At 56.2% G+C, this 41,010-nt stretch carries 35 protein-coding genes and 3 pseudogenes (1 of these 38 only partly in view); 19 read left to right on the top strand and 19 right to left on the bottom strand.

What is annotated here, in order from left to right:
* Positions 1-388 precede the first annotated feature (388 nt).
* Both INF73_RS22225 and INF73_RS06175 read left to right on the top strand, forming a co-directional pair.
* Positions 389-571: pseudogene (locus INF73_RS22225) on the top strand (hypothetical protein); the annotation flags it as partial.
* Positions 499-909, top strand: a complete 411-nt coding sequence (locus INF73_RS06175; RefSeq protein ID WP_305038827.1) for a hypothetical protein — start codon at positions 499-501, stop codon at positions 907-909. The pseudogene INF73_RS22225 and the gene INF73_RS06175, both read left to right, overlap by 73 nt.
* Positions 910-1,002: 93 nt before the next feature.
* Here the strand turns inward: INF73_RS06175 and glyS are convergent, their stop codons facing one another.
* The 3 genes from glyS to INF73_RS06160 all read right to left on the bottom strand — a co-directional run bounded on the left by glyS (position 1,003) and on the right by INF73_RS06160 (position 4,459).
* Positions 1,003-3,072 (bottom strand): glycine--tRNA ligase subunit beta, encoded by a 2,070-nt coding sequence (gene glyS, locus INF73_RS06170; RefSeq protein ID WP_028015075.1) that lies wholly within the window; start codon positions 3,070-3,072, stop codon positions 1,003-1,005.
* Between the two features lie 9 nt (positions 3,073-3,081).
* Complete coding sequence (glyQ, locus tag INF73_RS06165) at positions 3,082-3,993, bottom strand: glycine--tRNA ligase subunit alpha (protein ID WP_003860141.1); 912 nt, start codon at positions 3,991-3,993, stop codon at positions 3,082-3,084.
* A gap of 160 nt (positions 3,994-4,153) precedes the next feature.
* Positions 4,154-4,459, bottom strand: a complete 306-nt coding sequence (locus tag INF73_RS06160; protein ID WP_028015074.1) for a YsaB family lipoprotein — start codon at positions 4,457-4,459, stop codon at positions 4,154-4,156.
* Between the two features lie 182 nt (positions 4,460-4,641).
* Between INF73_RS06160 and INF73_RS06155 the strand changes: the two genes are divergently transcribed.
* Positions 4,642-5,637 carry an acyltransferase gene (locus tag INF73_RS06155; protein WP_126300638.1) on the top strand — a complete coding sequence of 332 codons (996 nt, stop codon included), beginning with the start codon at positions 4,642-4,644 and terminating at the stop codon, positions 5,635-5,637.
* Here the strand turns inward: INF73_RS06155 and INF73_RS06150 are convergent.
* From INF73_RS06150 to xylA, 4 genes are all read right to left on the bottom strand, one after another.
* A complete protein-coding gene (locus INF73_RS06150; RefSeq protein ID WP_028015072.1) occupies positions 5,630-6,550 on the bottom strand; it encodes a GlxA family transcriptional regulator in 921 nt (306 codons plus the stop codon). The genes INF73_RS06155 and INF73_RS06150 overlap by 8 nt on opposite strands.
* Entirely contained in the window at positions 6,550-7,089 is a 540-nt protein-coding gene (locus INF73_RS06145; RefSeq protein WP_028015071.1) for an isochorismatase family protein, read from the bottom strand. Before INF73_RS06145 ends, INF73_RS06150 begins: the two co-directional genes overlap by 1 nt.
* A gap of 103 nt (positions 7,090-7,192) precedes the next feature.
* Positions 7,193-8,647 (bottom strand): xylulokinase, encoded by a 1,455-nt coding sequence (gene xylB, locus INF73_RS06140; RefSeq protein ID WP_028015070.1) that lies wholly within the window; start codon positions 8,645-8,647, stop codon positions 7,193-7,195.
* Positions 8,648-8,708: 61 nt separating this feature from the next.
* Complete coding sequence (gene xylA / locus INF73_RS06135) at positions 8,709-10,031, bottom strand: xylose isomerase (protein WP_101865891.1); 1,323 nt, start codon at positions 10,029-10,031, stop codon at positions 8,709-8,711.
* Positions 10,032-10,402: 371 nt separating this feature from the next.
* Here xylA and xylF point away from each other — a divergent pair, with 371 nt between their 5' ends.
* From xylF to xylR, 4 genes are all read left to right on the top strand, one after another.
* The gene (gene xylF / locus INF73_RS06130) at positions 10,403-11,395 is read left to right on the top strand and encodes a D-xylose ABC transporter substrate-binding protein (RefSeq protein WP_028015068.1); all 993 of its coding nucleotides are present in this window, start codon (positions 10,403-10,405) and stop codon (positions 11,393-11,395) included.
* Positions 11,396-11,467: 72 nt separating this feature from the next.
* Positions 11,468-13,009: a xylose ABC transporter ATP-binding protein gene (locus tag INF73_RS06125; RefSeq protein WP_028015067.1), complete on the top strand. Its 1,542-nt coding sequence runs from the start codon at positions 11,468-11,470 to the stop codon at positions 13,007-13,009.
* The gene (gene xylH / locus INF73_RS06120; protein ID WP_028015066.1) at positions 12,987-14,168 is read left to right on the top strand and encodes a xylose ABC transporter permease XylH; all 1,182 of its coding nucleotides are present in this window, start codon (positions 12,987-12,989) and stop codon (positions 14,166-14,168) included. Before INF73_RS06125 ends, xylH begins: the two co-directional genes overlap by 23 nt.
* A gap of 33 nt (positions 14,169-14,201) precedes the next feature.
* Positions 14,202-15,380: a D-xylose utilization transcriptional activator XylR gene (xylR, locus tag INF73_RS06115; RefSeq protein ID WP_028015065.1), complete on the top strand. Its 1,179-nt coding sequence runs from the start codon at positions 14,202-14,204 to the stop codon at positions 15,378-15,380.
* Positions 15,381-15,419: 39 nt separating this feature from the next.
* Here the strand turns inward: xylR and INF73_RS06110 are convergent, their stop codons facing one another.
* Positions 15,420-16,244, bottom strand: coding sequence for a protein bax (locus tag INF73_RS06110; protein ID WP_032644950.1), 825 nt, complete (start codon positions 16,242-16,244; stop codon positions 15,420-15,422).
* A 314-nt stretch (positions 16,245-16,558) separates the two neighbouring features.
* Between INF73_RS06110 and INF73_RS06105 the strand changes: the two genes are divergently transcribed.
* Both INF73_RS06105 and avtA read left to right on the top strand, forming a co-directional pair.
* Positions 16,559-18,589 (top strand): alpha-amylase, encoded by a 2,031-nt coding sequence (locus INF73_RS06105; protein WP_193541779.1) that lies wholly within the window; start codon positions 16,559-16,561, stop codon positions 18,587-18,589.
* Positions 18,590-18,790: 201 nt separating this feature from the next.
* The gene (avtA, locus tag INF73_RS06100) at positions 18,791-20,047 is read left to right on the top strand and encodes a valine--pyruvate transaminase (RefSeq protein ID WP_126327133.1); all 1,257 of its coding nucleotides are present in this window, start codon (positions 18,791-18,793) and stop codon (positions 20,045-20,047) included.
* A 4-nt stretch (positions 20,048-20,051) separates the two neighbouring features.
* On the opposite strand, the pseudogene INF73_RS06095 reads toward avtA, so the two are convergent.
* Positions 20,052-20,192, bottom strand: a pseudogene (locus INF73_RS06095) (IclR family transcriptional regulator C-terminal domain-containing protein); the annotation flags it as partial.
* Between INF73_RS06095 and INF73_RS06090 the strand changes: the two are divergent.
* A pseudogene (locus tag INF73_RS06090) lies at positions 20,172-20,596 on the top strand (class II aldolase/adducin family protein); the annotation flags it as partial. The pseudogenes INF73_RS06095 and INF73_RS06090 overlap by 21 nt on opposite strands.
* Here INF73_RS06090 and INF73_RS06085 read toward each other — a convergent pair.
* Entirely contained in the window at positions 20,597-21,415 is an 819-nt protein-coding gene (locus INF73_RS06085) for an AraC family transcriptional regulator (protein ID WP_193541777.1), read from the bottom strand.
* A gap of 225 nt (positions 21,416-21,640) precedes the next feature.
* Between INF73_RS06085 and INF73_RS06080 the strand changes: the two genes are divergently transcribed.
* Both INF73_RS06080 and INF73_RS06075 read left to right on the top strand, forming a co-directional pair.
* Complete coding sequence (locus tag INF73_RS06080; RefSeq protein WP_193541775.1) at positions 21,641-23,041, top strand: MFS transporter; 1,401 nt, start codon at positions 21,641-21,643, stop codon at positions 23,039-23,041.
* Between the two features lie 10 nt (positions 23,042-23,051).
* Positions 23,052-25,001: a glycoside hydrolase family 127 protein gene (locus INF73_RS06075; protein WP_193541773.1), complete on the top strand. Its 1,950-nt coding sequence runs from the start codon at positions 23,052-23,054 to the stop codon at positions 24,999-25,001.
* A gap of 43 nt (positions 25,002-25,044) precedes the next feature.
* Here INF73_RS06075 and INF73_RS06070 read toward each other — a convergent pair whose 3' ends face one another.
* From INF73_RS06070 to INF73_RS06060, 3 genes are all read right to left on the bottom strand, one after another.
* Entirely contained in the window at positions 25,045-25,449 is a 405-nt protein-coding gene (locus INF73_RS06070) for a type II toxin-antitoxin system HicB family antitoxin (RefSeq protein WP_045260040.1), read from the bottom strand.
* Positions 25,450-25,463: 14 nt separating this feature from the next.
* On the bottom strand, positions 25,464-25,649 hold the full coding sequence (locus INF73_RS06065) for a type II toxin-antitoxin system HicA family toxin (protein ID WP_041911637.1): 186 nt from the start codon (positions 25,647-25,649) through the stop codon (positions 25,464-25,466).
* Positions 25,650-25,858: 209 nt separating this feature from the next.
* Positions 25,859-26,599, bottom strand: a complete 741-nt coding sequence (locus INF73_RS06060; protein WP_028015056.1) for a MipA/OmpV family protein — start codon at positions 26,597-26,599, stop codon at positions 25,859-25,861.
* 117 nt (positions 26,600-26,716) lie between these two features.
* Here INF73_RS06060 and INF73_RS06055 point away from each other — a divergent pair, with 117 nt between their 5' ends.
* Entirely contained in the window at positions 26,717-27,682 is a 966-nt protein-coding gene (locus INF73_RS06055) for a LysR family transcriptional regulator (protein WP_065366019.1), read from the top strand.
* Here the strand turns inward: INF73_RS06055 and aldB are convergent.
* On the bottom strand, positions 27,679-29,217 hold the full coding sequence (gene aldB / locus INF73_RS06050) for an aldehyde dehydrogenase AldB (RefSeq protein ID WP_059357124.1): 1,539 nt from the start codon (positions 29,215-29,217) through the stop codon (positions 27,679-27,681). The genes INF73_RS06055 and aldB overlap by 4 nt on opposite strands.
* 165 nt (positions 29,218-29,382) lie before the next feature.
* On the opposite strand from aldB, the gene INF73_RS06045 reads away from it, so the two are divergent.
* The gene (locus tag INF73_RS06045) at positions 29,383-30,267 is read left to right on the top strand and encodes an ROK family protein (RefSeq protein ID WP_049001301.1); all 885 of its coding nucleotides are present in this window, start codon (positions 29,383-29,385) and stop codon (positions 30,265-30,267) included.
* A 3-nt stretch (positions 30,268-30,270) separates the two neighbouring features.
* Here the strand turns inward: INF73_RS06045 and selB are convergent, their stop codons facing one another.
* From selB to INF73_RS06020, 5 genes are all read right to left on the bottom strand, one after another.
* The gene (gene selB / locus INF73_RS06040) at positions 30,271-32,109 is read right to left on the bottom strand and encodes a selenocysteine-specific translation elongation factor (RefSeq protein WP_193541771.1); all 1,839 of its coding nucleotides are present in this window, start codon (positions 32,107-32,109) and stop codon (positions 30,271-30,273) included.
* Entirely contained in the window at positions 32,106-33,491 is a 1,386-nt protein-coding gene (selA, locus tag INF73_RS06035) for an L-seryl-tRNA(Sec) selenium transferase (protein ID WP_193541769.1), read from the bottom strand. The genes selB and selA overlap by 4 nt, the downstream gene beginning before the upstream one ends.
* A gap of 103 nt (positions 33,492-33,594) precedes the next feature.
* Positions 33,595-34,203 (bottom strand): glutathione S-transferase, encoded by a 609-nt coding sequence (locus tag INF73_RS06030; RefSeq protein ID WP_193541767.1) that lies wholly within the window; start codon positions 34,201-34,203, stop codon positions 33,595-33,597.
* A 90-nt stretch (positions 34,204-34,293) separates the two neighbouring features.
* Entirely contained in the window at positions 34,294-35,430 is a 1,137-nt protein-coding gene (locus INF73_RS06025) for an HlyD family secretion protein (RefSeq protein ID WP_028015049.1), read from the bottom strand.
* Positions 35,431-35,432: 2 nt separating this feature from the next.
* The gene (locus tag INF73_RS06020; protein WP_028015048.1) at positions 35,433-35,789 is read right to left on the bottom strand and encodes a DUF3302 domain-containing protein; all 357 of its coding nucleotides are present in this window, start codon (positions 35,787-35,789) and stop codon (positions 35,433-35,435) included.
* Between the two features lie 634 nt (positions 35,790-36,423).
* Here INF73_RS06020 and INF73_RS06015 point away from each other — a divergent pair.
* From INF73_RS06015 to lldP, 5 genes are all read left to right on the top strand, one after another.
* A complete protein-coding gene (locus INF73_RS06015; protein ID WP_028015047.1) occupies positions 36,424-38,331 on the top strand; it encodes a PTS mannitol transporter subunit IICBA in 1,908 nt (635 codons plus the stop codon).
* A 102-nt stretch (positions 38,332-38,433) separates the two neighbouring features.
* Complete coding sequence (gene mtlD, locus INF73_RS06010) at positions 38,434-39,582, top strand: mannitol-1-phosphate 5-dehydrogenase (protein WP_193541765.1); 1,149 nt, start codon at positions 38,434-38,436, stop codon at positions 39,580-39,582.
* Positions 39,579-40,169, top strand: coding sequence for a mannitol operon repressor MtlR (gene mtlR / locus INF73_RS06005; protein WP_028015045.1), 591 nt, complete (start codon positions 39,579-39,581; stop codon positions 40,167-40,169). The genes mtlD and mtlR overlap by 4 nt, the downstream gene beginning before the upstream one ends.
* Positions 40,170-40,226: 57 nt before the next feature.
* Positions 40,227-40,589: a YibL family ribosome-associated protein gene (locus INF73_RS06000; RefSeq protein WP_015572767.1), complete on the top strand. Its 363-nt coding sequence runs from the start codon at positions 40,227-40,229 to the stop codon at positions 40,587-40,589.
* A gap of 271 nt (positions 40,590-40,860) precedes the next feature.
* Positions 40,861-41,010, top strand: the 5' end (the start) of a protein-coding gene (gene lldP / locus INF73_RS05995) for an L-lactate permease (RefSeq protein ID WP_193541763.1). 1,506 nt of this gene lie beyond the right edge of the window; only the first 150 of its 1,656 coding nucleotides appear in the window; the start codon lies at positions 40,861-40,863; its stop codon lies off the right edge, out of view.

Here is a 41,010-nt window from a genome sequence, read left to right as displayed (position 1 = left end):
GCGGAGGTAACATCCCTGTAAAGCCCGCCCTCTCGGCGCATCCATGCGCCTCGCCCCGGCCTGCAGGAAACGCCTCAGCGATTTACAGCCGGACCATAGCGTCGCTGTAAGACCTCTGCCCGCAATATGTTTTTCATTGCGGTAATTTTGCGAGTCTCTTTCCAGAAATGGTAATATCCTCAGTGGCATAGCTCAAATCTATTGCCGCCTGTTTTGATGAGCAGTAAGTTCTCTTTGCACCTGCAAAATCAGGTGCCGGGTTTAGCATCCTGGCTTATCTTATCGGCGGCACATTATGTGCAGCATGCTTTGCTACATCTCAATGGTGGGCTGAGCAGGGGCATCGAAAGATGCGCCGGTATCCGATAAGGCCGGTAATGCTAACTCTGTTCAGTCCACCACCAGCGAAGTTAGCATTTCCGGTGGTGGAAGCTTTATCACTTATCGGAGGCTGCCAATATGGCTACTACCCCAACCCAAGCTCATTCTTTATTCACCCTGCCCTTCAACCACGCCACCGACTTCACCGAACTGGCGGATAACTGCGAACGTTTTACCGACGCACTGGTAGATTGCGAAGAACCCGCCCCAAAAATGGCGCTTTACGGCAGACTTTATGCCTGTCTGAATCTTCTGCAACCCACGCTTCTGGAACCTGTTCCGGACGCTTTAAAAGCCAGCCTGACCGTGAAGGAACTCCCGTCACGCGTTCCGGCTTTCGGACCCGAATGCGATCAGCTGGGGCGCTACTGTCAGGAGCTTACGCAGATGCTGATGAACGGCTCACTGTCGCGACAATCTGAAATCGTGATGGAAGATTTGCTGTGCGAGCTGGTCAGCTACTTTGCTGATACGCTGAAGGCACCGCGCTGGCTGCAGACAGACGAAGGCACAATCGCGATCGGCTAAACCTGCCGGATGGCGCTGCGCTTATCCGGTCTACAAAAGACCCATAAAAAAACCCGCCGAAGCGGGTTTTTAGCATTTATTACAACGGGCACATTACTGCAGCAGCGAAATATCCGCCACGCGCAGGAACAGCTCGCGCAGTTTTTCGAGCATGGAGAGACGGTTAATACGCAGTTCTTTATCTTCTACGTTCACCATCACTTTCTCGAAGAAGGCGTCGATCACGTCACGCAGCTCCGCCAGCTCCACCAGCGCTTCCTGGTAACGACCTTCCGCGAAGTACGGTTCGAGCTTGTCGCGCAGCACCACAACCTGCATCGCCAGGGCGATCTCTTCCGGCTCTTTCAGCGTCGCGGCGTTTACGCGCTCGTTCAGCGTCTCGTCGGATTTCGCCAGGATGTTGGATACACGCTTGTTGGCCGCCGCCAGGGCAGATGCCGCTTCCAGCGTACGGAAGTGGGAAACCGCCTTCATACGCGCATCGAAATCAGCCGGACGGGTTGGACGACGCGCCAGCACCGCCTGAATGGTGTCGACGGTGTAACCTTCGTCCTGATACCACGCGCGGAAACGGCCGAGCATAAAGTCGATCACGTCATCCACAACGTTCGCGTTGGTCAGCTTGTCGCCGTACAGACGCACCGCTTCTTCGGTCAGGGTCTGCAGATCAAGGTTCAGGTTCTTCTCAACGATGATGCGCAGCACGCCCAGCGCGGCACGACGCAGCGCAAACGGGTCTTTATCGCCTTTCGGATGCTGGCCGATGCCGAAGATACCCGCCAGGGTGTCCATCTTATCGGCAATCGCTACAGCGCAGGCAACCGGGTTGGACGGCAGATCGTCGCCCGCAAAGCGCGGCTGATACTGCTCGTTCAGAGCTACGGCCACGTCTTCCGCTTCGCCATCGTGACGCGCGTAGTGCATGCCCATTACGCCCTGGGTGTCGGTGAATTCGAACACCATGTTGGTCATCAGGTCGCATTTGGAGAGCAGGCCCGCGCGGGTCGCGTGGTTAACGTCGGCACCGATTTCACGGGCGATCCAGCCGGACAGCTCCGCGATACGGTCGGTTTTGTCGCGCAGCGTACCCAGCTGCTGCTGGAACAGCACGGTCTGCAGGCGCGGCAGGTTATCTTCCAGACGCTTTTTACGGTCGGTATTGAAGAAGAACTCGGCATCCGCCAGACGCGGGCGCACCACTTTCTCGTTACCGGAGATAATCTGGCTCGGATCTTTCGATTCGATGTTCGCCACGAAGATGAAGTTTGGCAGCAGCTTGCCGTCGTTGGCGTAAACCGGGAAGTACTTCTGGTCACCCTTCATGGTGTAAACTAGCGCTTCTGCCGGAACGGCCAGGAATTTCTCTTCGAATTTCGCGGTCAGCACAACCGGCCATTCCACCAGAGAAGTGACCTCTTCCAGCAGGCTGTCGCTCAGGTCGGCATTACCGCCAATCTTACGCGCCGCTTCTTCCGCGTCCGCTTTAATTTTGGCTTTACGCTGTTCGTAGTCGGCAATCACTTTACCGCGCTCCAGCAGGATCTGCGGGTACTGGTCGGCATTGTCGATTGTGAACTCTGGCTCGCCCATAAAGCGGTGGCCGCGGATCACGCGATCGGACGCCACGCCCAGAATGGTCGCCGGGATAACGGTGTCGCCCAGCAGCAGGGTCACGGTGTGTACCGGACGCACGAAGTGTACGTCAGACGCGCCCCAGCGCATCAGCTTAGGAATCGGCAGCTTCGCCAGAGAAGTGGCGATCATGTTTGGCAGCAGCGCTTCCGCGCTTTCGCCTTTCACGTGGGCACGATACAGCAGCCATTCGCCTTTATCGGTGGTCAGACGTTCAGCCTGATCGACGGTGATGCCGCAGCCGCGCGCCCAGCCTTCGGCAGCCTTGCTTGGCTTGCCTTCCGCGTCAAACGCCTGGGCAATCGCCGGGCCACGTTTTTCGACTTCGCGATCCGGCTGAGACGCCGCCAGATTTGCCACTTTCAGCGCCAGACGACGCGGTGCAGCAAACCACTCAATTTTACCGTGCGCCAGGCCAGCGTTATCCAGCTCGGCGGTCACGTTCGCAGCAAAAGATTCAGCCAGGCTGCGCAGGGCTTTTGGTGGCAGCTCTTCAGTGCCGATTTCCACCAGGAAAGTTTTCTCAGACATGGCCGCCTCTTATTTGTTTCGGTTGCACATCGGGAAGCCAAGGGCTTCACGGGACGCGTAGTAAGCTTCTGCAACGGCTTTGGTCAGGGTGCGAATACGCAGAATGTAGCGCTGACGTTCAGTCACGGAGATCGCTTTGCGGGCGTCCAGCAGGTTGAAGCTGTGGGCGGCCTTCAGAATACGCTCGTAGGCAGGCAGCGGCAGCGGAGTTTCCAGCGCCAGCAGCTGCTGTGCCTCTTTCTCGTACTGCTCGAAGCAGGTGAACAGGAAGTCCACGTCCGCGTATTCGAAGTTATAGGTGGATTGCTCCACTTCGTTCTGATGGAACACGTCGCCGTAGGTGGTTTTACCCAGCGGGCCGTCGCTCCAGACCAGGTCGTAAACGCTGTCTACGCCCTGAATGTACATGGCCAGACGTTCCAGACCGTAGGTGATTTCACCGGTGATTGGCTTACATTCCAGACCGCCAACCTGCTGGAAGTAGGTGAACTGAGTCACTTCCATGCCGTTCAGCCACACTTCCCAACCGAGACCCCAGGCACCCAGCGTTGGGTTTTCCCAGTTGTCTTCCACGAAACGGATGTCGTGGATGGTTGGATCCATACCCAGCTCTTTCAGCGACCCGAGATACAGTTCCTGAATGTTGTCGGGTGATGGCTTAATCACCACCTGGAACTGATAGTAATGCTGCAGACGGTTCGGGTTTTCACCGTAACGACCATCGGTCGGACGACGGGAAGGCTGCACATACGCGGTCGCCATTGGCTCTGGGCCCAACGCGCGCAGGCTGGTCATCGGGTGTGAAGTGCCGGCGCCGACTTCCATGTCCAAAGGTTGAACAATGGTACAGCCCTGACGAGCCCAGTAATCCTGTAAGGTCAGGATCAGGCCCTGGAAGGTCTTGGTATCAAACTTTTGCATAGTATTTCGTGCTGGATACGTGTGGTTTTAAATGGAAGGGACCAGTATACCCGCTGGCTGCAAGATATACAGTACGAAACGGGGTTGTTTAGGGAAAATTGGGAAATAAGCCTTCCGGCCAGAACGCTGGTGGCGTCTGGTTGTTGATTATGCGAGCAGGCTAGCGCATGGAGAGATGTAAAAACTGACCGTCCGCATCAAACGAGCAGACAAAGCCCTCTTTACGCGCAGTATACCCTCTAAGCTCATAGCTGCCCTGAAAGCGCTCGAATCCGATGACGTTAATTTTCTGAACGTCCGAGTTATAGCGCCGAGCGGCCCGCTCTTTACAGAGCGCTTCCATATTCAGCGAACGCTCCGGGCTTATTTTTCCCTGCTGCGCTTTTTGCACGGGGACTTCCTGTGGCGCACTGCATCCTGCCAGCATCAACAGCAGAAAGAGTGATGCCACACGCTTCATCATCATTTTTATTACCGTCCTGGTCAGCGGCTGTTATTTTTAGTATCAACACTTTTATAGATTAAGGTCTGCCATTCTGCGAATCTCGCGGTCTCCCGGCAAGCCTGCGCATAAAACTCAGAATTTTCCAAACGAAGACTTTTGGACAATGGGAGTCCCACTCACTTTACAGGGAATACGAGGAACTGATGCCGTCAAAAATTAACTGGATTGATAACCTGCGAGGAATAGCGTGTCTGATGGTGGTCATGATCCACACGACGACCTGGTATGTCACGAATGCCCACAGCATCAGCCCCGTTAACTGGGATATTGCCAATATCCTCAACTCAGCGTCGCGCGTCAGCGTGCCGCTGTTTTTTATGATTTCCGGCTTTCTCTTTTTTGGCGAGCGTAGCGCGCAGCCGAGGCACTTCATCCGCATCGCGGCCTGTCTGGGGTTCTACAGCGCCGTTGCCCTGCTCTATATCACCCTGTTTACCTCCATTAACGCCGGGTTATCCCTCAAATATTTGCTGCAAAAACCGGTTTTCTACCACCTGTGGTTCTTCTTCGCCATCATCGTTATCTATCTGGTCTCTCCGCTCATTCAGGTGAAAAACGTCAGCGGGAAAATGCTTCTGGCCCTGATGGTGGTGATTGGCATCGTCGCCAACCCGAACACGGTCTCGCAGAAAATCGACGGTTTCGAATGGTTGCCAGTGAACCTCTATATCAACGGCGACACCTTCTACTACGTGCTTTACGGCATGCTGGGGCGCGCCATCGGGATGATGGACACGCAAAAGCGCGGTCTGAACTGGCTCTGCGGAGCGCTGTTTATCGCCGGCGTGGCGGTGATTTCACGCGGGACGCTACATGAGCTTCAGTGGCGCGGCAATTTTGCCGATACCTGGTATCTGTATTGCGGGCCGATGGTCTTTATCTGTGCCGTATCGCTGCTCACGCTCGTTAAAAACACCCTGAATGCGCGTCCCCTTCCCGTGCTGGGCTTTATCTCGCGGCACTCGCTGGGAATTTACGGTTTTCACGCGCTGGTGATCCACGCCCTGCGAACAAGGGGCGTTGAGCTCAAAAGCTGGCCGGTGCTGGATATCGTCTGGATTTTTGCCGCTACGCTGGTTATCAGCCTGCTGCTGTCGATGCTGCTGCAAAAAATCGACGCGCGCCGCTTCGTCAGCTAACGCTGCGCTGCCGGGCGCGGTGGTACTGGCGCGGGGAGGAGAAGCCTGCCGCCAGCGAGGCCTGTTCCACGCCGCGCCCCTGCATCAGCCACTGCTCCGCCACCGCCAGACGCAGCTGCTCCAGATAATCGCGGACGCTAATCCCTAAATGCGTCTGGAAAAGCCGGGTGAGATGGCGCGGGCTGACGTGCGCCAGTGCGGCGATATCAGGCAAGCTCCACGTTTTTTGCGGCTCGGCGGTGAGCGCATCCTGCGCCCGATGGATCGCCGGATGAAGATGGTTGCGATAGCGCAGCCACGGTGAAAGCTGGGGATCGTCACCGGAACGGCGGAACCAGACAACCATCTCGCGCGCCACGGCCAGCGCCTTTTCGGGACCGCACAGGCGGTTAATCATATGCAGCGCCAGATCGATGCCCGACGTGATCCCCGCGCTGGTCCAGATATTCTCGTCCTGTACAAAGATGCGGTTTTCTTTAATCGTCGCCGTGGGAGCCACAGTGCGTAAACGGCTGATAACGTCATGGTGGGTTGTGCACTGTTTGTTATTCAGCAGGCCCGATTTCGCCGCCAGCAGCGCACCAGAACAGACGCACATCACCGTGATATCCCGGCGCTGAATGACCGGCTGCAGACGCATTAGCCAGTGCTGGATCTGCTGCGCCTGCGGCGTTGAGAACTGAACGCGGGAGTCGCTCACCCCCGGCAGGACCAGCAGACTCCCCGGGGGCAGACTTTCCGGCAACGGCTGGATGCCGCCCATCGTCAGGCCTATCGACGTCGGCACGTCCGGTTGCGGCCCAATGTAATTCAGACGAAACGCGTCGCCAGCCAGCACAAAGGTCTCCGCCGGGCCTGACATATCCAGTGCCAGTACCCCGGGTAACATCACGAACCAGACGTCGATGCGCATTACAGTGACTCCAGCGTCTCCGCTACCGTTTTAATTTCGGCAAAACGCCCGGCCAGTACCGTCTCGGTACGATGGCGAATTTCCGCTGCGCTCAGGGTAATGCCCTTGTACATCATGGGAAACGTCAACGTTGCCTCGCTCACAAACGTCACAGCATAACCCAGATCGGATGCTACCCGAGCGGTGGTTTCGCAGCATTGTTCCGTGCGAATGCCGCAGATAATCAGCTGGTTGATATCACGCTCGCGCAGCCAGCGGTCAAGCCCGGTATCCGTGAAGGCATTATGGACGTGTTTTTGGAAAACCACATCCGGCTGATGACGCAAAAAGGCCATCGGTTTGACATAGCCACTTTGCAGCGTGAAGGGGCCGTCTTCATCCACATGAAAAATATCAACGACTGGAATACCGCGCGCCTGGCAGCCTTCAATCAGCCCCAGCATCGCCTGCTGAAAGGCAGGAATGTCGCCCTCCTGCCAGTAAGGGCGATGATGGAAGGACTGCTGAGTATCAATATTGATGAGTGCAATGCGTGACATGATAAATCTCCTCGCCAGTGGGTGTGTCACCATACTGGCAAGGAAAGAGAGGCACGCACAGGCCAAAAAAGGACATCCTCGTGCCTCTGTCGGACAAGCGAGTTTATGACATCAGCGGCAGCAGCTGCTGATAGATTTTGCGGAACACCTCGCGCCTTTCTGCATAACGGGCATGTCCTGCCGCGTCAGGCACATGCGCCTGTTCAAGCGTAAGCTGCGGCAGCAGCTGCGAAAGCGGCTTTTCCGGGTTCATAGCGATCTGCGCCAGACGCGCGGCGCCGAGCGCGGGGCCAACATCCCCTCCCGTGCGGAAATCCAGCTGCAACCCGCTGATATCCGCCAGCATCTGTCGCCAGTAAGGGCTTCGCGCGCCGCCGCCAATCAGGGTGACGCTCGCCGGTTTCAGGCCGCAGTCGTGCACTACATCCATTCCGTCGGCCAGCGCATACCCCACACCTTCCAGAACCGCACGCGCCAGCTCTGCCGGGCCGTGCTGATGGGTTAGGCCAAAGAATACCCCTTTCGCTTCCGGGTTGTTGTGCGGCGTACGCTCGCCAGAAAGATAGGGTAAAAACCAGACGGTACTCGCCGCGTCATCCGCCTGCTGCGCCGCCGCAATGAGTGCCGGAACGTCCGCCATGCCGGTAAGCTTCGCCGCCCAGTCCAGGCAGGATGCCGCGCTCAGCATCACCGACATCAAATGCCATTTTCCCGGAAGCGCATGACAGAAACTGTGCACAGCGCTTTCGGGATTGCTGCGATAGCCGTCGCTGACGGCAAAATAGACCCCAGAGGTTCCCAGCGACAGCATCGTCTGCCCCGCCTCAACCATCCCGACACCCACGGCACCCGCCGCGTTATCACCGCCCCCGGCCACCACCGGTACGGCAGGCATATTCCAGCGTTCCGCAACGTCTGGCAGCAGCGTACCCGTCACCTCACAGCCTTCGAACAGCGCGGGCATATGTTCCCGGGTCAGATGGCAGGCATCCAGCATCGCCTCGCTCCAGTCGCGCTTCGCCACGTCGAGCCACATGGTGCCCGCGGCATCGGACATGTCGCTGGCGAAATCGCCCGTCATACGAAAGCGCAGATAGTCTTTCGGCAGCAGGACTTTCGCCACCTGACGGAAAATCTCCGGCTCGTGGCGCTGTACCCACAAAAGTTTTGGTGCGGTGAAGCCCGGCATCATCAGGTTGCCCGTAATCTCGCGGGACGTGGGCACACGCGCTTCAAGGATTGCGCACTCTTCCGCACAGCGGCCATCGTTCCAGAGAATAGCCGGGCGCAGAACGCGATGCTGGCTATCCAGCAACGTTGCACCATGCATTTGTCCGGCAATGCCCAGCGCTTTCACGTCGCGCAGGCTGTGCTGCTCGCCTAAGGCTTTTATCGCGCGATCCGTCGCCTGCCACCACTGCTCCGGGTCCTGCTCCGACCACAGCGGATGCGGGCGTGAAACCTGCAGCTTTTCAGTCTGCGTTGCTAACACGTCGCCCTGCTCGCTTAACAGGATGGCTTTCACACCCGATGTGCCAAGATCGATCCCGATATACATTGTGGTGACTCCTTTGACAGAAATGCCCGGTGGCGCTTCCGCTTACCGGGCCTGGATGCTGTTATTTATCGAACAGGTAGTGATTAACCAGGTTTTCCAGCAGTTCCTGATGCCCGCTCTGGTGCTGCGGCGCCAGCTGCTGTTGTTCAGCGTACTTCGCGATCTCCGCAAGCGATAACTGACCCTTCAAAATTTGCTGGCCCAGCTCACTGTTCCAGCCGCTGTAGCGCTTCGCCACGCGCTTATCCAGCTCGCCGTCTTCAATCATACGCGCCGCCACTTTCAGCGCCAGCGCCATGGTGTCCATCGCGCCAATGTGGCCGTAGAACAGATCGTATTTGTCGGTGCTCTGGCGACGCACCTTGGCGTCAAAGTTAAGGCCGCCGGTGGTGAAACCGCCCGCTTTGACGATCTCGTACATCACCAGCGCATTCTCTTCCACGCTGTTCGGGAACTGGTCGGTATCCCAGCCCAGCTGCGGATCGCCGCGGTTCGCATCTACCGATCCGAAGATGCCCAGCGCAATCGCAGAGGCAATTTCGTGATGGAATGAGTGGCCCGCCAGGGTAGCGTGGTTAGCCTCAATATTCACTTTGATCTCTTTTTCCAGACCAAACTGCTTCAGGAAGCCATACACGGTCGCGACATCGTAGTCGTACTGATGCTTGGTTGGTTCCTGCGGTTTAGGCTCGATCAGCAGCGTGCCGCGGAAGCCGATTTTGTGCTTATGGTCGACAACCATCTGCATAAAGCGGCCAATCTGCTCGCGCTCCTGGCGCAGGTCGGTATTGAGCAGGGTTTCATAGCCTTCACGGCCGCCCCACAGGACATAGTTTTCGCCGCCCAGCTGATGCGTAGCGTTCATTGCCGTCACCACCTGCGTAGCCGCCCAGCTAAACACTTCCGGATCCGGGTTGGTGGCCGCACCCGCACCATAGCGTGGGTTGGTGAAGCAGTTTGCCGTACCCCAGAGCAGCTTCACGCCGCTTTGCTGCTGTTTTTCTGCCAGCACGTCCACCATCTGCGCAAAATTGTTCAGGTACTCTTTCAGCGACGCCCCTTCCGGCGATACGTCAACATCATGGAAGCAGTAGTACGGCACGTTCAGCTTGTGGAAGAACTCAAACGCCACGTCGGCTTTGCGTTTCGCCAGCTCGATGGCCTCACCCGGCTGTTGCCACGGACGGTCAAAGGAACCCACGCCGAACATATCGGCGCCGTTCCAGCAGAAGGTATGCCAGTAACAGGCGGCAAAGCGCAGATGATCTTCCATGCGCTTACCCAGCACCAGCTCATCCGGATTGTAGTGACGAAATGCTAAAGGATTGGTCGTTTTTGGGCCTTCGTAACGAACGCGATCGAGTTGGTCGAAATAAGCTTGCATATTGAGCTCCATAATCAGGGTATGCGGCGAGTCGTTGATTCAGGAGTAATAGTGAATAGACATTTTGGGTTGCTCAATTACGTTATTTCACACTGCTATTGAGAGAATGCACAACTGTGCGCTGGCTCGCAAAATAATGCGCAGACAAACTATTTTTCGGCGCACATTCCAGAATCAAATGTAATTAAGGCGTTACGAATTTTAAAATCCGATCGCGGTCATAAATTCAGAAATAAACCAAATATCGTAATGAGAAGATAAAAATCTGTAATTGCCAGCCCGCCTTTCCGCGTTAAAAATTTGCTGCGACCCAGCAGTGAATGTTTCTTTTATCTCAGCAACACATACCCCTACAAAAAGGCCTAATAATTATGAAGATAAAGAACCTGACCCTAACGCTCTGCACTACGCTCCTCCTTGCAAGCTTTGCAGGGCATGCCAAGGAGGTCAAAATTGGCATGGCGATTGATGACCTGCGTCTGGAGCGCTGGCAAAAAGATCGCGATATTTTTGTGAAAAAAGCGGAATCACTCGGTGCGAATGTGTTTGTTCAGTCGGCTAACGGCAATGAAGAAACGCAAATGTCGCAGATCGAGAATATGATCAACCGGGGAGTCGATGTTCTGGTCATTATCCCTTATAACGGCCAGGTATTAAGTAACGTGGTGAAAGAAGCGAAGCAGGAAGGCATAAAAGTTCTCGCTTATGACCGCATGATTAATAACGCCGATATTGATTATTATATTTCCTTCGACAATGAAAAAGTGGGCGAATTACAGGCGCAAAGCCTGATCGACAAAGTGCCTCAAGGCAATTATTTCCTGATGGGCGGTTCGCCGGTGGATAACAACGCCAAACTGTTCCGCGAAGGGCAAATGAAGGTCCTTAAGCCGTACATCGACAGCGGCAAAATTAAGGTGGTCGGCGATCAGTGGGCCGACGGATGGTTACCAGAAAATGCCCTGAAGATTATGGAAAATGCGCTGACGGCTAATAACAACAAAATTGATGCTGTCGTGGCCTCCAACGATGCCACAGCAGGCGGGGCTATTCAGGCTCTGAGTGCCCAGGGACTGGCCGGTAAAGTCGCGATTTCTGGTCAGGATGCCGACCTGGCGGGCGTAAAACGCATTATCGCAGGTACCCAGACCATGACGGTCTACAAACCGATTACCGAACTTGCCAATACGGCGGCGGAAATTGCCGTTGAGCTGGGCAACGGTAAGCAACCTAAAGCAGATGCAACGCTGAATAACGGCCTGAAAGACGTTCCGGCTCGCCTGCTCACGCCAATTGAAGTCAATAAAGAGAACATTGACGCCACCGTTATTAAAGACGGTTTCCACAAGAAGAGCGAACTGTAATCCGGCGCTGCCCCTGCTCTGCGGGGGCGCATCACGTTGTACTGTTCTTCCCTCGGGTTATGTGGAGCAGTTATGCCTTATTTACTTGAAATGAAAAGCATCACCAAGCGCTTCGGCGCGGTGAAAGCCGTCGACAACGTCAGTCTCCGGTTGAACCCTGGCGAAGTGGTTTCGCTGTGTGGCGAGAACGGTTCGGGCAAATCAACGCTGATGAAAGTCCTGTGTGGGATCTACCCGCACGGCAGTTACGAAGGCGAAATTGTCTTTGCCGGTGAAGTCATCCAGGCGACGCACATTCGCGACACCGAACGCAAAGGCATCGCCATCATCCACCAGGAGCTGGCGCTGGTGAAACATCTCACCGTGCTGGAGAACATCTTCCTCGGAGCCGAGATTTCCCGCCACGGCGTGCTGGATTACGACAACATGACGCTCCGCTGTGAAAAGCTGCTGGCGCAGGTGAGCCTCAACATTTCACCGGATACCCGCGTGGGCGACCTGGGCCTGGGGCAACAGCAGCTGGTCGAAATTGCGAAGGCGCTGAATAAACAGGTCAGGCTGCTGATCCTCGATGAGCCAACGGCGTCGCTCACCGAACAGGAAACTGCGGTTCTGCTCAATATCATCCGCGATCTGCAAAACCACGGTATCGCCTGCATCTACATTTCGCACAAGCTGAACGAGGTAAAAGCCATTTCGGACACCATCTGCGTGATCCGCGACGGGCAACACATTGGCACGCGTGAAGCTGCGGGCATGAGTGAAGATGACATCATCACCATGATGGTGGGCCGCGAGCTGACCGCGCTCTACCCGAATGAGCCCCACACTAAGGGCGATGAAGTGCTGCGCGTGGAAAACCTGACCGCGTGGCACCCCGTTAACCGCCACATTAAGCGGGTCAATAACGTTTCGTTTTCCCTTCACAGCGGCGAAATTCTTGGGATTGCTGGGCTCGTCGGTGCCGGGCGTACCGAAGCCGTGCAGTGCCTGTTTGGCGTGTGGCCAGGGCGCTGGGAGGGCACGATATATATAGACGGCCAGCCCGTGAGAATCGACAACTGCCAGCAGGCGATTGCCCGCGGCATTGCCATGGTTCCGGAAGACCGCAAAAAAGACGGCATCGTACCGGTCATGGCGGTGGGTAAAAACATCACCCTTGCGGCACTCGATCGGTTCTCCGGCGCGCTGAGCAGCCTGGATGATGCCGCCGAGCAGCAGTGCATCCTTCAGTCACTTGCCCGGCTGAAGGTCAAAACCTCCTCGCCGGAACTGGCGATTGGCCGACTGAGCGGTGGTAACCAGCAGAAGGCGATTCTGGCGCGCTGTCTGCTCCTCAATCCACGCATATTAATCCTTGATGAGCCGACGCGCGGGATCGATATCGGTGCCAAATACGAAATCTACAAACTGATTAATCAGCTTGTACAGCAAGGGATTGCCGTCATTGTCATCTCGTCTGAGTTACCCGAAGTGCTCGGCCTGAGCGACCGCGTGCTGGTCATGCACGAGGGGAAACTGAAAGCCAACCTGATTAACCAGAACCTGACGCAGGAGCAGGTGATGGAAGCCGCTTTAAGGAGCGAACGTCATGTCGAAAAGCAATCCGTCTGATATCAAAGTCGCTGTTCCGACGCCCGGCGCGTTCGCGGGGCTAAAAGCGCTGAACCTGCAGGTTTTCGTGATGATCGCGGCGATTATCGTCATCATGCTGTTCTTCACGTGGATGACGGATGGCTCGTACTTAAGCGCGCGTAACGTCTCAAACCTGCTCCGCCAGACCGCCATCACCGGCATCCTGGCCGTGGGCATGGTGTTCGTGATCATCTCTGCGGAAATCGACCTGTCGGTCGGGTCGATGATGGGTCTTCTCGGCGGCGTGGCGGCCATTTTTGACGTCTGGCTCGGCTGGCCGCTGCCGCTGACCGTGGCGGTCACGCTGGTATTGGGGCTGGTACTGGGGGCCTGGAACGGCTGGTGGGTTGCCTATCGGAAGGTGCCATCGTTTATCGTCACCCTGGCGGGAATGCTGGCCTTCCGCGGGATCCTGATCGGTATCACCAACGGCACGACCGTTTCCCCGACCAGCGCGGCGATGTCGCAAATTGGCCAGAGTTACCTCCCGGATAGCATAGGCTTTACGATCGGCGTGGTGGGACTGCTGGCGTTTGTCGCGTGGCAGTGGCGTGGACGTATGCGCCGTCAGGCGCTGGGTCTTGCGTCGCCAGCGTCAACGTCCGTGGTAGGACGTCAGGCGCTGACGGCGGTCATTGTGCTGGGCGCCATCTGGCTTCTTAACGACTATCGCGGCGTTCCGACGCCGGTACTGCTGCTGGCGCTGTTACTGCTCGGCGGCATGTTTATGGCGACGCGCACCGCGTTTGGCCGCCGTATTTATGCCATTGGCGGCAACCTTGAAGCTGCTCGCCTGTCAGGTATTAACGTCGAACGTACCAAGCTGGCGGTTTTCGCCATTAACGGCCTGATGGTCGCTATCGCCGGGTTGATCCTCAGCTCGCGTCTGGGGGCAGGCTCTCCTTCCGCCGGTAACATCGCCGAGCTGGATGCTATCGCTGCCTGCGTCATCGGTGGCACCAGCCTCGCAGGCGGTATCGGTAGCGTGGCGGGCGCGGTCATGGGGGCATTTATCATGGCGTCGCTGGATAACGGGATGAGTATGATGGACGTCCCGACGTTTTGGCAGTATATCGTCAAGGGGGCCATTCTTTTACTGGCAGTCTGGATGGACTCTGCCACCAAGCGACGAGCCTGATAACCGCATTGTGACTTAATTGGGAAGCGAGCCATGTTTGAAAAGCGTCACCGCATTACGTTGTTATTCAATGCCAACAAAGCCTACGACCGTCAGGTGGTAGAAGGCGTGGGTGAATATTTGCAGGCGTCGCAATCCGAATGGGATATTTTTATTGAAGAAGATTTCCGCACCCGTCTGGAGAACATCAAAGACTGGCTGGGTGATGGCGTTATCGCCGACTATGACGACCCCGTCATCGAACAACTGCTGACCGACGTCGACGTGCCGATCGTGGGCGTCGGCGGCTCGTATCATTCACCCGAACACTACCCGCCGGTCCACTACATCGCCACCGATAATCATGCCCTGGTCGAGGCCGCCTTTCTCCATTTAAAGGAGAAAGGCGTCCATCGCTTCGCGTTTTATGGTTTACCCGCCACCAGCGGCAAGCGCTGGGCCGTGGAGCGTGAACATGCGTTTTGCCAGCTGGTCGCACAGGAGAAGTACCGCGGCGTGGTCTATCAGGGGCTGGAAACCGCACCGGAAAACTGGCAGCACGCGCAAAACCGCCTGGCGGACTGGCTGCAAACGCTGCCACCGCAAACCGGCATTATTGCCGTGACGGACGCGCGCGCGCGGCACGTGCTGCAGGTCTGCGAACACTTACACATTCCGGTGCCCGAAAAGCTGTGCGTGATTGGCATTGATAACGAAGAGCTTACCCGCTACCTGTCCCGCGTGGCGCTCTCCTCCGTAGCACAGGGCACACGTCAGATGGGCTATCAGGCGGCAAAGCTGTTGCATCGCCTGCTGGATAAAGAGGCTCTGCCGCTTCAGCGCCTGCTGGTTCCCCCCGTCCGCGTCGTTGAGCGTCGCTCAACCGATTATCGCTCCTTGAGCGACCCGGCCGTCATTCAGGCCATGCACTATATCCGCAACCACGCCTGCAAAGGGATTAAGGTCGATCAGGTGCTGGACTCGGTGGGCATTTCCCGCTCGAATCTGGAGAAGCGGTTCAAAGAAGAGGTGGGCGAAACCATTCATGCCGTCATCCATGCGGAGAAGCTGGAGAAGGCCCGCAGCCTGCTTGTCTCTACGTCACTGTCGATCAACGAAATCTCGCAGATGTGCGGCTATCCTTCGCTGCAGTATTTCTATTCGGTGTTTCGCAAAGAGTATGACACCACGCCGAAAGAGTACCGGGATCGCCACAGCGAGGTGCTGATCTAGAAAAGAAAACGCCTTCCAGTGGAAGGCGTTTTTTTGAGATTACATATGGGCGGCGATTAAGCGCTGGTTATCCTGGTACATAGCAAACAGATAGTTGTTATAGCTCTGCCCCTTCGTCGAATAACCTTTCAGCTTGTGGATCATCGTACTGGCCGTCACTTCCTGGTCCGCTTTACGCAGCTGAGCGCGTGATTTACGGAACGATGAGTAGGCCGGGTGCGTGTTCAGATTCACCACATAGGCGTTCACGGAATCTTTCACAGATTCAAACTGCGAATAGCCTTTCACCTTGCCAGGCGCATTCGTACAACGCCCTTTCGCACATTTCATGCCGAACAGGTTGTTGTTATTACGCGCCAGCTTAGAGGTTCCCCAGCCGCTTTCGGCTGCTGCCATGGTCGCTACCATGCTGCCTGGGATAATGTCCACACGCTCAAGGAGAGCATTCCACGGTACGCGACGCGTGTTACCGTTCCAGCTCAGTTTGTAGCGCTTCGTGATGTCTTTCAGACGCGCGCGTTCAGACGGCGACCAGCGGCTATCGTACTGTTTTGAAATTAACCAGTTACGATCCGCCGTAATCGCGGCATTTTGACTTGTTATGTAAGGCATTACCGTCCGGAGAAACGCTTTTTTTCTTGGTGTTCCGGAAGGGTATTTTCGCAAATCAGGAAGTGAACTACTCTTTGCACTATTGCGAGAATACTCTTGTTTACTGCTAACCTTACTACTTGTCGTCTTTATTACGTGGGCTTTCTTACTCGTTGTATCCGTGTGCGTCTTCGCAAGCACCCCACCCGAAAATGTCGTGGTGAGTAACATGAGTATCGCGGCCCCATATCGTCGAATGGGAGTCGATATCATTAGGTCTCCTGGTCGGATGTAATCATCCCAACACCTTATTTTTTTCACAAATTTGAGAGCGGAATCTCAAATCATATCAAAAATAGACTTCAAGAGCACGTATAGAAATAGTCCAAATCCGAAACTATGTCACCTGAAACTTGCTCATAAAAACATCATTCCTGAAAAAATGTGTGCGATATCGCAGATAACTGCCTAATTTTGCGGAAGATCACTCATCCTCACGCATCCTCCTGGCAGAAAGCGACAGGGGATGAGTTTTTCCCGCCCGCCTACTGGCAAACTGGTCAAAAAATCCGCGACAGGAACCAGGAATGAAACGCACCGCAATAGCTTTTCTGATGTTACCCGCTCTGGCACATGCCGACTGGTCATCGCCGGGGTTTAACGCATTCCGCGCCGAAGGCACCGGGGTTTTCACCAGCCAGGCAAAGCTTACGAAGGGTACGCGTCCTCTGACGTTGGGTTTTGACAAGACGTGCTGGCAGCCTTCGGAGGCGATAAAACTCAATGAGATGCTGTCGCTCAAGCCCTGCGACGGGTCTCCGCCGCAGTGGCGCATTTTCCGCGACGGTGAATACCAGATGCGGATTGATACCCGATCCGGGACGCCCACGCTGCTGCTGACAATTCAGAGCACCGCAGAACAGCCGGTTGCAAGCGTTATCCGCCAGTGCCCGAAGTGGGACGGTAAGCCGCTGACGCTGGACGTCAGCCATACCTTCCCGGAAGGATCCGTCGTGCGCGACTACTACAGCAAACAGACGGCCACCGTACAAGATGGAAAAATCACCCTGCAGCCAGCCGCCAACAGTAACGGCCTGCTGCTGCTCGAGCGCGCCGAAACCGACAAACCAGCGCCGTTTAGCTGGCAAAACGCCACGGTCTATTTTGTACTGACAGACCGCTATGTGAATGGCGACCCGGGCAACGACAACAGCTACGGTCGCCACAAAGACGGCATGCAGGAAATTGGCACCTTCCACGGTGGCGATCTTAAAGGGCTCGCCAGCAGGCTCGACTATTTACAGCAACTGGGGGTGAACGCGCTCTGGATAAGTTCCCCGCTTGAGCAGATCCACGGCTGGGTAGGCGGTGGCACCAAAGGGGACTTCCCACACTATGCCTATCACGGGTACTACACCCAGGACTGGACGAAGCTCGATGCCAACATGGGCACCGAGGATGATCTGCGCCATCTTGTTGATGAAGCGCACAGGCGCGGCATTCGCATCCTGTTCGATATCGTCATGAACCACGCGGGCTACGCGACGCTTGCGGACATGCAGGAGTACCAGTTTGGCGCGCTGTATCTGCAGGGTGATGAGCTGAAAAAAACCCTGGGCGACCGCTGGACGGACTGGAAGCCGGGCGCGGGCCAAAGCTGGCATAGCTTCAACGATTACATCAACTTTAGCGACAAAGCCGCATGGGAAAAATGGTGGGGCAAGAAATGGATCCGCACCGACATTGGTGATTACGACAACCCCGGCTTTGACGATTTAACCATGTCGCTGGCGTTCCTACCTGATCTGAAAACGGAATCCACCGCCCCTTCCGGATTACCCAACTTTTATCAGCACAAGCCCGATACCCACGCGAAAGCCATCCCGGGATATACCCCGCGCGACTATCTCACCCACTGGCTCAGCCAGTGGGTGCGCGACTACGGCATTGACGGTTTCCGGGTGGATACCGCGAAGCACGTCGAGCTTGCGGCCTGGCAGCAGTTAAAGGACCAGGCTAGTCAGGCGCTGGCCGCGTGGAAAGGGGCCAACCCGGACAAAAAGCTCGATAACGCACCGTTCTGGATGACCGGCGAGTCCTGGGGTCACGGAGTGATGCAAAGCGACTATTACCGCCACGGTTTCGACGCGATGATCAACTTTGATTATCAGGAGCAGGCGGCAAAAGCGGTGGATTGCCTGGCCGATATGGATCTCACCTGGCAGCAAATGGCGGAAAAGCTGCAAAGCTTCAACGTGCTGAGCTATCTCTCCTCCCATGACACACGCCTGTTCCGCGAAGGAGGCCAGCGCGCTGCGCAGCTGCTCCTGCTGGCACCGGGCAGCGTACAAATCTATTACGGTGATGAATCCGAGCGTCCGTTTGGCCCGACGGGGTCTGACCCGCTGCAGGGTACCCGCTCGGATATGAACTGGCAGGACGTGACGGGCAAGCAGGCCTTAACCGTCGCCCACTGGCAAACGCTGGGCCAGTTCCGCGCCCGCCATCCGGCGATCGGTGAAGGCAAGCAAACCACGCTTTCGCTGAAAGAGGCGTACGGCTTCGTGCGCGAGCACAAGGGCGATAAGGTGATGGTGGTATGGGCGGGTAATCAATAATTACCCCCCCCTCACCCTGGCCCTTTTCCCGCATGGGGAGTGAGCCGGGGGTGAGGGGTGAAACCCACCAGAACTATTCACTACAAAAATCCCTCTCGGCCATACAAAACAACAAATCCGACCACATCTCCCGATTTGCACCAGCACAGTGCTAGCGTTATGGTTACCCACTTTCAAAATAAGCTCGATAGAACACCTGCTATGACGTTTTCACTTTTTGGCGACAAATTCACCCGCCATTCAGGCATTACACGCCTGATGGAGGACCTCAACGACGGGCTGCGCACACCGGGTGCCATCATGCTCGGCGGCGGAAACCCGGCGCAAATTCCGGAGATGACAACCTATTTCCAGACGCTGCTCGCGCAGATGCTGGAAAACGGCAAAGCGACCGATGCGCTCTGCAATTACGACGGTCCGCAGGGTAAAACCGAGCTACTGACTCTCCTTGCCAAAATGCTGCGTGAAGAGCTGGGCTGGGATATCGAACCACAGAATATTGCACTAACAAACGGCAGCCAGAGCGCGTTTTTCTACTTGTTTAACCTCTTCGCAGGGCGTCGTGCCGACGGCACCACCAAAAAGGTGCTGTTCCCGCTGGCACCGGAGTATATCGGCTATGCTGATTCCGGCCTGGAAGAGGATCTGTTCGTCTCCGCGCGCCCGAACATCGAGCTGCTGCCGGAAGGCCAGTTCAAATATCACGTCGATTTTGAACACCTGCATATTGGCGAAGAGACGGGCATGATCTGCGTATCACGCCCGACTAACCCAACGGGCAACGTGATCACCGATGACGAACTGATGAAGCTGGATGCGCTGGCAAATCAGCACGGCATTCCGCTGGTGATCGATAACGCCTACGGCGTACCGTTCCCGGGCATTATCTTCAGCGAAGCACGTCCGCTGTGGAACCCGAACATTGTCCTGTGCATGAGCCTCTCCAAGCTGGGTCTGCCGGGCAGCCGCTGCGGCATCATCATCGCCAACGAGAAAATCATCACCGCCATAACCAATATGAACGGCATTATCAGCCTTTCACCAGGCGGTATCGGTCCGGCGATGATGTGCGAAATGATCAAACGCAACGACCTGCTGCGTCTGTCTAATGAAGTCATCAAACCGTTCTATTACCAGCGCGTTCAGGAGACGATTGCGACGCTTCGCCGCTACTTACCGGAAGAACGCTGCCTGATCCACAAACCTGAAGGAGCGATTTTCCTGTGGCTGTGGTTTAAGGATTTGCCGATCACTACAGAACTGCTCTATCAGCGACTGAAAAAGCGTGGCGTGCTGATGGTGCCGGGCGATTACTTCTTCCCGGGTCTGGATAAGCCGTGGCCGCACACGCACCAGTGCATGCGCATGAACTACGTGCCCGATCCGGCAAAAATCGAAGCGGGCGTCAAAATTCTCGCCGAAGAAATTGAAAAAGCGTGGCACGAAGGCAGCCAGTAACACGCTACCCCTCACGCACGTTAAAACCCAGCTCTTTTGATATCGCCTCTGCCGTTTCGCGCAGAGGCTTGAGCAGGTTTTTCTCGCCAACCTGCTTCATGCGGGACGTCGACAACGAAATGGAGATCGCGAAAGCGGCATGATGGTCATCAAGCCGTCCGGCGTGGAGTACGACGTGATGACGGCGGAGGATATGGTGGTGGTGAACATTGCCACCGGTCTGGTGGTCGAAGGCAGTAAAAAACCCTCCTCTGATACACCAACCCATCTGGCACTGTATCGCCGTTATCCGGAGATTGGCGGCATCGTACATACCCATTCCCGCCACGCCACCATCTGGTCGCAGGCGGGACAGGATTTACCCGCCTGGGGCACGACACACGCAGACTATTTCTACGGAGCGATCCCCTGCACGCGGCTGATGAAGAGTGCGCCTATATGGGCCTGTTCTCACGCCAGCTCGCACCACAGTTACCGGCTATGCAGCAGGCGCTGCTGGACAAGCATTATCTGCGCAAGCACGGGGCGAACGCCTATTACGGGCAGTAATCAACCGGAATTAATATGCTCCTTACAGTACCGCCGTTTCCAGACGGCGGGGGTTAACCCGGTATGCTTCGAGAATATCTGCCGGAAATATCCCACGTCGTTAAAGCCGCAGCGCGCTGCGACCTCGGTTAATGACGCAGCGTCGTTGAGCAGGAGTTTTTCCGCCGCCCTGACGCGCTGGCGATGTATCGCCTCCGTCAGGGTTAAATGGAAAGTCCGGCGAAAGACGCGCCCGAGATAATCTGCATTACAGTGCAACGCTTTTGCCAGCTGCGAGGTGGATATCGGTAAATGAAACTGCGTGCGAATAAGCTGTTTTGCCTTCCATGCCATCGCCGCGCCGGCCTGATCTGCGCTGTCTTCATATCCTGAAGAGTTCGACACCTGCTGTAAAATCAATAATAAAATCATCTCCAGCGCCATGCTACGCCGTAATTTCTCCTGCTCGCTGAGGAATTGACGAAAGAGCGCAATCACATATTCCGCATCCCTTACGCGGCAGTGTTGTTCTATTGCCAGAGAAGCAGCGTTGGGTAACGTTGGATCTTGCGGCTCCACCTCAAAATGCAGCCAGTAAAAGCGCAGGTCCGCCGGGAAATCCTCCACGCCCACATGCCGACGCTGCGGCCAGAGCAATAAACTCTCTCCCGCATTAACATCAAAAACATGATTTTCTTCCTGGATCGTTAAAGTCCCTTTTTCGACAAAAATAATCTCCCACGATGTTAATTTTCGCGCAGGGTGGCGGCCCACTCCGCGGGAGATAAATAGCCCGCCATTTTGAACCTTAACCGGAAGCGCTATGGATAATTCGAGCATGGATATTCACCATTCCGCTTTTATTGTCGTTAATATTCGACTTACCCGTTGATTATTAATCAATATTAAAATATCTGTCCGATCGAAATCACATTTTTATCATCAGGTCGGAATCGTCACCTTTTTATACTTTTCCCTTCCCTTGTTGGCCTTCCCGTTCGATGCAGAATAAAGAGGTACCCAGCATAAATACGATAATAAATTCGATCTCCGAGGAGTTACTTCATGACTTCCACACCGATTACAGACGCAGACGCTGCAAAACAGAAAGTCGATGACCGGCTGTCCGTCCGCGAGAAAATGGGCTACGGCCTGGGCGATGCGGGCGGCACGGTAATTACCTGCCTGATCATGAACTTTCTGACCTTTTTCTATACCGATGTATTTGGTCTCACCCCTGCGCTGGTGGGCACGCTGTTTATTGCCCTTCGCGTGTTTGACGCCATTTCCGATCCGGTGATGGGCGTCATTGCTGACCGCACGCAGAGCCGCTGGGGCCGATTTCGTCCCTGGCAGCTGTGGGTCGCCGTCCCGATAGGCATTATCGGCGTAATGACCTTCACCGTTCCGGAAGCCAGCATGGGCGTGAAAATCGCCTGGGCGTTCGGCACCTATTTGCTGTTATCCGTGGGCTATACCGCCATCAACGTGCCCTACTGCGCGCTGATCAACACCATGACCACCCGCCACAACGAGGTGATCGCCTGCCAGTCCTGGCGCTTTGTGCTGTGCGGCGTGGCGGGCTTTCTGGTCTCCGTTGGCCTGCCGTGGCTGGTAGCGGAGCTGGGTCAGGGCGATGCCGCGAAGGGTTATCAACTGGGCGTTGGCGTGCTGTGCGCTATCGCCGTGGTGATGTTCTTGTGCTGCTTCTTCTGGGTTCGCGAACGCGTTCCGCTGGCGCTGATGGGCAAATTCACCCTGCGCGAGCACCTGGCGGGCCTGCGTAAAAACGATCAGCTGCTGCTGATGTTGTTGATGTCGTTTCTGCTGATCAACGTCTTCAACATTCGCGGCGGTGGATATATGTACTTTATCACCTACGTACTTCAGGGCAGCACGGCGTACACCTCGCTGTTTTTCACCATGGTGACCTTTGCCGCTATTCTGGGCGCGGTGATCGTCAGCCCGCTGTCGCGCCGTATTGATACCGTCAAACTCTACTACTACACCAACCTGGTGCTCGCTGCGCTTGCGGTGGGCATGTGGTTTCTGCCGGGTGGCCCGGCGCACCAGACGCTATGGCTGATCGTTATTTTAAGCAACGGCGTGCTCCTGGGCTTCACCCTACCGCTGCACTTCTCGCTAATGGCCTTTGCCGATGACTACGGCGAGTGGAAAACCGGCGTGCGTTCGTCGGGCATGAACTTCGCCTTCAACCTGTTTTTCATCAAGCTTGCGTGGGCGTCAAGCGCCGGGATTATCAGCCTGGTGTTTATTGCCGTGGCCTATCAGCCAGGCGCGGGCAACCAGACGCCAGCCTCACTGCAGGGCATCACCGCCATGGAGACGCTGCTGCCTGCCCTTTTCCACCTGCTGCTGGCGGTCACTATCCGCTGGTGCAGGCTTAATAACCCAATGATGTCGCGCATTTCCACCGACCTGCGCCAGCGTCACGTACCGTCCTGAGGAGAACGCTATGTCCATAATGGAACCCGACCTGCACCAGCTGAAAATCAACGATCCGTTTCTCGGGCAATATCAACGGCTGGTCCGTGACGTGGTGATCCCTTACCAGTGGGATGCGCTTAACGACCGCGTGGCGGAGGCCGAACCCAGCCACGCCATCGCTAACTTCCGCATCGCGGCCGGGCTGGAACAGGGGGAGTTTTACGGGATGGTGTTTCAGGACAGCGACGTGGCGAAATGGCTCGAAGCCGTGGCGTGGTCGCTGTGCCAGAAGCCGGATGCAGCACTGGAAAAAACCGCCGACGAGGTGATTGAGCTGGTCGCGGCGGCGCAGTGTGAAGATGGCTACCTCAACACCTACTTTACGGTAAAAGCCCCCGAGGAACGCTGGACGAATCTGGCCGAATGCCACGAGCTGTACTGCGCCGGGCATATGATTGAAGCGGGCGTGGCGTATTTCCAGGGAACCGGAAAACGTCGCCTACTGGACGTGGTGTGCAGGCTGGCGGACCATATCGACAGCGTGTTTGGCCCGGGAGAAACACAGCTACACGGTTACCCTGGTCACCCGGAAATCGAGCTGGCGCTGATGAGGCTGTACGACGTCACGCAGGAGCCGCGTTATCTCAATCTGGTGAAATACTTTATTGAAGAACGCGGCGCGCAGCCTCACTTCTACGATAGCGAATACGAGAAGCGCGGCAAAACATCTTACTGGAACACCTATGGTCCGGCGTGGATGGTCAAGGACAAAGCCTACAGCCAGGCGCATCTGCCCCTTGCGGAACAACAAACGGCCGTCGGCCATGCCGTGCGTTTCGTCTATCTGATGGCGGGCATGGCGCATCTGGCGCGCCTGAGCAACGACGAGGGGAAACGCCGGGACTGTCTGCGTCTGTGGAACAACATGGCGCAGCGCCAGCTGTACATTACCGGCGGGATTGGCTCGCAGAGCAGCGGGGAGGCGTTCAGCAGCGATTACGATCTGCCCAACGATACGGTGTACGCCGAAAGCTGCGCCTCAATCGGCCTGATGATGTTCGCCCGCCGGATGCTGGAGATGGAGGCAGACGGCCACTACGCCGACGTGATGGAGCGCGCGCTGTACAACACGGTGCTGGGCGGGATGGCGCTGGACGGTAAGCATTTCTTTTATGTCAATCCACTGGAAGTGCATCCGAAAACGCTGGCCTTTAACCATATCTATGACCACGTGAAGCCGGTGCGTCAGCGCTGGTTCGGCTGCGCCTGCTGCCCGCCTAATATCGCCCGCGTGCTGACCTCGCTGGGGCACTACATTTATACCGTTCGTCCGGATGCGCTGCTGATAAACCTGTACGTGGGGAACGACGTCGCCATTCCGGTGGGCGATAACGCCCTACAGCTGCGCATTAGCGGTAACTATCCGTGGCAGGAGCAGGTGAAGATTGAAATCACCTCGCCGGTTCCGGTCACCCACACGCTGGCACTCAGGCTGCCGGACTGGTGCGCGGAGCCTGCCGTTTCGCTGAATGGCGAAGCCATGACCGGTGAAGCGTCACGCGGATATCTCTACCTCAACCGCCGCTGGCAGGAAGGCGACACCCTGACCCTGACGCTACCGATGCCGGTCCGCCGCGTGTACGGTAACCCCCAGGTGCGCCAGCAGGCAGGTAAAGTCGCGCTACAGCGCGGGCCGCTGGTTTACTGCCTGGAAGAAGCTGATAACGGCGCCAACCTGCATAACCTCTCCTTGCCCCGAGATAGCGAGTTCCGGGTGTATGAAGGCAAAGGCATTTTCGCGCATAAGATGCTGATACAGGCTGAGGGGATTGGGTGCCAGGCAAAGGAAACGGATGCGCTGTGGCAGTACGACCGCTCGCCGGTACAGCGTCAGCCCCGGACGTTGACCTTTATTCCCTGGTTTAGCTGGGCTAACCGGGGAGAAGGGGAAATGCGGATATGGGTGGATGAAGGCTGAATAGCGGCGGTCTGTTGCCCTCACCCACGGGAGAGGTTGAACGCTATGGCAGCACGCGACGTGCTGCCTCAGCCAGAAATGCGCTTCGATTACCGAACTGAGGATGCTCGCTAACAAAGGAATCAATCTTTACCAGCAAACGTCGAGGCATCGTGATGTTGATACGCTCGGCTCTGCCGTCAAACTGCTTCATATTAATATCCACCAGCAACCATTGCCCGCCCGTGAAGTCGTCAGGGTGATTTTCAAGGTGCACTTCGACATTTCCCGGAAGAGGCAATGCTTCATCCATTTCAAACAGCGCTTCGAAGTGCGCGGTGAGCGCCTCACGTGCATCCTGAAAAGCGTCGTCCAGGGAATCACCTGCAAAAAAACAGCCTGGAACGTCAGGAAAAAAGCCGCTGGCGCTACCGTCGGTGTCAGAATGAATGTAAGCCGGATAAAACATAACTACTCCTGATATCAGTGTTTAATTCCCGCCTGCCGCCATATCTGCGCGAGCGTGCCCGGTTTAATATCCTTCTTAGGATGTGGGACAGTAACCAGCCCTTTCTGTTCGGGATGGCGAAACTGATGATGGCTTCCTTTCGTTCTGACACATTTCCAGCCGTGGCCGATCAGAACGGTAATGACATCCGCACTTTTCACATCCCAGTCCTTCCATGATTATACACATGATACACACCATTGCTATCGGGTCGAATCACATTAGCGCATAAGGAACATCAGTGCAGCCGTGTTTTGGCGGAACAGGAAGAAGCATCGAGAAATGAAAAAGGAATACGTTGTATTGCAGATAAAAATGCAGGCAAGATCGTAGGCCGGGCAAGGCAACGCCGTCGCCCGGCTTTACCGCATCAGAAGCGCCAGGTCAGGCCGGTCATTAGCGCGAAGCTATCATCGCGGTCGATCATCGGGCTGTTCTTCACGTCATCAGGCAACACGGTGTAGACCGCGCTGGCGTTGAGGTACAGCTTCTGGGTTAACTGATATTTAGCTACCAGACCAACGTAGGGCGTCCAGCTGTCACCGGCGGTGTATTGATCCAGCCCTGAGCGGCGTGACTCGCTGCCGGATACGCCGTAGTAGTAGTCGTTATAGCTCTCGTCGCTGTAAAAAACACCGACAGAAGGCGTCAGGGTCAAACGCTCCATCCTGATTGGACGGAAGTAGGATACCTCGCCCACCACGCCGCCGCTTTCATCCGTGGCATCGCCTGAAACCGCCACTTTCAGAGAACCCCAGCTTTCGTGGCGGTAGTACGCACCGCCGAGGAACGCAGAGGCTTTACGCTCATCAAGCTGCTTCATCTGGTGGTCGTCGTTATCATCCGGATCAAAATGCAGCGGCATCCAGGATGCGGTCAGGCTGAGTTCATTTTTTGCGTCTTTCCACAGGATCCATCCGCCCGTGGTCTGGCGAACATAGAAGCGATCGCCCTCATAGCTAATTAACGGCACCGCGGTGGTATTTTCGTTATAGCCTTTATAAGGAGACTCATTAAATACGGCCCCCGCGCCAAGTGAAAAGTCACCGGCCATTGCAGAAGAGGTTGCAAATAACGTGGCAGCAATCAGTAAATTGTATTTAATAGTCATGTGAAGTAATCCATTTATACGCCAAATAAGCGGGGCGAATAATAATGGTTACAAATTTGCCGGTGCAACGCTGCAGTTTATATAATATTATATATAAAACCATATAGATGGGTGCGCATGATGAATAAATTACAGCTAAAGCCACGCGAGTTAAAAATAATCTCCGTCATCGCAGCCACCCACAGCATTGGTGATGCCGCCGCCCTGCTGGGCATGGCGCAGGCCAACGTCAGTAAATATCTCTCGGATTTTGAAACGCGGGTTGGGCTTAAGGTTTTTGAGCGCACGACCCGCCAGCTCGCTCTGACGCAGTTCGGTGAGGCGTTGCTCCCTTATGTCGACGCCACGCTGGACAAAAACACGCAACTTATTAATTTCATTGCCGATTATAAGCATGAAAAGCGTGGAAAAGTCACGATTTACGCCCCAACGGGCATTGTGACCTATCTCGCGCGCCACGTGATCCACCAGATAAAGGACATCGGGGACATTCGCATTTCCCTAAAAACCTACAACCTGGACCGCAACGAATATTCAGAAGGTGTGTCCTTCCCGGATGACTGTGATATTTTAATTACCTATGCTCAGCCAAAAGATGAAAGTCTGGTCGCCAGCGTATTAACAAAATATTCCGTCACTGCATTCGCAACCCAGGAATATTTAAATAAACATCCTTTAACCGGACCTGAAGATTTAATTAATCACTCCTGTATTCTGATCGACTCCATGCTGGTCGATGACGCCAATATCTGGCGTTTTCGCATGCATGGCAGTGATGATGTGCATGATTATCGGGTAACCGGAAACTATATTTGCGACAATACCCAGACGGCCCTGGAGCTGGCAAGAAATAACCTTGGCATTGTGTTCGCGCCGAAAGAAAGCCTGAAGAAGGAATTAACGCAAGGCACGCTGGTCCCCTGTTTCCCGCATCAGGAAGAGTGGTGGCTCGATCTGACCGCCATCTTCCGCAAGCGCGAATATCAGCCCTGGCGCGTACAATATGTTCTGGATGGTGTCCTCAACTGCCTGCGCCAGCAAATTGCTCAGGCCGTCCATGGACGGCCTGAACTGGGCGATTAGAATAGCCCCAGCGGTTTATCGGAGTAGCTGACAAGCAGACATTTCGTCTGCTGGTAATGCTCCAGCATCATCTTGTGCGTTTCACGCCCGATGCCCGATTGCTTATACCCGCCAAATGCCGCGTGAGCCGGATAGGCGTGGTAGCAGTTGGTCCATACGCGCCCTGCCTGAATGCCTCTGCCCATTTTATAGGCCAGATTACCGTTACGGCTCCAGACTCCCGCTCCCAGGCCATACGGCGTGTCGTTGGCAATCTCCAGCGCCTCCTCCATCGTTTTGAAGGTAGTCACCGCCAGCACCGGTCCGAAAATCTCCTCCTGGAAGACGCGCATGTTGTTCTGCCCGAACAGGATCGTCGGCTCAAGGTAATACCCTTCCTGCAGATCCCCGCCGAGCACCTTACGCCGACCGCCGGTCAGGATATCCGCCCCTTCCTTCTTGCCGATATCGATGTAGTTGAGGATAGTCTCCAGCTGGCCATGCGAGACCTGCGCCCCCATCTGCGTAACATTATCGAGCGGGTTACCGCTGCGGATAGACTCGACGCGGCGAATGGCCCGCTCCATAAAGCGCTCGTAGATGGACTCCTGCACCAGCGCGCGGCTTGGGCAGGTGCAGACTTCGCCCTGGTTAAAGGCAAACAGCGCAAACCCTTCCAGCGCCTTGTCGAAGAAAGCGTCCTCTTCCTCCATCACGTCCGCGAAGAAGATGTTCGGGGACTTCCCGCCCAGCTCCAGGGTCACCGGAATGATGTTTTGCGTGGCGTACTGCATAATCTGCTGGCCCACTTCCGTCGACCCGGTAAACGCCACTTTAGCGATCCGTTTTGAGGTGGCCAGATATTCCCCTATCTCACCGCCCGCGCCGTTCACCACGTTAATCACCCCCGGCGGCAGAAGATCGGCAACAATTTCCATCAGCAGCAGAACAGAGAGCGGGGTTAAACGCGCCGGTTTAAGCACAATGCAGTTCCCGGCGGCCAGCGCGGGCGCCATTTTCCAGCTCGCCATCAGCAGCGGGAAGTTCCACGGAATAATTTGCCCGACGACCCCCAGCGGCTCGTGGAAGTGGTACGCCACGGTGTCGCTATCTACCTCGCTTATTCCTCCCTCCTGCGCGCGAATACAGGAGGCAAAATAGCGGAAGTGGTCGATAGCCAGCGGCACGTCTGCCGCCATCGTTTCCCGGATCGGCTTGCCGTTATCCCAGGTTTCCGCCGTCGCCAGCAGCTCCAGGTTCTGCTCCATCCGGTCGGCGATTTTGAACAAAATGGCCGCGCGCTCCTGAACGGAGGTATGGCCCCATTTATCTTTCGCTTTGTGCGCCGCATCCAGCGCCAAATCGATATCCCGCTTGCCGGAGCTGGCAATCTCGCACAGCGGCTGGCCGGTAATGGGGGTCAGGTTGGAATAGTATTCGCCGTCGACGGGGGCCACCCAGTCGCCGCCGATAAAATTGTCATAACGGGGCTTCAGCTTGAGGGGAAAACCATACTCGCCGGGCTGGATACGCGAAGAGGGAGGATTGTTTGTCATGACCGTCTCCTTGCTGTTGGTGTACAACAAGGGTAGTCCCGGCTGGCGGTTTTCTCGCCAGTGGGTGACGGGTTTACGAGCCGTATCACGGATTACCGTACTTTACGTTTCGTTCCTGCCACTGAGCCATACTTAACAGCTCAAGGGCTCATGAGGAACGATGCGATGCAGCTGTTTATCGGTTTTGACGTAGGCGGAACCCACATCAAACACGGCGTGATTGATGAAAATGGCAAGGAGCTGACGACGGACGAGTACGATACTCCTGAGGATAAAAACACCTTCAAAAAGAAGTGGAAAGCGGTAGTTGAAGCGTATCAGGACGAACACGACATCGTCGGTATCGGCGTGAGCTTTCCCGGCCATATTAACCACCACAGCGGCGAAGCGGCAAAAGCGGGCGCACTCGACTATCTCGACGGCGAAAACCTGTGCGAACTCTTCGCCGGGCTGACCGACCTTCCCGTCACCGTGGAAAACGACGCCAACTGTGCGGCGCTGGGCGAGCGCTGGCAGGGCGCGGGTAAGGACTACGAGCATTTCGTCTGCATCACCATCGGCACGGGCATCGGTGGCGGGATTGTGATGGAAGGCGATCTTTATCGCGGGTCGCATTACCGCGCCGGCGAATTTGGCGTGCTGCCCGTGGGTAGTAACGGCGAACCCATGCATGAAGTGGCGTCGGCCAGCGGCCTGATGAAAGCCTGTCGTCGCGCGCTGGCCGTATCAGAAGAAGAGATGCCTCACGGCGAGGAGCTGTTTAAACGCATGGAGAGCGACGTGCATCTGCGTGAGGCCATTGAGGAGTGGGCCCATTACCTCTCGCGCGGCGTTTACAGCGTAATCTCAATGTTCGATCCACAGGCAGTGCTGATTGGCGGCGGGGTAAGCGAGCAGGAGAAAATCTATCTCCTGCTCGATAAGTACCTGCAGCGATTCGAGGAGTGGGAGGCACTCAAGGTGCCCATTCTGCCCTGCGAGCTGGGTAACCAGGCGGGGAGGCTGGGCGCGGTATGGCTGGCTAAGCAGAAACTCTCCCGCCGCACGTAGCGTTCAGGGGAAAAGCTGCGCGTCGCGAAGCAGATGGTCATTACCCCGGCGACGCGTAAAACCGATGCGGTTGAAATATTCCAGGATCTGGATCGCCAGCTTGCGGCCAACGTTTAGCCGGTCGCGGAAATCGGCTGCGCAGGTGGAGCCGCGCGCCTGATCCAGTTCGCGGATCAGGTTAGCAAACGCCACAATGCGATCGTTACGGTAATAACGATCTTTCACGATCGCGACTATCAGCCCCTGCTGCGCCGCATGGCGCAATACCTGGCGCATCACCTGCTCGTCGGTGTTCGTTTCACGCGCCAGATCGCGAACCCACCACGGCTCATCGCCAAACAGTGAGGCCACTTTTTGCCAGATTGCCTCCTGCTCTGCGGTGAACCCGGCTTTATGATCCGGCAGGTGCAGCCAGCCGTGATGGCTTTTAATCACCCCGCTTTCGCGCATGTTTTCAATCAGCAGCAGCACCAGCGCATCGTCTTCCATCGGCAGCGCCATGCGTCGCAGGCGCTCGCGACCAGGACCGGGTTCATCCTGATGCTGTTCATGGTAAGTGGCGAGCGTGTTCAGGATCTTACGCTGCCAGTTTGCCGCAACCGGCGCATCGAGCAGGCTGTTGCCGGCCTGAATAAAGCCCGGCTGCTGGGTCAGCTGATGCAACCCTTCGCCGCTCAGCTGGCGTGCCCATGCAAAATCACTCAGGCTCACGGCCCCGCGCTCAAGATGCACCCGCAGCGCGGCGTTATCATCCTGAGCCTGTGCAAGCGCAGCCAGCCATTGCAGGTATTCAGGCTTACGCTTGCCGCGTCGCGGCGGGTTCAGCGTCACTACCCGCGCCCCGGCCAGCGTTTCCCGTGCGGAAATGTCCCGCAGTACCAGACGGTCGTTATCCGCCAGCCAGAGCGGCGAATCAAAAACCAGTTCGGCAAGATCGTTTTCCAGCAGGGACACGCGCCCGGTGATATGGCTGGCCGCGTGGTGAATATGCAGCGGCTGCCATTGGGTCAGCGGGACGTTTGTCTGCAGGGAGACGATGACGCGTTCAGACGGCTCGGGCGGGGCGTCGGCCAGCAGCCAGTCGCCGCGGTTAAGCTGCTCTTTTTCCGCATCCCCGGCAATGTTGAGCGCGATCCGCTGCCCGGCGTGGGCGTGGTCCGCAGGCTGATTTTGCGCATGTAAGCCGCGCACGCGCATCGGTTTATTAACGCCCGTCAGCCACAGGCTATCGCCCACCTTCACTTCACCGCTTAACGCCGTACCGGTGACCACCAGCCCCGCGCCTTTAACGGTAAACGCCCGGTCAATCGCCAGACGGAAGCGGTGATGGCTGGCGTGGTCTCGCGATGAGAGCTGCTGTAAATGGTGGCGAAGTTCGCCGATACCCCGCCCTTCTGTCGCTACGGTGACAAAAAGCGGTGCATCGGCAAAACCATATTCCCGTAAGGTCGCCTGCACCGCTTCGCGCACCTCGCTGACGCGCGCGTCGTCAACGCGATCGGCTTTCGTCAGCGCCACGGTCAGCTGCGGGTTGCCTGTCAGCTGGAGGATCGCCAGATGCTCACGGGTTTGCGCCATCACGCCGTCATCGCAGGCCACCACAAGCAGGGCATGGTCGATGCCCCCCACGCCCGCCAGCATGTTGGAAAGAAATTTTTCATGCCCCGGAACATCAATAAAGCCCAGCACGCGGCCATCGGGCTGGGGCCAGTAGGCATAGCCAAGATCGATGGTCATGCCGCGCTTTTTCTCTTCCGGCAGACGATCGGCGTTTATGCCGGTAATTGCCTGCAGTAACGTGGTTTTTCCGTGGTCGACGTGACCGGCGGTGGCAATAATCATTTCAACAACATCTCCAGAAATCGCTCTTCATCTTCAAGGCAGCGCAGATCCAGCCACATGCGGCCGTCGTAAATCCGTCCGATAACCGGCGTCGGCAGGCCACGCCAGCGCAACGACAGAGCCTCAAGACGGCTACCGCGCCCGTCACGCGGGGTGAAGGTGAGCGCTTGACTCGGCAGCCTGTCCACCGGCAGCGAACCGCTGCCAATTTGCGACTGGCAGGGCTCAATGCGAACGTCAAAATCGGGGTAGTGCGGGGCAACGCGCGGCAGCAGCCGTTCGGCCTGGGCGAGAATCGAGGCGGCATCCCGGCTTAACAGACGCAGCGTGGGCAGGCGGTCAGCCAGTTTTTCCGGGTGGAGATAGAGGCGCAGCGTCGCCTCCAGCGCGGCAAGCGTCATTTTATCGGCGCGCAGGGCGCGCTTGAGCGGGTGCTGCTGCAGCTGCGCAATCAGCTCGCGCTTGCCGACGATAATTCCGGCCTGCGGCCCGCCCAGCAGTTTGTCGCCGGAAAAGCTGACCAGGCTCACGCCCGCCGCAATCATCTCTTGCGGCATCGGCTCTTTAGGCAGCCCGTACTGGCTGAGATCCACCAGCGAACCGCTGCCGAGATCGGCAATCACCGGAATATTCAGCTCACGCCCAATCGCCGCCAGCTCGGCCTCTTCAACCGTTTTGGTGAAGCCTTCAATATGATAATTGCTGGTGTGGACCTTCATCAGCAGGGCGGTGTTTTCATTCACCGCCGCGCGATAATCTTTCGCATGGGTACGGTTAGTCGTACCCACTTCATGCAGCGTGCAGCCCGCCTGGCGCATCACGTCCGGGATGCGAAACGCCCCGCCAATCTCCACCAGCTCGCCGCGGGACACCACCACCTCTCTGCCGCTCGCGGTCGCCGCCAGCATCAGCAGCACCGCCGCCGCGTTGTTATTCACAATGCAGGCATCTTCCGCACCGGTTAGCTGGCAGAGCAGATCCGCCAGCGCGCGATCGCGATGCCCGCGCCCGGCACCGTCCAGATCGTACTCCAGCGTCACCGGCGAGCGCATGGCCTGCACGACCGCAGCCACCGCCTCTTCCGCCTGCTGGGCGCGTCCCAGGTTGGTGTGCAGCACGGTCCCCGTCAGGTTGACCACCGGGCGTAACGCGCTTTGCGCCTTCTCACCCAGCCGATGCTCAACTTCCTGCTCCCACGCTGTGCACCAGTCGGGCAAGGCGTTTTCGGCCTGGATATGGCCTCGGGCTTCGTCCTGAAGCAGACGTAACATCTCCACCGTCGCGGTATGGCCGAAGCGCTCAACGGCAGCGTGAATGCGGGGCTCGCGAAGAAGTCGGTCGGTCGCGGGGATCTGGCTGTACAGCGAATGATGAGTAGTCATGAAAGCGCCTGGCGAGTAAATATCTTCCCCCCTCCCGACGGGAGAGGGAGTTAACATATGGAGGGATTGTACCGCCTCCGACGCCGAAGTGTTATAACCCGCGTCAAGCCTTTGGCGGTTCGGTGCGGGCAAAGCTCTCGCGGCTAAAGAGCGTTTCTGCGAGTTTCACCAGCAGCGGACGGTCAACGCACCAGCCAGGGGACACCCGGCGGAAGTTGAGATAGCCGATGGCGCAGGCGATGGCGATGGTTGCCAGGTCCAGGCTGTCGGTGTGGATCTTGCCCTCCCGGATAAGCTTTTCGCACATATCCAGACTGCGGCTGATTTTTTCCCGCTGACGCAGCAGCTCGCTTTCTGACTGCTGGGCGGCGGGCCTTGCCTGCTCGCGAACGGAGGTGAGTGCTGCATCCATAATGCCGTCGGCCAGGGCTTCAATTTGCTTCACCGCCAGCGCCGCTTTAGGGTCAGACGGCAGCGTTGCCGGGGCAATGCCCAGCTGTTCGATATACTCCGCAATAATGGGGGAATCGAACCAGTATTCGCCCTCGTCCGTCACCAGCGCAGGAACTTTCCCCAGCGGGTTATACTGCGCGACGCCGTTTTCGGCGTTGTAGGGCTGTTCATTAACGAATTCAAATTCAATCCCTTTCTCCAGCAGGAGAATCGAGATTTTTCGCACGAAGGGACTGGTGTAGCTACCGATGAGTTTCATTGCCTGATCCTTGATGCCGGGAAAAAGTCAGTATGGATCAAGCGATGAAAAAAGGGCAGTTATGCGTGTCGCATTCCCGCCCCGGAAGGATTAGTGATCGAGATAGAGGTAGTGCATCCAGCTGGTCATACGCAGCAGCACTTTACGCATCACCGAGACGTGGGCGAAATGATCCGAATAGACCGCCACCTGGGCATAAATACCGTCCGGCAAAGCATCGACGTCGGCGTTAGGCTCCAGTTCAATCAGCGCCTGTACGCCATCCGTACCCGGCGCAACGGTCAGTGCCTGCAAGGCACCCTGCGCCTGATACGACCCGCCCGGCACTACCGGCAGAACGCTGGTGAGCTTACCGGTGAACACCTGGCCCGGCAGCGCGTTAAATACCACTTCCGCTTCATCGCCCGGCTTCAGACGCAGCAGCGAGTTCTGACGGAACTGGGCCACAATCTGGCGCTTCTGTTCAGGAATGAAGACCATCACCGGGCGCAGCGGCAGCGCGGCGGCATAGGTTCCCGGACGGATCAGCACCTGGGTGATATAGCCATTGCTCGGCGCGCGCACCACGGTCTGATCGAGGTTGTATTTTGCTTCAGCAAGCTGGGCGCGTAACGAGGCAATCTGCGACTGCTCGCCGTTCACCATGCTGTCCAGCTGGCTTTGAATCTGCGTCTGTTCAGCAACGGAGCCTTTCACCATGGCATCCTGCGCCAGATAGTTCTGCCGCGCGTTATCAATATCGCTTTCGGAGAACGGATTCACCTTCGCCTGGCTGCCTTTGAGGTAGCGCTGATAATCTTTATATAGTCGATCGCGCTCAGCGGAGACGCGTGTCGTATTGGCAACCGCTTCCGAAAGCTGCGCTTTCAGAGTGTCGATATTGTGCGTCGCGGTCACCAGGTCCGCCTTCAGTCTGTCGACGCGCGCCTGATAGCGGCCCGGATCCAGTTTAAATAACACTTCGCCTTTTTTAATGAGCTGGTTATTTTTATCGGTCACTTCAGTAACCACCCCCGTGACCTGCGGCGTAATCGGAATGGAAATTACCGCTTTTTGCGCCGTAAAGGTATACGGATGGTTATAGTTCATTAGCAGAATGAGTCCGGCAACAATAAACACTCCGCCTAACGTCGCGGTAGCAAGCGTCCACTGATTTACCGGAATACGGAATATTTTAAAGATTGCCCAGGCAAATGCCACATAGGTCAGAATAATCAACAGATCCATGATTAGCGCTCCAGCGTGTTTTTATCATCAGAGGGCTGAACCGCTGCCAGCTTGTGTTCTAACTCGGCCACGCGTTTGGCCAGCGCATCCATCCCCGGAACCTCATCAGGCTTAGTAATGTGGTTCTGCATGCCCCAGCCGCGATCTTCGCGGTACAGCGTGGCCCAAATCCACAGGAACGGCCAGATGGCATGGAGCGTAAACAGGCTGATCCAGCCTGCCGTATGAATAGCATCGGCATGGGGATGATTACGCTTTTTAGCCATATTATAGGGGATGTCATGGATGGCGATGATTCCGTAAAAAAGAACCAGAAATACAAAAATCAACACGCCCAGCGCGAAATAGTTGAGAAACATAGTCTCCTCACTTAAACAACGTCAACTCATTACATTAATAAAACAGCACGCAGCCTAATTAATTTATTTTTAAATTTAAAAGGCACACTGATTATTTCAGAGCCGGGGAGTATCGTTTTTTATAATATCTCCACGCAAGTTTATAAGCGTGTCAAAATATATCCTGAATAATAATATACTCAACCTTACATTATGAGCGTAATTCAGGTTTCAACTTTCCGCCATACTACATATGAAAACTGTTTTATTAGCTTTCCGTGTTACTCGAGGCCGTCCTGACGCCGATCGCAGTCGGAGAAATCTGCATAAAAATATTTTGTGAAACCAGTCACAATCCGGAAACAAACACGCAAAAACAAAACGTGACACCAATCACATAAAGAGGTGGTTTTTGCTCTATTTTTCGCCATCGTATTTTTTTTACTCGCCTATTTTGTGACTCAGGTCACTTCATTCAACACCACACCCCCTACATTTACGTGACATGCATCACACAAAATTCCACTATCTGGACAGTTGAACGATTCAGTGCCAGATTTCACAGCATCAGAACAGGGTCCGGCTACCTCTGCCGCCTCATTAACAATAAACCTCGGGCCGCAAGCCTAAGCGTAAACAGAAGAAGGGGTGTTTTATGTCATCCGATTTCAAGATCAAAGTTCAAAGCTTTGGTCGTTTCCTCAGCAACATGGTGATGCCAAATATCGGCGCGTTTATCGCGTGGGGTATTATCACCGCATTGTTCATTCCGACAGGGTGGTTGCCTAACGAAACGCTGGCGAAACTTGTTGGCCCAATGATTACCTATCTCCTGCCGCTGCTCATCGGTTATACCGGTGGTCGTCTGGTGGGCGGTGACCGTGGTGGCGTCGTGGGTGCCATCACAACCATGGGCGTGATCGTCGGTGCGGATATGCCGATGTTCCTCGGTGCGATGATTGCCGGTCCTCTGGGCGGCTGGGCGATTAAGAAATTCGACGTCTGGGTTGATGGCAAGATCAAGTCCGGCTTCGAAATGCTGGTGAACAACTTCTCTGCGGGCATCATCGGGATGATCCTCGCGATTCTGGCGTTCCTCGGCATTGGTCCGGCTGTTGAAGTGCTGTCCAAACTGCTGGCGGCGGGCGTTAACTTCATGGTGGCGCACGACATGCTGCCGCTGGCGTCTATCTTCGTTGAACCGGCGAAAATCCTGTTCCTGAACAACGCCATTAACCACGGTATCTTCTCGCCGCTGGGTATTCAGCAGTCTCACGATCTCGGCAAGTCCATCTTCTTCCTGATTGAAGCGAACCCGGGTCCGGGTATGGGCGTTCTGCTGGCGTACATGTTCTTTGGTCGCGGCAGCGCGAAGCAGTCTGCTGGCGGCGCGGCTATCATCCACTTCCTGGGCGGTATCCACGAAATTTACTTCCCGTACGTGCTGATGAACCCACGTCTGATCCTGGCCGTTATCCTCGGCGGTATGACTGGTGTGTTCACCCTGAGTGTGCTGGGCGGCGGTCTGGTCTCCCCTGCTTCTCCAGGCTCTATCCTGGCGGTGCTGGCGATGACGCCGAAAGGCGCGTACTTCGCGAACATCGCGGCGATCTGTGCGGCGATGGCGGTCTCCTTCGTGGTCTCTTCTATCCTGCTGAAAACCAGCAAGGTGAAAGAAGACGACGATATCGAAGCGGCAACCCGTCGTATGCACGACATGAAAGCCGAATCCAAAGGCGCGACCCCACTGGCGGCTGGCGATGTTTCTAACGACCTGAGCCACGTGCGTAAAATCATCGTTGCCTGCGACGCCGGTATGGGTTCCAGCGCAATGGGTGCCGGCGTGCTGCGCAAGAAAGTGCAGGATGCGGGCCTGACCAACATCTCCGTAACCAACAGCGCGATTAACAACCTGCCGCCGGACGTTGACCTGGTCATCACGCACCGCGATCTGACCGAGCGCGCTATGCGTCAGGTACCGCAGGCACAGCACATCTCGCTGACCAACTTCCTGGACAGCGGCCTGTACACCAGCCTGACCGAACGTCTGGTTGCCGCGCAGCGTCACGAAGACAACGAAGTGAAAGTGCGCACCAGCCTGCAGGACAGCTTTGACGAGAGCAATGCTCACCTGTTTAAGCTGGGCGCGGAGAACATCTTCCTCGGCCGTACCGCGAGCACCAAAGAAGAGGCGATTCGCTTTGCCGGTGAACAGCTGGTGAAGGGCGGCTACGTTCAGCCAGAATACGTTGACGCGATGCTGGAACGTGAAAAACTGACGCCAACCTACCTGGGTGAATCCATCGCGGTTCCGCACGGTACGGTTGAAGCGAAAGACCGCGTGCTGAAAACCGGCGTGGTGTTCTGTCAGTATCCTGACGGCGTGCGCTTCGGTGAAGAAGAGGACGACATCGCCCGTCTGGTGATTGGTATCGCCGCTCGCAACAACGAGCATATTCAGGTGATTACCAGCCTGACCAACGCGCTGGATGATGAGTCCGTCATCGAGCGCCTGGCACAAACTGAAAGCGTTGAAGAAGTTCTGGCCCTGCTCAACAAATAGCAGCGCCTCTTCCCTCTCCCCTTCGGGGAGAGGGCTAGGGTGAGGGGGAAACGTTCCTCACCCCAGCCCTCTCGGGTAAAAACATTGATGAAGGTTAACACTATGAAAGCATTACATTTTGGCGCAGGTAATATCGGTCGTGGCTTTATCGGTAAACTGCTGGCAGACGCGGGCATTACCCTGACATTCGCCGATGTGAATCAGGTGGTTCTGGATGCCCTGAATGCCCGTCATAGCTATCAGGTTCATGTGGTGGGTGAAAACGAACAGGTTGAAACCGTCTCTGGCGTCAACGCGGTCAGCAGCATCGGCGACGACGTGATTGACCTGATCGCCAGCGTTGATCTGGTGACCACCGCCGTGGGTCCGGTAGTGCTTGAACGTATTGCTCCTGCGGTCGCGAAAGGCCTGACGAAGCGTAAAGCACAGGGCATTGAAACACCGCTGAACATCATCGCCTGTGAAAACATGGTGCGCGGCACCACGCAGCTGAAAGGCCACGTTATGGCGGCCGTGGCTGAGGAAGATAAAGCCTGGGTTGAAGCGCACGTCGGGTTTGTGGATTCCGCTGTAGACCGTATCGTTCCGCCGTCCGAATCCGCCACCAACGATCCGCTGGAAGTCACTGTTGAAACCTTCAGCGAGTGGATCGTCGATAAAACTCAGTTCAAGGGCGCGCTGCCGACCATTCCGGGAATGGAACTCACTGATAACCTGATGGCATTTGTCGAACGCAAACTCTTCACGCTGAACACCGGGCATGCTATAACCGCGTACCTCGGAAAGTTGGCCGGTCATCAGACCATTCGCGACGCGATCCTCGATGAGCAGATCCGCGCGGTGGTGAAAGGGGCAATGGAAGAGAGCGGCGCGGTGCTGATCAAACGCTACGGTTTTGATGCTGATAAACACGCAGCATACATCCAGAAAATCCTCGGTCGTTTTGAAAACCCGTATCTGAAAGATGACGTTGAGCGCGTGGGCCGTCAGCCGCTGCGTAAGCTGAGCGCGGGCGACCGCCTGATTAAGCCGCTGCTGGGCACGCTGGAATACGGTCTGCCGCACGCCAACCTGGTGAAAGGAATTGCTGCCGCGATGCACTACCGCAGCGAGCAGGACCCGCAGGCGATTGAGCTGGCTCAGCTGATTGATGACAAAGGCGCGCAGGCTGCGCTGGCGCAGATTTCCGGTCTGGACGCCAGCAGCGACATGGTTGCGGAGGCGGTTAACGCATACAACGCAACCAAATGATGCAGAATCCGGCGCAGGTAAGCCTGCGCCCGAATAACAGATTGTCAGATATGCAGGCAATAATGGAACAAACCCAGGCCTTTGAAAATCGTGTGCTTGAGCGTCTGAATGCTGGCAAAACCGTACGAAGTTTCCTGATTGCCGCCGTCGAGCTGTTAACCGAGGCGGTGAACATTCTGGTGCTTCAGGTGTTTCGCAAAGACGACTACGCGGTAAAGTACGCTGTAGAACCGTTACTGGACGGAGACGGACCGCTGGGCGATCTGTCGGTGCGTCTGAAGCTGATTTATGGTCTTGGCGTGCTCAACCGCCAGGAGTATGAAGACGCTGAACTGTTAATGGCGCTGCGCGAAGAACTCAATCATGATGGTAATGAGTACACTTTTACCGATGATGAGATCCTGGGGCCGTTCGGCGAGCTGCACTGCGTCACCGCCCTGCCTCCTGCTCCCCATTTTGATAACAGCGACCCTGAACTGTACGCGATGCAAAAGCTGCGCTATCAACAGGTTGTCCGTTCCACGATGGTCCTCTCCCTGACTGAGCTGATTTCTAAAATCAGCTTAAAAAAAGCGTTTCAGAAGTAAGCCCGTTCACATTGGTGTATCCTTCCCTGTAATTCCCCCGATTTAGAGTCAATTGTCATGAAAGAAGTCGAAAAGAACGAAATTAAACGCCTGAGCGACCGTCTGGATCTGATCCGTCACCAGATGGCTGGCCTGTCTCTGGTTGATTCCGCCGAGAAATATGCCGAGCTGGAAAAAGAGTCCGTGAAGCTGGAAGCGGAGATTGAGCGCCTGCGCGAAGTGAAAGGCCAGAAGCTGAGCAAAGAAGCGCAGAAGCTGATGAACATGCCGCACCGCCGCGCGATCACCAAAAAAGAGCAGGCCGACATGGGCAAGCTGAAGAAAAGCGTCCGTGGTCTGGTGGTGGTACACCCGATGACCGAGCTTGGCCGCGAAATGGGCCTGAAAGAGATGACGGGTTTTTGTAAGACCGCATTCTGATTTCATGCCGGGTGGCGCTGCGCTTACCCGGCCTACTCTTTTCCCCTTCGCGTGAATTGGTCCAACCAATAGCCCAATCAATCCTCCCCCGGTTCACAATTCCATTATTTGCGCTCACAAAACCATTGCCACTCCATAACATCTGGTTAACCATTCATTGTCATTAACCCTACAACACAATATTGGCAGGACCAATTTTACACAGATTGTGACGCAGAGTTGAGCGGAGACTCACCCGCAGCACAGGCTGTCTGGTCCCCAGGAGACCTGCATGAGCCTCTGGCAACAAAACTACGACCCGGCCGGCAATATCTGGCTGTCGAGCCTGATCGCATCGCTACCGATCCTGTTCTTCTTCTTTGCGCTGATTAAGCTCAAGCTGAAGGGCTACCTCGCCGCGACGTACACCGTTGCCATCGCC

Source organism: Enterobacter cloacae complex sp. P6RS (assembly GCF_014982245.1).
Classification (GTDB): Bacteria; Pseudomonadota; Gammaproteobacteria; order Enterobacterales; family Enterobacteriaceae; genus Enterobacter; species Enterobacter bugandensis.
This window is presented reverse-complemented; position numbering and strand designations above follow the sequence as displayed.

Bases quoted from the DNA above. Each gene is read 5' to 3' on its own strand.
- xylH (WP_028015066.1), top strand. From the start codon at position 12,987: ATGTCGAAAAGCAATCCGTCTGATATCAAAGTCGCTGTTCCGACGCCC.
- INF73_RS06110 (WP_032644950.1), bottom strand. From the start codon at position 16,244: ATGATATCGACTCCCATTCGACGATATGGGGCCGCGATACTCATGTTA.
- INF73_RS06000 (WP_015572767.1), top strand. From the start codon at position 40,227: ATGAAAGAAGTCGAAAAGAACGAAATTAAACGCCTGAGCGACCGTCTG.
- INF73_RS06070 (WP_045260040.1), bottom strand. From the start codon at position 25,449: ATGTTTTATCCGGCTTACATTCATTCTGACACCGACGGTAGCGCCAGC.
- xylR (WP_028015065.1), top strand. From the start codon at position 14,202: ATGTTTGAAAAGCGTCACCGCATTACGTTGTTATTCAATGCCAACAAA.
- xylA (WP_101865891.1), bottom strand. From the start codon at position 10,031: ATGCAAGCTTATTTCGACCAACTCGATCGCGTTCGTTACGAAGGCCCA.
- INF73_RS06105 (WP_193541779.1), top strand. From the start codon at position 16,559: ATGAAACGCACCGCAATAGCTTTTCTGATGTTACCCGCTCTGGCACAT.
- INF73_RS06085 (WP_193541777.1), bottom strand. From the start codon at position 21,415: ATGCTCGAATTATCCATAGCGCTTCCGGTTAAGGTTCAAAATGGCGGG.
- glyQ (WP_003860141.1), bottom strand. From the start codon at position 3,993: ATGCAAAAGTTTGATACCAAGACCTTCCAGGGCCTGATCCTGACCTTA.
- INF73_RS06080 (WP_193541775.1), top strand. From the start codon at position 21,641: ATGACTTCCACACCGATTACAGACGCAGACGCTGCAAAACAGAAAGTC.
- mtlD (WP_193541765.1), top strand. From the start codon at position 38,434: ATGAAAGCATTACATTTTGGCGCAGGTAATATCGGTCGTGGCTTTATC.
- mtlR (WP_028015045.1), top strand. From the start codon at position 39,579: ATGATGCAGAATCCGGCGCAGGTAAGCCTGCGCCCGAATAACAGATTG.
- INF73_RS06155 (WP_126300638.1), top strand. From the start codon at position 4,642: ATGCCGTCAAAAATTAACTGGATTGATAACCTGCGAGGAATAGCGTGT.
- INF73_RS06055 (WP_065366019.1), top strand. From the start codon at position 26,717: ATGATGAATAAATTACAGCTAAAGCCACGCGAGTTAAAAATAATCTCC.
- INF73_RS06045 (WP_049001301.1), top strand. From the start codon at position 29,383: ATGCAGCTGTTTATCGGTTTTGACGTAGGCGGAACCCACATCAAACAC.
- glyS (WP_028015075.1), bottom strand. From the start codon at position 3,072: ATGTCTGAGAAAACTTTCCTGGTGGAAATCGGCACTGAAGAGCTGCCA.
- INF73_RS06030 (WP_193541767.1), bottom strand. From the start codon at position 34,203: ATGAAACTCATCGGTAGCTACACCAGTCCCTTCGTGCGAAAAATCTCG.
- selB (WP_193541771.1), bottom strand. From the start codon at position 32,109: ATGATTATTGCCACCGCCGGTCACGTCGACCACGGAAAAACCACGTTA.
- avtA (WP_126327133.1), top strand. From the start codon at position 18,791: ATGACGTTTTCACTTTTTGGCGACAAATTCACCCGCCATTCAGGCATT.
- aldB (WP_059357124.1), bottom strand. From the start codon at position 29,217: ATGACAAACAATCCTCCCTCTTCGCGTATCCAGCCCGGCGAGTATGGT.
- INF73_RS06015 (WP_028015047.1), top strand. From the start codon at position 36,424: ATGTCATCCGATTTCAAGATCAAAGTTCAAAGCTTTGGTCGTTTCCTC.
- xylB (WP_028015070.1), bottom strand. From the start codon at position 8,647: ATGTATATCGGGATCGATCTTGGCACATCGGGTGTGAAAGCCATCCTG.
- INF73_RS06160 (WP_028015074.1), bottom strand. From the start codon at position 4,459: ATGATGATGAAGCGTGTGGCATCACTCTTTCTGCTGTTGATGCTGGCA.
- selA (WP_193541769.1), bottom strand. From the start codon at position 33,491: ATGACTACTCATCATTCGCTGTACAGCCAGATCCCCGCGACCGACCGA.
- INF73_RS06060 (WP_028015056.1), bottom strand. From the start codon at position 26,599: ATGACTATTAAATACAATTTACTGATTGCTGCCACGTTATTTGCAACC.
- xylF (WP_028015068.1), top strand. From the start codon at position 10,403: ATGAAGATAAAGAACCTGACCCTAACGCTCTGCACTACGCTCCTCCTT.
- INF73_RS06075 (WP_193541773.1), top strand. From the start codon at position 23,052: ATGTCCATAATGGAACCCGACCTGCACCAGCTGAAAATCAACGATCCG.
- INF73_RS06145 (WP_028015071.1), bottom strand. From the start codon at position 7,089: ATGTCACGCATTGCACTCATCAATATTGATACTCAGCAGTCCTTCCAT.
- INF73_RS06150 (WP_028015072.1), bottom strand. From the start codon at position 6,550: ATGCGCATCGACGTCTGGTTCGTGATGTTACCCGGGGTACTGGCACTG.
- INF73_RS06125 (WP_028015067.1), top strand. From the start codon at position 11,468: ATGCCTTATTTACTTGAAATGAAAAGCATCACCAAGCGCTTCGGCGCG.
- INF73_RS06025 (WP_028015049.1), bottom strand. From the start codon at position 35,430: ATGGATCTGTTGATTATTCTGACCTATGTGGCATTTGCCTGGGCAATC.
- INF73_RS06020 (WP_028015048.1), bottom strand. From the start codon at position 35,789: ATGTTTCTCAACTATTTCGCGCTGGGCGTGTTGATTTTTGTATTTCTG.